Source organism: Rhizobium mongolense subsp. loessense, from assembly GCF_900099775.1.
Lineage (GTDB): Bacteria > Pseudomonadota > Alphaproteobacteria > Rhizobiales > Rhizobiaceae > Rhizobium > Rhizobium loessense.
The window spans coordinates 1-55,295 of record NZ_FMTM01000001.1 but is presented as its reverse complement, the minus strand read 5'-3'; the positions used below and the strand labels follow the sequence as shown (position 1 = coordinate 55,295).

58 protein-coding genes, 3 tRNA genes and 1 pseudogene (1 of these 62 running past the window's edge) are annotated in these 55,295 nt (G+C 60.7%); 31 read left to right on the top strand and 31 right to left on the bottom strand.

The annotated features are described in order from the left end of the window. On the bottom strand, positions 1-250 hold the start of the coding sequence (locus BLP23_RS00285) for a DNA polymerase IV (protein ID WP_092583062.1). The gene continues 1,046 nt to the left of window position 1, outside the view; 250 of the gene's 1,296 nt are visible here — the first part of the coding sequence; the start codon lies at positions 248-250; its stop codon lies beyond the left edge, outside the window. Between the two features lie 78 nt (positions 251-328). Here BLP23_RS00285 and BLP23_RS00280 point away from each other — a divergent pair, with 78 nt between their 5' ends. Next, positions 329-916, top strand: coding sequence for a GNAT family N-acetyltransferase (locus BLP23_RS00280; protein WP_092583061.1), 588 nt, complete (start codon positions 329-331; stop codon positions 914-916). On the opposite strand, the gene BLP23_RS00275 is transcribed toward BLP23_RS00280, so the two are convergent. Together BLP23_RS00275 and BLP23_RS00270 are read right to left on the bottom strand one after the other, a co-directional pair. Next, positions 891-1,574 carry a hypothetical protein gene (locus BLP23_RS00275; RefSeq protein ID WP_092583060.1) on the bottom strand — a complete coding sequence of 228 codons (684 nt, stop codon included), beginning with the start codon at positions 1,572-1,574 and terminating at the stop codon, positions 891-893. The two genes, BLP23_RS00280 and BLP23_RS00275, sit on opposite strands and share 26 nt — an antisense overlap. Positions 1,575-1,579: 5 nt before the next feature. After that, positions 1,580-1,888, bottom strand: a complete 309-nt coding sequence (locus BLP23_RS00270; protein ID WP_092583059.1) for a DUF3572 domain-containing protein — start codon at positions 1,886-1,888, stop codon at positions 1,580-1,582. A gap of 132 nt (positions 1,889-2,020) precedes the next feature. Between BLP23_RS00270 and BLP23_RS00265 the strand changes: the two genes are divergently transcribed. Together BLP23_RS00265 and BLP23_RS00260 are read left to right on the top strand one after the other, a co-directional pair. Then, positions 2,021-2,392 (top strand): response regulator, encoded by a 372-nt coding sequence (locus tag BLP23_RS00265; RefSeq protein ID WP_022714852.1) that lies wholly within the window; start codon positions 2,021-2,023, stop codon positions 2,390-2,392. Positions 2,393-2,410: 18 nt separating this feature from the next. Further along, positions 2,411-3,784: a PleD family two-component system response regulator gene (locus tag BLP23_RS00260; protein ID WP_092583058.1), complete on the top strand. Its 1,374-nt coding sequence runs from the start codon at positions 2,411-2,413 to the stop codon at positions 3,782-3,784. Between the two features lie 746 nt (positions 3,785-4,530). On the opposite strand, the gene rpmG is transcribed toward BLP23_RS00260, so the two are convergent. From rpmG to BLP23_RS00220, 8 genes are all read right to left on the bottom strand, one after another. Further along, positions 4,531-4,698, bottom strand: a complete 168-nt coding sequence (gene rpmG, locus BLP23_RS00255) for a 50S ribosomal protein L33 (RefSeq protein ID WP_003547442.1) — start codon at positions 4,696-4,698, stop codon at positions 4,531-4,533. Positions 4,699-4,791: 93 nt separating this feature from the next. After that, positions 4,792-5,976 (bottom strand): MFS transporter, encoded by a 1,185-nt coding sequence (locus BLP23_RS00250; protein ID WP_092584197.1) that lies wholly within the window; start codon positions 5,974-5,976, stop codon positions 4,792-4,794. Positions 5,977-6,208: 232 nt separating this feature from the next. After that, on the bottom strand, positions 6,209-6,670 hold the full coding sequence (locus BLP23_RS00245) for a DUF983 domain-containing protein (RefSeq protein ID WP_092583057.1): 462 nt from the start codon (positions 6,668-6,670) through the stop codon (positions 6,209-6,211). Between the two features lie 109 nt (positions 6,671-6,779). Continuing rightward, the gene (gene rnr, locus BLP23_RS00240; RefSeq protein WP_092583056.1) at positions 6,780-9,152 is read right to left on the bottom strand and encodes a ribonuclease R; all 2,373 of its coding nucleotides are present in this window, start codon (positions 9,150-9,152) and stop codon (positions 6,780-6,782) included. A gap of 2 nt (positions 9,153-9,154) precedes the next feature. Then, on the bottom strand, positions 9,155-11,815 hold the full coding sequence (gene topA / locus BLP23_RS00235) for a type I DNA topoisomerase (RefSeq protein ID WP_092583055.1): 2,661 nt from the start codon (positions 11,813-11,815) through the stop codon (positions 9,155-9,157). A 501-nt stretch (positions 11,816-12,316) separates the two neighbouring features. Further along, positions 12,317-12,937: a glycerol-3-phosphate 1-O-acyltransferase PlsY gene (gene plsY, locus BLP23_RS00230; protein ID WP_092583054.1), complete on the bottom strand. Its 621-nt coding sequence runs from the start codon at positions 12,935-12,937 to the stop codon at positions 12,317-12,319. Between the two features lie 172 nt (positions 12,938-13,109). Next, positions 13,110-14,402, bottom strand: a complete 1,293-nt coding sequence (locus BLP23_RS00225; protein WP_092583053.1) for a dihydroorotase — start codon at positions 14,400-14,402, stop codon at positions 13,110-13,112. Next, entirely contained in the window at positions 14,399-15,340 is a 942-nt protein-coding gene (locus BLP23_RS00220) for an aspartate carbamoyltransferase catalytic subunit (RefSeq protein WP_092583052.1), read from the bottom strand. The genes BLP23_RS00225 and BLP23_RS00220 overlap by 4 nt, the downstream gene beginning before the upstream one ends. Before the next feature lie 178 nt (positions 15,341-15,518). Between BLP23_RS00220 and BLP23_RS00215 the strand changes: the two genes are divergently transcribed. The 4 genes from BLP23_RS00215 to BLP23_RS00205 all read left to right on the top strand — a co-directional run bounded on the left by BLP23_RS00215 (position 15,519) and on the right by BLP23_RS00205 (position 18,801). Further along, entirely contained in the window at positions 15,519-17,168 is a 1,650-nt protein-coding gene (locus tag BLP23_RS00215; RefSeq protein WP_092583051.1) for an acyl-CoA dehydrogenase family protein, read from the top strand. A 359-nt stretch (positions 17,169-17,527) separates the two neighbouring features. Continuing rightward, positions 17,528-18,187, top strand: coding sequence for a TetR/AcrR family transcriptional regulator (locus BLP23_RS00210; protein WP_092583050.1), 660 nt, complete (start codon positions 17,528-17,530; stop codon positions 18,185-18,187). Between the two features lie 120 nt (positions 18,188-18,307). After that, positions 18,308-18,478 carry a transposase gene (locus BLP23_RS33510; RefSeq protein WP_052451501.1) on the top strand — a complete coding sequence of 57 codons (171 nt, stop codon included), beginning with the start codon at positions 18,308-18,310 and terminating at the stop codon, positions 18,476-18,478. Continuing rightward, positions 18,475-18,801, top strand: a complete 327-nt coding sequence (locus BLP23_RS00205) for a DUF6105 family protein (protein WP_092583049.1) — start codon at positions 18,475-18,477, stop codon at positions 18,799-18,801. Before BLP23_RS33510 ends, BLP23_RS00205 begins: the two co-directional genes overlap by 4 nt. On the opposite strand, the gene ruvX is transcribed toward BLP23_RS00205, so the two are convergent. Next, the gene (ruvX, locus tag BLP23_RS00200) at positions 18,744-19,232 is read right to left on the bottom strand and encodes a Holliday junction resolvase RuvX (protein ID WP_092583048.1); all 489 of its coding nucleotides are present in this window, start codon (positions 19,230-19,232) and stop codon (positions 18,744-18,746) included. The genes BLP23_RS00205 and ruvX overlap by 58 nt on opposite strands. 109 nt (positions 19,233-19,341) lie before the next feature. On the opposite strand from ruvX, the gene BLP23_RS00195 reads away from it, so the two are divergent. The 4 genes from BLP23_RS00195 (at position 19,342) to BLP23_RS00180 (ending at position 22,544) form a co-directional block, all read left to right on the top strand. Next, positions 19,342-20,046 (top strand): metal-dependent hydrolase, encoded by a 705-nt coding sequence (locus BLP23_RS00195; protein ID WP_092583047.1) that lies wholly within the window; start codon positions 19,342-19,344, stop codon positions 20,044-20,046. A gap of 70 nt (positions 20,047-20,116) precedes the next feature. After that, positions 20,117-20,404, top strand: a complete 288-nt coding sequence (gene gatC, locus BLP23_RS00190) for an Asp-tRNA(Asn)/Glu-tRNA(Gln) amidotransferase subunit GatC (protein ID WP_074067477.1) — start codon at positions 20,117-20,119, stop codon at positions 20,402-20,404. Between the two features lie 52 nt (positions 20,405-20,456). Further along, positions 20,457-21,938: an Asp-tRNA(Asn)/Glu-tRNA(Gln) amidotransferase subunit GatA gene (gatA, locus tag BLP23_RS00185; protein ID WP_092583046.1), complete on the top strand. Its 1,482-nt coding sequence runs from the start codon at positions 20,457-20,459 to the stop codon at positions 21,936-21,938. A 330-nt stretch (positions 21,939-22,268) separates the two neighbouring features. Next, positions 22,269-22,544 (top strand): hypothetical protein, encoded by a 276-nt coding sequence (locus tag BLP23_RS00180; RefSeq protein WP_092583045.1) that lies wholly within the window; start codon positions 22,269-22,271, stop codon positions 22,542-22,544. Positions 22,545-22,600: 56 nt separating this feature from the next. On the opposite strand, the gene BLP23_RS00175 is transcribed toward BLP23_RS00180, so the two are convergent. Continuing rightward, the gene (locus BLP23_RS00175) at positions 22,601-22,858 is read right to left on the bottom strand and encodes a YjhX family toxin (RefSeq protein WP_092584196.1); all 258 of its coding nucleotides are present in this window, start codon (positions 22,856-22,858) and stop codon (positions 22,601-22,603) included. A gap of 296 nt (positions 22,859-23,154) precedes the next feature. Between BLP23_RS00175 and BLP23_RS00170 the strand changes: the two genes are divergently transcribed. The 6 genes and pseudogenes from BLP23_RS00170 to BLP23_RS00145 all read left to right on the top strand — a co-directional run bounded on the left by BLP23_RS00170 (position 23,155) and on the right by BLP23_RS00145 (position 27,047). Beyond that, entirely contained in the window at positions 23,155-23,670 is a 516-nt protein-coding gene (locus BLP23_RS00170; RefSeq protein ID WP_092583044.1) for a GNAT family N-acetyltransferase, read from the top strand. Positions 23,671-23,751: 81 nt separating this feature from the next. Continuing rightward, complete coding sequence (gatB, locus tag BLP23_RS00165; RefSeq protein WP_092583043.1) at positions 23,752-25,254, top strand: Asp-tRNA(Asn)/Glu-tRNA(Gln) amidotransferase subunit GatB; 1,503 nt, start codon at positions 23,752-23,754, stop codon at positions 25,252-25,254. 5 nt (positions 25,255-25,259) lie between these two features. After that, positions 25,260-25,763, top strand: a complete 504-nt coding sequence (locus tag BLP23_RS00160; protein ID WP_092583042.1) for a GNAT family N-acetyltransferase — start codon at positions 25,260-25,262, stop codon at positions 25,761-25,763. Positions 25,764-25,833: 70 nt separating this feature from the next. Next, positions 25,834-25,998, top strand: a pseudogene (locus BLP23_RS00155) (GNAT family N-acetyltransferase); the annotation flags it as partial. A 103-nt stretch (positions 25,999-26,101) separates the two neighbouring features. Next, positions 26,102-26,500, top strand: coding sequence for an NADH:ubiquinone oxidoreductase subunit NDUFA12 (locus tag BLP23_RS00150; protein WP_092583040.1), 399 nt, complete (start codon positions 26,102-26,104; stop codon positions 26,498-26,500). Positions 26,501-26,615: 115 nt separating this feature from the next. After that, the gene (locus BLP23_RS00145) at positions 26,616-27,047 is read left to right on the top strand and encodes a DUF2155 domain-containing protein (RefSeq protein WP_022714877.1); all 432 of its coding nucleotides are present in this window, start codon (positions 26,616-26,618) and stop codon (positions 27,045-27,047) included. 200 nt (positions 27,048-27,247) lie between these two features. On the opposite strand, the gene aat is transcribed toward BLP23_RS00145, so the two are convergent. From aat to BLP23_RS00120, 5 genes are all read right to left on the bottom strand, one after another. After that, complete coding sequence (aat, locus tag BLP23_RS00140; protein WP_092583039.1) at positions 27,248-27,862, bottom strand: leucyl/phenylalanyl-tRNA--protein transferase; 615 nt, start codon at positions 27,860-27,862, stop codon at positions 27,248-27,250. A gap of 5 nt (positions 27,863-27,867) precedes the next feature. Continuing rightward, on the bottom strand, positions 27,868-29,214 hold the full coding sequence (gene accC, locus BLP23_RS00135) for an acetyl-CoA carboxylase biotin carboxylase subunit (RefSeq protein ID WP_074067497.1): 1,347 nt from the start codon (positions 29,212-29,214) through the stop codon (positions 27,868-27,870). Positions 29,215-29,224: 10 nt separating this feature from the next. Beyond that, the gene (gene accB, locus BLP23_RS00130; RefSeq protein WP_022714880.1) at positions 29,225-29,701 is read right to left on the bottom strand and encodes an acetyl-CoA carboxylase biotin carboxyl carrier protein; all 477 of its coding nucleotides are present in this window, start codon (positions 29,699-29,701) and stop codon (positions 29,225-29,227) included. A 20-nt stretch (positions 29,702-29,721) separates the two neighbouring features. Then, the gene (gene aroQ / locus BLP23_RS00125) at positions 29,722-30,159 is read right to left on the bottom strand and encodes a type II 3-dehydroquinate dehydratase (protein ID WP_092583038.1); all 438 of its coding nucleotides are present in this window, start codon (positions 30,157-30,159) and stop codon (positions 29,722-29,724) included. A gap of 144 nt (positions 30,160-30,303) precedes the next feature. Beyond that, positions 30,304-31,062 carry a DsbA family protein gene (locus BLP23_RS00120; protein ID WP_092583037.1) on the bottom strand — a complete coding sequence of 253 codons (759 nt, stop codon included), beginning with the start codon at positions 31,060-31,062 and terminating at the stop codon, positions 30,304-30,306. Positions 31,063-31,272: 210 nt separating this feature from the next. Between BLP23_RS00120 and BLP23_RS00115 the strand changes: the two genes are divergently transcribed. Together BLP23_RS00115 and BLP23_RS32950 are read left to right on the top strand one after the other, a co-directional pair. After that, the gene (locus tag BLP23_RS00115; protein WP_092583036.1) at positions 31,273-32,430 is read left to right on the top strand and encodes a pyridoxal phosphate-dependent aminotransferase; all 1,158 of its coding nucleotides are present in this window, start codon (positions 31,273-31,275) and stop codon (positions 32,428-32,430) included. A 41-nt stretch (positions 32,431-32,471) separates the two neighbouring features. Beyond that, the gene (locus BLP23_RS32950; RefSeq protein ID WP_139187022.1) at positions 32,472-32,978 is read left to right on the top strand and encodes a hypothetical protein; all 507 of its coding nucleotides are present in this window, start codon (positions 32,472-32,474) and stop codon (positions 32,976-32,978) included. A gap of 455 nt (positions 32,979-33,433) precedes the next feature. On the opposite strand, the gene BLP23_RS00105 is transcribed toward BLP23_RS32950, so the two are convergent. Continuing rightward, the gene (locus BLP23_RS00105; protein WP_092583034.1) at positions 33,434-36,274 is read right to left on the bottom strand and encodes an Rne/Rng family ribonuclease; all 2,841 of its coding nucleotides are present in this window, start codon (positions 36,272-36,274) and stop codon (positions 33,434-33,436) included. A 679-nt stretch (positions 36,275-36,953) separates the two neighbouring features. Here BLP23_RS00105 and BLP23_RS00100 point away from each other — a divergent pair. The 4 genes from BLP23_RS00100 (at position 36,954) to BLP23_RS00085 (ending at position 43,022) form a co-directional block, all read left to right on the top strand. Next, on the top strand, positions 36,954-38,165 hold the full coding sequence (locus BLP23_RS00100; protein ID WP_407691759.1) for an N-acetylmuramoyl-L-alanine amidase: 1,212 nt from the start codon (positions 36,954-36,956) through the stop codon (positions 38,163-38,165). 234 nt (positions 38,166-38,399) lie between these two features. Continuing rightward, a complete protein-coding gene (locus BLP23_RS00095; RefSeq protein ID WP_092583032.1) occupies positions 38,400-40,859 on the top strand; it encodes a penicillin-binding protein 1A in 2,460 nt (819 codons plus the stop codon). 98 nt (positions 40,860-40,957) lie between these two features. Beyond that, positions 40,958-42,089, top strand: a protein-coding gene (prfB, locus tag BLP23_RS00090) for a peptide chain release factor 2 (RefSeq protein ID WP_139187021.1) whose coding sequence is annotated in 2 segments (ribosomal slippage) — positions 40,958-41,026 and positions 41,028-42,089 — 1,131 coding nt in all. Because the reading frame shifts where the segments join, the coding sequence is not laid out codon by codon here. Between the two features lie 150 nt (positions 42,090-42,239). Next, the gene (locus BLP23_RS00085; protein ID WP_092583030.1) at positions 42,240-43,022 is read left to right on the top strand and encodes an APH(3') family aminoglycoside O-phosphotransferase; all 783 of its coding nucleotides are present in this window, start codon (positions 42,240-42,242) and stop codon (positions 43,020-43,022) included. A gap of 82 nt (positions 43,023-43,104) precedes the next feature. On the opposite strand, the gene BLP23_RS33505 is transcribed toward BLP23_RS00085, so the two are convergent. Beyond that, the gene (locus tag BLP23_RS33505) at positions 43,105-43,266 is read right to left on the bottom strand and encodes a hypothetical protein (RefSeq protein ID WP_167363809.1); all 162 of its coding nucleotides are present in this window, start codon (positions 43,264-43,266) and stop codon (positions 43,105-43,107) included. 159 nt (positions 43,267-43,425) lie between these two features. Between BLP23_RS33505 and BLP23_RS00080 the strand changes: the two genes are divergently transcribed. Continuing rightward, entirely contained in the window at positions 43,426-45,264 is a 1,839-nt protein-coding gene (locus BLP23_RS00080) for an ABC transporter ATP-binding protein (RefSeq protein WP_092583029.1), read from the top strand. 66 nt (positions 45,265-45,330) lie between these two features. Here BLP23_RS00080 and BLP23_RS00075 read toward each other — a convergent pair whose 3' ends face one another. Then, a complete protein-coding gene (locus BLP23_RS00075) occupies positions 45,331-46,782 on the bottom strand; it encodes an MFS transporter (protein ID WP_092583028.1) in 1,452 nt (483 codons plus the stop codon). Positions 46,783-46,998: 216 nt separating this feature from the next. Here BLP23_RS00075 and BLP23_RS00070 point away from each other — a divergent pair, with 216 nt between their 5' ends. Beyond that, positions 46,999-47,931 carry a LysR family transcriptional regulator gene (locus BLP23_RS00070; protein WP_092583027.1) on the top strand — a complete coding sequence of 311 codons (933 nt, stop codon included), beginning with the start codon at positions 46,999-47,001 and terminating at the stop codon, positions 47,929-47,931. Here the strand turns inward: BLP23_RS00070 and BLP23_RS00065 are convergent. The 7 genes from BLP23_RS00065 to BLP23_RS00040 form a co-directional block, all read right to left on the bottom strand. Continuing rightward, a complete protein-coding gene (locus tag BLP23_RS00065; protein ID WP_092583026.1) occupies positions 47,906-48,415 on the bottom strand; it encodes a hypothetical protein in 510 nt (169 codons plus the stop codon). The two genes, BLP23_RS00070 and BLP23_RS00065, sit on opposite strands and share 26 nt — an antisense overlap. A gap of 4 nt (positions 48,416-48,419) precedes the next feature. Continuing rightward, a complete protein-coding gene (locus tag BLP23_RS00060; RefSeq protein WP_074067519.1) occupies positions 48,420-49,193 on the bottom strand; it encodes an NAD kinase in 774 nt (257 codons plus the stop codon). Between the two features lie 120 nt (positions 49,194-49,313). After that, a complete protein-coding gene (locus BLP23_RS00055; protein WP_092583025.1) occupies positions 49,314-49,652 on the bottom strand; it encodes a hypothetical protein in 339 nt (112 codons plus the stop codon). A 41-nt stretch (positions 49,653-49,693) separates the two neighbouring features. Then, positions 49,694-49,831: a hypothetical protein gene (locus BLP23_RS33500; protein ID WP_167363808.1), complete on the bottom strand. Its 138-nt coding sequence runs from the start codon at positions 49,829-49,831 to the stop codon at positions 49,694-49,696. Continuing rightward, a complete protein-coding gene (locus tag BLP23_RS33495; RefSeq protein WP_092583024.1) occupies positions 49,828-50,001 on the bottom strand; it encodes a hypothetical protein in 174 nt (57 codons plus the stop codon). Before BLP23_RS33495 ends, BLP23_RS33500 begins: the two co-directional genes overlap by 4 nt. Positions 50,002-50,129: 128 nt before the next feature. Further along, on the bottom strand, positions 50,130-50,336 hold the full coding sequence (locus tag BLP23_RS00045) for a hypothetical protein (RefSeq protein WP_092583023.1): 207 nt from the start codon (positions 50,334-50,336) through the stop codon (positions 50,130-50,132). Positions 50,337-50,422: 86 nt separating this feature from the next. After that, entirely contained in the window at positions 50,423-50,683 is a 261-nt protein-coding gene (locus BLP23_RS00040; protein ID WP_092583022.1) for a hypothetical protein, read from the bottom strand. A 193-nt stretch (positions 50,684-50,876) separates the two neighbouring features. Here BLP23_RS00040 and BLP23_RS33490 point away from each other — a divergent pair, with 193 nt between their 5' ends. Beyond that, positions 50,877-51,050, top strand: a complete 174-nt coding sequence (locus tag BLP23_RS33490) for a hypothetical protein (RefSeq protein WP_022714902.1) — start codon at positions 50,877-50,879, stop codon at positions 51,048-51,050. Positions 51,051-52,202: 1,152 nt separating this feature from the next. On the opposite strand, the gene BLP23_RS00030 is transcribed toward BLP23_RS33490, so the two are convergent. Further along, positions 52,203-52,278, bottom strand: a tRNA-Thr gene (locus BLP23_RS00030). Between the two features lie 181 nt (positions 52,279-52,459). On the opposite strand from BLP23_RS00030, the gene BLP23_RS00025 reads away from it, so the two are divergent. Next, entirely contained in the window at positions 52,460-52,780 is a 321-nt protein-coding gene (locus tag BLP23_RS00025) for a hypothetical protein (RefSeq protein ID WP_092583021.1), read from the top strand. A gap of 135 nt (positions 52,781-52,915) precedes the next feature. Here the strand turns inward: BLP23_RS00025 and BLP23_RS33485 are convergent, their stop codons facing one another. Both BLP23_RS33485 and rlmB read right to left on the bottom strand, forming a co-directional pair. Next, entirely contained in the window at positions 52,916-53,074 is a 159-nt protein-coding gene (locus BLP23_RS33485) for a hypothetical protein (protein WP_167363807.1), read from the bottom strand. Between the two features lie 94 nt (positions 53,075-53,168). Next, positions 53,169-54,059 (bottom strand): 23S rRNA (guanosine(2251)-2'-O)-methyltransferase RlmB, encoded by an 891-nt coding sequence (gene rlmB / locus BLP23_RS00020; protein WP_092583020.1) that lies wholly within the window; start codon positions 54,057-54,059, stop codon positions 53,169-53,171. Positions 54,060-54,260: 201 nt separating this feature from the next. Here rlmB and BLP23_RS00015 point away from each other — a divergent pair. The 4 genes from BLP23_RS00015 to BLP23_RS32945 form a co-directional block, all read left to right on the top strand. Further along, positions 54,261-54,345, top strand: a tRNA-Tyr gene (locus BLP23_RS00015). Positions 54,346-54,370: 25 nt separating this feature from the next. After that, a tRNA-Gly gene (locus BLP23_RS00010) sits at positions 54,371-54,444 on the top strand. Positions 54,445-54,571: 127 nt separating this feature from the next. Then, on the top strand, positions 54,572-54,874 hold the full coding sequence (locus tag BLP23_RS00005) for a hypothetical protein (protein ID WP_092583019.1): 303 nt from the start codon (positions 54,572-54,574) through the stop codon (positions 54,872-54,874). A gap of 328 nt (positions 54,875-55,202) precedes the next feature. Beyond that, the coding region (locus BLP23_RS32945) for a GTP-binding protein (RefSeq protein WP_018010120.1) at positions 55,203-55,295 on the top strand (93 nt) is incomplete at its 3' end.

Below are 55,295 nucleotides of genomic sequence, written 5' to 3'. Positions count from 1 at the left end.
CGGTGGACACGACGCCGCGCTTGCCGCCGCCGATGATGACCGGCTTGTCGGCGAGCTCCGGATTGTCGCGCTTTTCCACCGCCGCATAGAACGCGTCGCAATCAATATGTGCGAGGGTCAGATCATAGAGTTCCTTGTGCCGCACGAGGCGCGGACTGCCGCAAGCCATGCAGCGGCGTGCCTCGCCCTTCTGCTCGGCAAGGCAGTCGCGACAGAAGCCGGGTGTTGTCGTGTTAGGGGTGGGCGTCATCGGGGCGAGAACAAAGATTGAACATTGTGAGACTACGCCTTAAACTTCCGAGTCTCAAGAGACGGGAGAGGTTTGGCTTTGGATATCGATCTGCGTTTTGAGCCGGTGACGCCGGAGCGCTGGACAGATTTCGAGATGCTCTTCGGCCCGCGCGGTGCCTTCTGTGACTGCTGGTGCGTGGCTCTCAGATTGCCGTATGCAGTGCGCACCAAAATGCGGCCGGATGAGCGGAAAGAGTATATCAGAAACCGCATCGCCGCCGGTCCGCCGCCCGGCATTCTCGCCTATGCGGATGGCCAGCCGGTCGCCTGGGTGCAGGTGGGACCGCGCCAAGATGTTGCCCAATTCAACTCGCCGCGCACGGTTTCCCGGCCGCTGGAGGAGGGCGATGTGCTGGACCCGTCCATCTGGGCCGTGAGCTGTTTTTTTCTTTCGCCGCCACTACGTGGCAAAGGTCTCAGTCATCGCCTGCTGCAGGGCGCGATCGATCACGCGCGGCAAAACGGCGCGCGCTGTCTCGAAGGCTGTCCCATCGACCATACGAAGCAGTCGAAGTCGGTCACGCTCTGCATCGGCTCGACCGCAATCTTCGATGCGGCGGGCTTCGAGCCGGTGGCACGGCGAAAGGAGGGGCGGCCGCTCATGCGGTTGGATTTGCTGCAGTGAGGCTCCGGGCTGCGTCGGCTTCAGTGAAATGACTTCCGATCAGCGATGCAGCCTCGTTCCAGTCGTGAATCCGCTGAATGTCGTCCATAGCCGCAGGTGCGAAACGGTGAATTTCGGAGACCGGCATCAGATGCAGCAGAAGGCAGTTATCGACATGTTCGCGCACCGAATGAAGATTGACCGCCATGTCGTCGATGAAAGCGACGGGCAGGGAGCGCACGCCATGCAGCGCCTTGACGATCGGCCCTTTCGGCTGACGGGTCGCAAGCAGAGGGTAGGGGAGGTTGAAGCGGTCGAGCAACCGCCGCCGCTGATCCGCATAGACCGGCGGCATTGCGGTCAGGAAAACGATATCGGCCGTGGCGGAGAGCCTGCCGAGCGTCTCCGCGGCCAGCGAAAGCGGCAGCTGCCACTCCTCCTGGCGTTCGAAGAAGGTTTCGATCAGCCGGCTGACATGGATAACCTCGAGCGCAACCCCATCTTTAGAAACGATATTGCCATGGAGATGAAAGGAACGCGGCAAAAGCTCATGCCCTTCGCTGAGAAGAAACCGCTGAAAGGGATCGATGAACTGCAGCACGACGTCGTCGACGTCGCAGACGATCAGCGGCCGGTCGCCCAGCGGCACATGCGAGATGTCGAAAGTTCCGGTCTCCATTGCGCTCAGTATTCTCCCGAATCGAGGCCGGGAGAAGAGAAATGCCGCCAAACGGCAGCGAGCGTATCGGGCTTCGTGCCGGTCGCTTCGCAGAAGGCCACCGCCGTTGGCTCATGGTTCATCAGGAAATCCAGCATGCCGGCAAGGAAGCCAGGATCGTGGACGGCGTTGCGGACCTGGGCAGGCTCCACGCCCGTCAGCGCCAGAAAACGCGAGAACATGTCGGGTTCGTTCGCCAGCCAGCTGAGAACGGCAATCGCCGTTTCCTGGGGGTCTGCGGCTAATTGTTTGGAAGTCTTGAAGTTGCTTTGCATTTCGCCGGGTAAGTTACCTTTTCTTCAACCAAATACCGGTAGTTTACCACTATCGGTTTCCTGGATTCGTGCGCGCAGTCTTCTGTCACGGCGCGATCGGCTGCAGGGACGAGACGTAGGGACAAGCGTGCCATGCCCAAACAGGTGATGATTGTAGAAGATAACGAGCTCAACATGAAGCTCTTTCGCGACCTGATCGAGGCGTCCGGCTATACGACAATTCAGACCCGAAACGGGATGGAAGCGCTTGATCTTGCTCGAAAATACAAGCCGGACCTGATCCTTATGGATATCCAGCTTCCGGAGGTATCAGGCCTGGAGGTTACCAAATGGCTGAAGGAAGACGACGAACTGCATGTCATCCCGGTGATTGCGGTGACGGCCTTTGCAATGAAGGGCGACGAGGAGCGTATCCGTCAGGGCGGCTGCGAAGCCTATGTCTCCAAGCCCATCTCGGTTCCGAAGTTCATTGAAACGATCAAGACCTATCTCGGTGATGCCTAGCGCATCTGAAAGACGTTTATGACTGCGCGCATATTGGTGGTTGATGATATTCCGGCGAATGTGAAGCTGCTCGAAGCGCGGCTTCTCGCGGAATATTTCGACGTGCTGACGGCGGCGGACGGTTATCAGGCACTGGCGATCTGCGAGCGCAACCAGGTCGATCTCATCCTCCTCGATGTGATGATGCCAGGGCTTGACGGCTTCGAGGTCTGCACGCGTCTGAAGGCGAGCGCGAAGACCTCGCATATTCCCGTCGTGATGGTGACGGCGCTGGACCAGCCGGCTGACCGCGTGCGCGGCCTGAAGGCGGGCGCCGATGATTTCTTGACCAAGCCGGTCAACGACCTGCAGCTCATCTCCCGCGTGAAAAGCCTTCTGCGCCTGAAGACGCTGAGCGATGAACTGCGCATCCGCGCCGAAACGGCCGAGACGATGGGGATCGACGATCTGCTCCGTGCCGGGGAAGGGCGCCCGGAAGAAGCCGGACAGATTCTATTGGTCGACAGCCGCGCCAATTCGCAGGAGCGTATCGTCAAGGCGCTGAAGCCGATCGCCGATGTGACGGCCATTTCCGACCCGCAGGCAGCCCTGTTCGAAGCTGCCGAGAACGCTTTCGAACTCGTGATCGTCAACGCCAATTTCGACGATTACGATCCCCTGCGGCTCTGCTCGCAATTCCGTTCGCTGGAGCGTACCCGTTTTCTGCCGATCCTGATCATAACCGAGCAGGGCGCTGACGATATGGTCATCCGGGCGCTCGATCTCGGCGTCAACGACTACATCGTCCGTCCGGTCGACACGAACGAACTCGTCGCCCGTGGCCTGACCCAGATCCGCCGCAAGCGCTTCAACGACCGCCTGCGCGCCAGCGTCAAGCAGACCATCGAGCTTGCCGTCACCGATCCGCTGACGGGTCTCAACAACCGCCGTTACCTCGACAATCATCTCAAGGTTCTCTTCAACCGCTCGATGGCCCGGGGGCGTCCACTATCGGTGTTGATCACCGACATCGACCGCTTCAAGCAGGTGAACGACACGCACGGCCATGATGCCGGCGACGAGGTGCTCAAGGAATTTGCCAACCGCATCCGCTCGACCGTCCGCGGCGCCGATCTGGCCTGCCGCTATGGTGGCGAGGAGTTCGTCGTGGTGATGCCGGATACGTCGCCTGAGGTGGCTGCCGCGGTTGCCGAGCGTCTGCGGGCCTCCGTCGAAAGCATTCCTTTTGGGTTGAAATCGGCAGGGCAGGAGCTGAAAGTCACCGCCTCCTTCGGTATCTCTTCGCGCCTATCCTCGGTCATCACGCCGGACCAGCTTATGAAGCAGGCCGATCTTGCTCTTTATGAAGCAAAGAACACCGGCCGGAACCGCGTCGTTGCTGCTGCAGCCTGACTGCAATACTGTCTCAGGGCCGGTACAGGACATCGTTTTCCACCGGAAAACGCCGAATATTACAAATTTGTAATCGTGGCTTTGGCAAAGGACGCGCTTCTTTTGTGGAAAAGACCCGGAAATGGATCACTGCCTTCGGTGACCTTCTTAGGGTGCATCTGCTGCAGCGGGAAGAACAAAGGCGCTCTGTTAAAGAATACACGGATAGCGGCAAGCCGCTATGCGGGCAGTGCTATTTCCCGAACGGAAATGTTGCGACCTTACGTAACGTCAACATCCGGCAAAGTTACTGCTATGTGCCTATTGGTTTCTTTGCAAAGCTGGTTCATTTCCTGAGGGCCTAAGTCATTAGGCTGATCTCCACCTGCCCCAAAATTGGACTTTTAACCATAGGAGCAGGCAGGAATTTCTCATCATTAAGAATTTGTTGATTTTCTTTCGTTTATGCGCAAATTATTGGCTCATAAGAGAAAAGCACTCCCTGTTGAGGAGTCTGCATACCCCATGATGCTCAGGTCCGCCGCATCTCCTGGGTCGTGGGGTCCGGTCGGCTAGCTCGCAACTTTTCGCGGTTCCTCGTGCCGCCTTGCCTGCTGGCCGACCCCCTTTGCCGGAAAAACGCCGTCTTTCCTATCACGGAGAAAGACGGCGTTTTTGTTTCCGCTGACAGGGCAAAACACAATCCACGAATGAAAAAAGCGCGCAGCCAGACGGCGCGCGCTTTTTAAACAACCTGAGATCAAGAATTACTTGATCTTGGTTTCCTTGAACTCGACATGCTTCTTAGCGACCGGGTCATACTTGGTCTTCGTCATCTTGTCCGTCATCGTACGGCTGTTCTTCGTCGTGACGTAGAAGAAACCGGTGTCGGCCGTCGACAGCAGCTTTATCTTGATTGTAGTAGCCTTGGCCATGGTTGTCCTGCCTTTACGAAAATGAAAGCCGTGGAAAGCCGGATGGGCCCCACGGCAAATTCTGGCGCGAAACTACGAATCCGGCCCGAAAAGTCAAGCCCGCTTTCGCAGGAAAAGCAGCCTTATGCCCGCCAGCAAGGCATAAAGCCCGAAGAAACAGGCAATCGCATATGCAAAACCATTGTTTCCGGCAACGTCGATGGCAACCCCGATTGCCTGCGGGCCGGCAACGGTGCCGACGGCATAACAGAAGACGAAGGCGGCATTCGCCGCTGCAAGATCGGAACCTGTCAGCCGGGAACCGAGGTGGCTGAGGCCGACGGTGTAGAGGCCGGCAACGCAACCGCCCCAGAAAAGCAGGACCGCTGCCATCATGATCCAGCTGTGGGACAGTAGCGGAAGCATCAGCGAGCCGATAAGGCCCATGAAGGCCATGGCGGCAAGCAGCGGGCGCTTGTCGGATATCCGGTCGGAGAGCATTCCGACCGGAATTTGAAAGATCACATTGCCGATACCCATCACCGTCAGCAGCAGTGCCGCCTGCGATTCGGTGAAGTTCGCGCGGATTGCATAGATCGGGAACAGTGAAAGGCCGCCCGCCTCGACCGCGCCGAAAATGAAGACTGCGGCCGTTGCCGTCGGTACCAGGAAGACGTAGCGCATGAAGTGCAGCTCCGGCTTTTCTTCCAGGATCGGGCTTTCGTGTCGCGCGATAAAGATCGGAATGGCCGCAAGCAGGATCGCGGCTGCGCCAACAAGAAAGGGCAGTATTCCATCGCTGCCGAGAATCGAGAAGAGCAGGGGGCCTGCTGCGAAACCGAGCGATAGCACTGTCGCGTAGATGCCAAGCACGAAGCCTCGTTTCGTAGGCGGTGAGGCGGCATTGATCCAGAACTCGGACAGGATGAACAGTGTCGTCGTGGCGCCGTGGAATGCAAAGCGCAAAGGAAACCAAAGCCAGAAATTCTCGGCGTAGTAAAATCCGAGCGAGCTGAGCGCCGAAATCACCACCGCCCACAGCATTGTCGGGGCCACCCCGTATTTATGCGCGAGCTTTGTGGTGATCGGGGCAGCGGCCATGGCGGCGATGCCCGCCATGGCCGTATTCAGGCCGATGAGCGTTGAGGGGATACCGCGCTTTTCCAGGATGATGCTGAGAAGCGGAAGTCCGAGGCCGATCGCGATGCCGACAGCGGAAATCGACGAGACGGCGGCAACCAGCGACGGCCAATGGATTTCCTCGACATCGCCCGGTGTGCCGTTTCTCGGCTGAGACATGAATCCATCCTTGAATGACTGAAACGAATCGCCCGTTTTGTGGCACATAGAAAGGCACACTCGTGCCAAATCCAAGTGACGGGGTGTGCTTTACGGAAAGTCCGGTGCCGATGGCAATAGATCAAATAATCCAGCTCGTGTTCGCTCAGGACTGGCGTTGCAATCCTGCAGCGCCGGCGAGCGTTGCCCACTACACGCGAATTATGTCTGGACGGTGAAGGTGCAGGACTGCTTACGATGAGCGCCCGCGGCCGGGGATATCGTAGTCGTCGTGATCGTCGTTCTGGTCGCCGAAACCATGCAGGCGAAGCGCCCATTGCAGGCCGATCACGCCGCCCTTGATCGGCTGGATCGAGACGAGGGCGGTCAGAACGGTGATGGGAGCCCAGATCGCCAGCGTCAGCCAGAGCGGCAGCGGCCAGATCATGTCGGTCATCATGTAGCCGCCGACCACGACGTGGCCGAGAACGAGGATGACGAGATAGGGCGGCAGGTCATCGGAGCGGTGATGATGCATGGCCTCGCCGCAGGCGGCGCAATGGTCGACGGGCTTCAGATAAGCCCTGAAAAGCTTGCCGCTGCCGCAATGCGGACAACTGTTCAGCATGCCGCGCATGATGGAGCGGCCGAGCGGACGCTCGGACTTTTCTGCGTCCCCGTAGCGGACCGGTTGTTCGGTCGAGGCAGTGGTCATGATCTTTCCTTTTCGAGCGTCCCTACACGCATGGAGCGCCGGCAATCCGCCGCTGGCGGAGAAGGGACGCTCCTAACTTCAAATGCAGAGCATCCCCGAAAAGGATGCCCTATAGCCGCCCCCTTGGCGGCCTTGTCCCGGCCATCTTGCGGGCCTGCCGGTTGTCACGGCGGCCTGCCTTGTGGAACGAGCGCACTGCCGTCGGCATGTTGCGTCCTTCGCTTATCATCTCGAAGCGAAGCGCGCCGGCCAGTGGGATCGCTTCGGCTAGCTTCACGGTGACATCGTCTCCGAGACGGTACCCGAGCCCCGTCCTCTCACCCGACAGCGCTTGATGTGCCTCATCGTAGATGAAGTAGTCCGTGCCGAGCGTAGATATAGGTACGAAGCCGTCGGCTCCATAGTCAGGCAGGGCGACAAATAGTCCCGCTTTCGTGACGCCCGATACGCGCGCCTTGAACTCTTCCCCGACACGCGTGCTGAGATGATGGGCGACCAGCCGGTCGACCGTCTCGCGCTCTGCGGCCATTGCACGGCGCTCGAAGGTGGAGATTTCAGCGGCGATGTCGTCGAGCGCGGCTTCTTCCTCCGGTGTGATGCCGCCTTCGCCGAGACCGAGCGAGCCGACCAGCGCACGATGAACGATCAGGTCCGCATAGCGGCGGATCGGTGAGGTGAAATGCGCATATTTCATCAGGTTCAGCCCGAAATGGCCGATATTTTCCGGGCTGTAGATCGCCTGGCTCTGGGAGCGCAGGACCATCTCGTTGACCATCGTCTGATGCGGGGTGTTCTCGGCTTTTGCCAGGATGCCGTTGAAGCTGTTCGCCCGCACATTGCCGCCCTTGGCAAGCGAGATGCCGAGCGTTGCCAGAAATTCGCGCAGGATCTCCTGCTTGGCGAGCGTCGGGCCGTCGTGGATGCGATAGATCAGCACCTGACGTTTCTTCTCGAGCGTTTCGGCCGCGCAGACATTGGCCTGGATCATCATTTCTTCGATCAGCTTGTGCGCGTCGAGCCGCGGCGGCACGACGACGCGGTCCACCGTGCCGTCCGGTTTCAGCAGGATCTTGCGCTCGGGCATATCGAGTTCGAGCGGCTGGCGCCTGTCACGGCCGCGCCTTATCACTTCGTAGGCGTGCCAGAGCGGCTTCAGGATCGGTTCCAACATCGGCCCGGTCTTGTCGTCTGGCTTGCCGTCGATCGCCGCCTGCGCGTTGCTGTAAGAAAGCTTCGCCGCACTTTTCATCATGATGCGGTGGAACGTATGCCCGGCCTTCCGGCCTTCTTTCGAAAAGACCATACGCACGGCAAGCGCCGGTCGCTCGACGCCTTCTTTCAGCGAGCAGAGATCGTTGGAGATGCGCTCCGGCAGCATCGGCACGACGCGATCGGGGAAATAAACCGAATTGCCGCGCTTCAGTGCTTCGCGGTCGAGTGCCGAATTGGGTCTCACATAGTAGGAGACATCGGCGATCGCCACGGTGATGATCACGCCGCCCGGGTTGTCGGGGGAGGGATCCGGTTCGGCATAGACCGCGTCGTCGTGATCCTTCGCATCGGCGGGGTCGATGGTGATCAGCGGCACGTCGCGCCAATCCTCGCGATGCGACATTGTCGCTGGCCTGGCCGCATCGGCTTCGTCGATCACCGGCTGCGGGAAGACATGCGGAATTCCGTGCGCGTGGATCGCAATCATCGAGATCGCCTTTTCCGAGGCGACGGAACCGACGACCGACAGCACCTTTGCACGCGGCAGGCCGAAGCGTCCGAGACGCGCGATCTCGACTTCGACGAGGTCGCCGTCCTTGGCGTCGCCGGTATAGTCCGGATCGATCAGCATTTCTTCGCCACGCCGTTCGATCGGCAGCAGCCGTCCAGCGCCGCCGGGGGCGGTACGGAAAACACCCATGGTCGCGCCGCGGCGCTTGTCGATGATCTTTATGATGCGCGCGCTATAGGCCGGTCCGCCGCGGTCAGCGGCCGGGAAAATCTTCGCCACGACGCGGTCGCCCATTCCGGCAACGGGTGTCTTGCCTTTGCCCTGGCGGCCGGCAGGGGACGTCTGGCGGATCGCGACTGCAGGCGCAACGCCCTGATCCTCCGGCCATTCCGCCGGCCGGCCGATCAGTTCGCCGTCCTTGTCGCGTGTGGTAATGTCGAGAACGGTTACAGGCGGCAGTGCGCCCGGCCGGATCAGCGACTTCCGTGTCTTCTGCAGCATGCCTTCCTGTTCGAGGTCCCGCAGCATGTGCTTGAGTTCGACGCGGCTGTCGCCCTTGAGGCCGAAGGCCTTGGCGAGTTCGCGTTTGGACGCCTTTTGCGGATGTTCGGCGATGAAGCGCAAAATGACTTCGCGCGACGGCAATGCGCCGTGCACGATGTTCAGCGGTTCGACGGGAGTGGCATCGCGGCTCGCGCGGCCGATCTTCCCCGGGCGCTTGCCCATGGTCTTCGTTCTTTCGCGCGGATTCCTGCTCACTCTCAGCTCTTCTTCGTTTTCGCGGCCGCTTTCGCTTTCGCAGCGGCTTTAGCCTTGGGCTTGGCGGCGCTTTTCGTCGCCTTGCCTTCGGAAGCGGCAGCCTTTGCCTTCGGTCTTGCTCTGCCCTTGGCCGCCGGCGCCTTGCTGGCCTTGGCAGCGATCAGCGCCAGCGCTTCCTCGACCGTGATTGCCTGCGGATCCTTGCCCCTTGGCAGCGTGGCGTTCACCTTGCCCCAGCTCACATAGGGACCATACTTGCCATCACGAACGGTGATCGCGCCGCCATCGGGATGCTCGCCCAACTCCTTGAGCGCCGCAGGTGTTCCACGTCCGCGCCCGCCCGGAGCCTTGTTCGCCTTTTCGGCAATCAGCGTTACCGCGCGGTTGAGGCCGATCGAAAATACGTCCTCGACGCTTTCCAGATTGGCATAGCCGCCGTCATGCAGCAGGAAGGGCCCGTAGCGCCCGATACCGGAGGAGATCATCTTGCCGGTTTCCGGATGCTTGCCGATGTCGCGCGGAAGCGAGATCAGCGCCATCGCCTTCTCGTAGTCGATGTCTTCCGGCTTCCAGCCCTTCGGCAGCGAAGCGCGCTTGGCATCCTTGCCGTCGCCGCGCTGGATGTAAGGACCGAAGCGGCCGGAGCGCAGCGTCAGCTCCTCGCCGGTCACCGGATCGGTGCCGAGGTTCTTCGGTTCGTTTTGTGCCCCACCTTCGGCTTCTGCGCCGTTTTCGGAGGTGAGCTGGCGGGTGTAGTTGCATTCCGGATAGTTCGAGCAGCCGACGAAGGCGCCGTACTTGCCGAGCTTCAGCGACAGGTTGCCGGTACCGCAGACCTGGCAGATGCGCGGATCGCTGCCGTCCTCCCGCTTCGGGAAGACGAGCGGCGCCAGCTGTTCGTTCAGCGAGTCGAGCACGTTGGTGACGCGCAGTTCCTTTGTATCCTCGATCTGCGAGAAGAAGTCCTTCCAGAAATCGCGAAGCACCTGTTTCCAGTTGAGCTCGCCTGCCGAGATCCGGTCGAGCTTCTCTTCCAGGTCGGCAGTGAAATCGTACTCGACATATTTGGTGAAGAAGCTCTCGAGGAACGCCGTCACCAGCCGTCCTTTGGAATGGGGGATCAGCTTGCGCTTGTCGATCGTCACATATTCGCGGTCGCGAAGCGTTGCGAGCGTCGCGGCGTAGGTGGAGGGACGGCCGATGCCGAGCTCTTCCATCTTCTTGATCAGCGTCGCTTCCGAATAGCGCGGCGGCGGTTCGGTGAAGTGCTGCGTCGAGTTGATTTTCTGCTTTGCGAGGTTCTCGCGCGCATTGATCTCCGGCAGGCGGCCGCCTTCGTCGCCTTCGTCGCTCTGTTCGCCGTCTTCCTTCTGGTCGGTGTAGGCCGCGATGAAGCCGTCGAACCGGATGACGGATCCGACGGCGCGCAGGCCAGCCTTCTGGCCATTGTTGTCAGCAGTGATTTCGGCCGTCGTGCGCTCGATTTCGGCTGAGGCCATCTGGCTCGCGATGCCGCGCTTCCAGATCAGGTCGTAGAGCTTGATCTGATCGGCATCGAGGAATTTCCGCACGCGTTCAGGCGAACGGTAAAAATCCGTCGGACGGATTGCTTCGTGCGCTTCCTGGGCGTTCTTTGCCTTGGTGGAATAGAAACGGGCCTTCTCCGGCATGTAGCGCTCGCCGAACTGATCGACGATGGCGCGCCGCGCCGCATCGATCGCTTCGGGTGCCATCTGCACGCCATCGGTACGCATATAAGTGATGAGACCGACCGTCTCGCCACCGATATCAACACCCTCGTACAGTCTCTGGGCGATCTGCATCGTGCGTGATGCAGAAAAACCAAGCTTGGAGGAGGCCGCCTGCTGCAGCGTCGAAGTCGTGAACGGCGGTCCCGGGTTGCGCTTGACGGGCTTTGCCTCGACGCTGTCGACGACATAGGTCGCGCCCTCGAGGAGGGATTTCAGCTTGCTGGCGTCTTCGCCATTGGAGATCGATCGCGCCTGCAACCGTTTGCCATTGGCTGCAACCAGCTTGGCCTCGAATTCATCCCCGCGCGGCGTCTTCAGGAGGGCCGAGATGTTCCAGTATTCTTCCGAGATGAAGCGCTCGATCTCGGTTTCGCGGTCGCAGACGAGACGCAGCGCGACCGATTGCACGCGGCCGGCCGAACGGGCGCCCGGCAATTTGCGCCATAGAACCGGCGAAAGATTGAAGCCGACGAGATAATCGAGCGCGCGGCGTGCGAGATAGGCATCAACGAGCGGTACATCGATGTCCCGGGGCTCGGCCATCGCGTCGAGAACGGCCTTCTTGGTGATGGCGTTGAAGACGACGCGCTTCACCGACTTGCCGTTCAGCACGCGCTTCTTGTTCAGGACGTCGAGCACGTGCCAGGAGATCGCTTCACCCTCGCGATCCGGGTCGGTTGCGAGGATGAGCCCGTCGGAAGACTTTACCGCATCTGCGATATCCTTCATGCGCTTGGCCGAGGCGCTGTCGACCTCCCAAAGCATTTCGAAGTCCTGGTCAGGAAGAACAGAGCCGTCCTTGGCAGGCAGATCGCGCACATGGCCGAAGGAGGCGAGCACCTTGTATCCGGAGCCCAGATACTTGTTGATCGTCTTGGCCTTGGCAGGCGATTCCACCACTACAACATTCATCATGATTCTCTAAAAAACTACCGCGCCCGGCGAGGAGAAGAGCGTAATACTTGCCGCTCGAAGAATACCGGCCCTCCGACATGGACAGGGAAATCGCTTCGGTCAAGGGGTTTGCTGAATTTTAGGCGTTACAACGCAATGCAACCAAAGAGAGATTAAGGACCAATTACAATTTAGGGTTCTCCGGGTTATCAATTTTTCAAGTGCGGCCAGGGCTCCTTGCAAAGCAGCGCTCCGTCATCGTCCAGGGGCCTTTCATGGCGGGCAAAGGTTGAAAAGAAGAACAGTGATAAATCGGCCTTTCTGGAATTACATCGCATCGACCCGCCAGATGCTCACCGGGTCGCGTCAGGTCGCCGAGAAGGAAGAGGTGGATTATGGCGTGCTGCATGGTCGAGATGGCCCGTGTCGAGGCCGGCGAGCTTCACAACCGCATGTAGGAAGCTCAATCGGTATCGCAAGGGAAATGAGGCAGCCGGGATGCCGGTTGCCACGTCCACGTTATCCTTTTGCCCCGATCTTGCTCTCCGTCCCACTCATGAGGCGGGAAATGTTGGCCTTGTGCTTGTAATAGGAGATGACCGACATAACGGCCATGACGGCTGCAATCTTCTCGGCCCCTAATATCCACAATGCAACCGGGACGACAAGCATCGCAACCAGCGCCGACAACGAGGAGTAACGGGTCGTAAAGGCAACCGCGAGCCATACGGCGCCGAAAAGCAGAACCATGATCGGCGCGACGCCAAGCAGCGTGCCGATATAGGTGGCAACGCCTTTGCCGCCCTTGAACCCGATCCAGACGGGGAATAGGTGGCCGATGAAGGCAAAGAAGCCGGCAATGATGCCGGCTTCCTCACCAAGGAAATAACCCACGATCCAGGCTGCGGCCGACGCCTTCAACGCATCGAGCAACAGGGTCGCAGCCGCAAGCTTCTTGTTGCCGGTGCGCAGCACATTGGTCGCGCCGATATTGCCGGAGCCGATGCTTCGCACATCGCCGAGGCCCGCCGCCTGCGTCAGGATGAGACCGAAGGGGATGGAGCCTAGCAGGTAGCCGATGACGGCCGCCGCGAGCGCCAGCGGCAGTGTGATCTGCCAGGTCATCAAGTCAGAGATCATTTACTCCATCCCTTTCGTCCAATGGACTTACTCCTCATTTAACCCTCTCCCCGCAAGCGGGGCGAGGGGACCTGCACAGCGCACCCCTTGCGAAGACAAAACGCCGCCGCGAGTGACCTTCCACGCCTGCGGGGAGAAGGTGCCGGGCGGGGCGGGAGGGGCAACTCCCACTTTATTCCAACCCGTAAACCAGCTTGCCCGCGACATAGGTCGCGACAGCCCGTCCGCTGAAGCGCGCATCCTCGAAAGGCGTATTCTTCGAGCGCGACAGAAGCATGTCTTCCGAGACAAGCCAAGGCTCGTCGAGATCGATCAGCGCGATATCGGCTTTGGCACCCGGCTTTAGCGTGCCGGCTTTCAGGCCGAAGATCTGCGCAGGACGCGTCGACATCGCATCGATCAGCCGCATCAGACCCACCTGGCCGGAGTGGTAGAGGCGCAGGGCCGCAGCAAGCATGGTCTCAAGACCCACTGCGCCATCAGCCGCTTCGCCGAAAGGCAGACGTTTGGTATCGACATCCTGCGGATCATGCGAAGAAACAATGATGTCGATTGCGCCTCTCGCCAGCGCATCCACCATCGCCACGCGGTCGTCTTCGGAGCGCAGCGGCGGATAGAGTTTGAAGAAGGTACGGTACTCGCCGATGTCGTTTTCGTTAAGCGTCAGGTTGTTGATCGAGATGCCGCAGGTCACCTTGGCGCCGCGGCTCTTCGCAAGCTCGATCGCCTCGACCGACTCCGGTACCGAGATCATCGCCGCATGATACGTGCCGCGCGTCAGCTGTGCGATGCGAAGGTCTCGTTCAAGAGGAATGAGTTCCGCTTCCTTCGGAATGCCTCCGAGACCGAGCCAGCTGGCAAGCAATCCTTCATGCATGACGCCGGTGGCGCCGAGATACTTGTCTCGGGTCTCGCAGGAGATGACGGCGCCGAATTCCCTCGCATAGGTCATCACCCGCCGCAGCACCTGCGTGTCGTGAACGCTGGAACGGCCGTCTGTAAAGGCCACGGCGCCGGCTTCCATCAGCAGGCCGATCTCGGTCATCTCCTCGCCGGCCAGATGCTTGGTGATCGCCGCAGCCGGATAGATGTTGACGAGCGCCGTGTCCCTCGCCGTTTTCTTGACGAATTCGACCAACGCGATGTCATCGATGACAGGATCGGTGTCTGGCATCATGATGATCGAGGTGACGCCTCCTGCGGCCGCCGCCCGGCTCGCCGAGGCGATCGTCTCGCGGTGTTCGGCGCCTGGCTCGCCAATGTTGACGCATGCATCGACCAGGCCCGGCGTTGCGACGAGGCCGTTGCAGTCGCGAACCGTGGCACCTTCAGGGCCCCCCTGGTTCTGCGCATCCTTTCCGGCTGCCGCAATCATGCCGTCCTTGACGATGATCGTGCCGATCTCATCGAGATTGCGCGAAGGATCGATGATGCGAACATTCTTGAGAACGATCGAGTTCGTCATGCCCGCGGCCCCCGGTTCTGAGACACAAGCAAAGTCTCCATCACCGCCATGCGCACTGCGACCCCCATCTCCACCTGCTCGGCAATCACGCTCTGCGGTCCATCCGCCACTTCGGATGAGATTTCCACCCCGCGGTTCATCGGTCCCGGATGCATCACCAGCGCGTCGTCCTTGGCAGCTTTCAGAGTTTCCGCATCAAGCCCATAGAAATGGAAATATTCCCGCACCGAAGGCACGAATGCGCCGGACATCCGCTCGCGCTGGAGGCGCAGCATCATAACCACATCGGCGTCCTTCAGCCCTTCCTTCATCGAGTGGAAGACCTCGACGCCCATCTGCGCGATGCCGGCCGGAAGCAGCGTGGCCGGTGCGACGACACGGACCCGCGCGCCCATGGCATTCAGAAGCAGGATGTTCGAGCGCGCCACCCGCGAATGGAGCACGTCGCCGCAGATCGCCACGATGATGCGCGACAGCCTCCCCTTGGCGCGGCGGATCGTCAGCGCGTCGAGCAGCGCTTGCGTCGGATGCTCGTGCTGTCCGTCGCCGGCATTGACCACCGAGCAGGAGACTTTTTGCGCCAGGAGTGCGGCGGCACCGGCGCTCGAATGGCGGATCACCAGCACGTCCGGCCGCATCGCATTCAGCGTCATCGCCGTATCGATCAGCGTTTCGCCTTTCTTCACCGAGGAATTGCCGACCGACATATTCATGACGTCGGCGCCGAGGCGCTTTCCGGCGAGTTCGAAGGAGGCTTGCGTCCGTGTCGAGGCTTCGAAGAAGAGGTTGATCTGCGTCAGGCCGCGAAGGGTCGATGTCTTCTTCTCGCGCTGCCGGCTGATCTTGACGGCCTCATCCGCCTTGTCGAGCAGGTAGGTGATATCCTGCTCCGTGAGACCTTTTATGCCGATGAGGTGGCGGTGGGGAAAGAAGACCATGAACCTGCCTCTTGCTGTGTCACGCGCTCTATAATGAGTGGCGCGGTGAGGGGCAAGCATGTGCTGCGGACAAAGGCTTACGTCCCCATGCAATTTTGTCGTAAATCCGCTAGAGCTGAAGCGGAAAAGCTCGAACTTCCGCTTTCCCTTTGCCTGCCTCTTGCACTAGAAGCGACTCATGACATCCGCTGAAGAAAAACTCGCCGAGCTGAACCAGCCAAGTCTCTGGTCCGGCATCAATGCCTACCGGTCCGATCCGCTGATCGTCGACCTGACGGCGGCGCTGCCGCGCGTCACGCGCGAGGACCTGGAAAACATGGGCCGCTACGTGACCTCGCCGGAGGCGCAGGAGCTGGCGCGCATGGCAAACCAGGGCGCGCCGCAGCTTCGCACGCATGGCCCGCGCGGCGAGCGCCTAGATGTCGTCGAGTTTCACCCGGCATGGCATGCACTGATGCGCCGCTCGATGTCCGTCGGTCTGCATTCCTCAGTCTGGGATCCACAGGCCGATGCCGACGCAAAGGATCAGGCGCACAAGATCCGTGCGGCCCGCTTTTACCTGACTGCCCAGCTCGAATCCGGCCACCTTTGCCCGCTGACGATGACGAGCGCTTCGGTTGCAGCACTGTCCGCTTCGCCTGCCGTGCAGAAGGATTGGGCGCCGAAGATCCTCTCGCGCAAATATGATTCGTCGAACAAGCCCGCCATGCAGAAGTCTGCCGTGACAATCGGCATGGGCATGACCGAGAAGCAGGGCGGCACCGACGTCCGCTCCAACAAAAGCACGGCCGAAAAGGTCAGCGAAGGAATTTACCGCCTGTCGGGCCACAAATGGTTCATGTCGGCGCCGATGAGCGATGCCTTTATCATGTTGGCAAAGACGAAGGAGGGCATGGGCTGCTTCCTGGTTCCGCGCCTGCTGGAAGACGGTTCGGCCAATGGCCTGAAATTCCAGCGCCTCAAGGACAAGGTCGGCAACCGCTCGAACGCCTCCTCCGAAGTCGAGTTCAGCGACACCTTCGGCTTCCTCCTTGGCGGCCCGGATGCAGGCATCCGCACGATCCTCGACATGGTGACGTTGACGCGTCTTGACTGCGCGCTTGCCTCGTCGGGCATCATGCGTGCCTCGCTTGCTGAGGCCGTGCACCACACCCGCGGCCGTAGCGTCTTCGGCAAGATGCTCGTCAACCAGCCGATCATGACCCGCGTGCTGGCCGATATGGCGCTCGACGTCGCGGCCGCAACGGCTTTGTCCTTCCGCCTCGCGGATGCTTTCGACAAGGCCCGCGGCAATGCGGAAGAGGCTGCCTACGCCCGCGTCATGACGCCGGTTGCGAAATACTGGTGCTGCAAGATCGCGCCCGCGCTGATCTATGAGGCGATGGAATGCATCGGCGGCAGCGGCTACATCGAGGAGCGCCCGATCGCCCGCCACTACCGCGAAGCCCCGGTCAACGCCATCTGGGAAGGCTCCGGTAACGTGATGGCGCTCGATGTGCTGCGTGTGCTGACGCGCGGCAAGGATCTCTTCGAAACGGTGTTCACCGGCCTTGCCCGCGATCTCGGCCCGGCCGGCAAGAAGACGATTGACGTCCTTCGCGCCGCGATGGCGCTCTGCGAACGGGACGAGGGCGCGGCCCGTCTGCTGGTCGAACAGCTTGCGCTCGCCGCCGCCGCTGCCGAGCTCTACCGCCTCGGTGCCGGCCGCATCGCCGACGCCTTCATCGAAACTCGCCTCGCAGGCGGCTGGCGCGCGACCTACGGCATGCTCGATTCGCGCTTCGACGCGACCTACATCGTGGACCTGCTCTATCCGCCGGCAGGTTAGGGCGAGATAGCGCGCGGCCAAAGGTGCTTGCGCATGGGTTCGACGTCGCGATTGTGATGCAGCAGGCTGTGACCGCACCCAGGGCTCTCCATAGCTTTGCGCTGTGCCGGCGCCGGATGGTCTTGCAGGGCTTCCTCGGCGGGCGCTTCTTCGTCAGCAAGCCTTGAGGCGCATTGCCTGCCCTCTTAGCTCGTCGTCAAAGTCCACATTGGTTCTGATGTTGACCCGCATGTGGATATTTGGCCGGATTACCCATTTCGTCCATTTCAAACAATATCCCCAGGCTTTCCAGGCCCGCCCATTGTCGGCAAGCAAAGGCTTCGCTACTCACCGCATAGTGACAGGCTGGGCGATCCGATATGTTGAATGAATTTGCGGTTCTTGAAGCTCTTCCGCAGGCAGCAAGCGAAGCCGAAAAGCGCGTCCGCGACCGCGGTGCGACCGAAAAGGCGATCCTCAGGGCGGCCAAGGCGCTGCTCTCGGAGGAGGGGTTCCAGAATTTCGGCATTAACGCGGTTGCCCGCCGGGCCGGATGCGACAAGCAGCTGATCTATCGATATTATGGCGGCCTGAACGGCCTTGTCGAAGCGATCGGCTCCGATCTCGGCACCTGGGTCAGGGACCGCATTCCGGAAGATACCGGCGGCATGTTTCTCCTCACCTACGGCGATCTCATGGAGCGCCTGGCGTTGCTTTTCCTCGAGGCGCTTCGCGACGACCCGCTGATGCGCCGCATCGTCGCCTGGGAAGTCTCCGAGAATACGGAGCAGGTGAGGCGGCTTGCCGAATCCCGCTCGAAGGCGCTGTCGCAATGGCTGGAGCGCATGAAGGGCTCGCTGGCGCCGCCGAAGGGCGTCGATGCCGCCGCCGTCAACGCAATTCTCATTGCCGCGATCCAGCATCTCGTACTCTCGGCCTCGGCAGGCGGCCAGTGTGCGGGCCTTGCGCTGAAGACCGCCAAGGATTGGGAAAAAGCCGCAACCGCTTTGAAGCGTATCGTTCGCGGCGTTTATGGCTGACGCGGCTCCGTGTCATCCACAGGCGGCGCCCTACCCGTTAACCTTAACGAATGGTTTACATTGCACCCTGCGGGTTAACGGGACAGGGTATCGGCAGTCTAAAACTTAGCTGGCGGAATCATGGGAACCAAAGCTGCCAAAGCCATGCTGCTCTTTGCCGCGATGATGTTTTTTGCGGTGCTTGCGCTGGATATCGCCGTGCCTGCACTGGTTTTGAGCGTCATGGCACTATCGACATGGGCGGTCACTCCCGACGCGTCTTTGAGCCGGCAGGAAGGGGAGGCCGCATGAAGTGGTTCCTGGTCTTTTGGTTGGGACCTATCGCCTTTCTGGGCGGCTGGTACTGGCTTTCTTACTACGACATGAACTTCGGCATCTTCATGCTGACGCGCCAGGTTCATGACCTGACCTTCCAGATTTACGGCAATGTACTCGGCGTACCGCCGGAAACCATCCCGCCGCTTGTTGCGCGCGCGATCGCTGTCGACAGCCTCATTGTCTTCGCCATCATAGGCGTTCGCAAGCGCAGGAAGCTCATTGCCTGGTGGAAAGCGCGTCAGGCCTCGAGATCGTCCGATCTGGCGAGCAGCGAGAGCCTGTCCAGGGCCCCCTGAAGAATGAAGCTGGCGGCGGCCGAATCGATCCGCCCGGCACGTTTGGCGCGTGATACATCCATCTCGATCAGCGCCCGTTCCGCCGCAACCGTCGAAAGCCGCTCGTCCCAATAGACAAAAGGCAGGGCCGTCTTTTGCTCCATGTTGCGCACGAAGGCTCTCGTCGCCTGAACGCGCGGACCGGCCGAGCCATCCATGTTCATCGGCAGCCCGATGACGAAACCGGATACGTTTTCCTCCGCGGCAAAAGCAAGCAGCACTTCGGCGTCAATCGTGAATTTCTGCCGTTTGATGACCGGCCGCGGCGTTGCGAAGCGCCGACCGAGATCGGACATCGCAAGGCCGATCGTCTTTGTGCCAAGATCAAGCCCGGCGATCGCCTGTCCGGACCGCAACACAGCCGCCAGTTCCTCGATCGTCAGCACCGTCATCGTCGTTCATCCCGTCAAAAGAAATTGAAGCATTGGCCGCTTTTCTTTGTGGCCATACCGGATATGTCCTTAGCATCCAATTCCGCATCACGTATTAAGGAGCGATTTTATGAAGATCACCTGGCTCGGCCATTCCGCCTTCCGCATCGAGACGAATGCGGCAAAGATACTGATCGACCCGTTCCTCACCCACAACCCGTCCTTCGCCGGTCAGGACATTAAGCAGGTTGCGAGCGGCATCACCCATATCCTCCTGACGCACGGCCATGGCGACCATGTCGGCGATACGATTTCGCTTGCCCGCGAGACGGGAGCCATTGTGCTCGCCAATGCAGATCTCGCCGCCTGGCTCGGCTCCAAAGGCGTCGAGAACATCGAGGTGGGCAACACGGGCGGCACGGTTTCGCTCGGAAGTTTCACCGCCACCTTCACCAACGCGCTACACTCCTCCGCCCAGATCACCGAGGACGGCGTCTCCCATTCGCTCGGCAATGCGAACGGCCTGATGCTGCATTTCGACGACGAGGCGAGCCTGCTCCATATGGGCGATACCGACATCTTCTCCGACATGGCGCTCCTCAATGAACTGCACCAGCCGGACATCGGAATCGTGCCGATCGGCGACCGCTTCACCATGGGCGGTGCCGTCGCAGCACTCGCGTGCCGGCGTTACTTCAACTTCAAGACCGCAATCCCCTGCCACTACGGCACCTTCCCGATCATCGACCAGACGCCGGAAAAATTCGTCTCCGGCATGGAAGGCTCGAAGACGCAGGTGACGACACCGAAGCAGGGCGAGATGCTGTCCATCTAAAGAAAACGCCGTTGCACTGGGCGGATATGGCCTTTATAGCGGGTGGGAAATTTCCCATTCGGAGAATGCCATGTCCGTCGATCTTGCCACCGTTAAGCGCGTTGCGCACCTTGCCCGTATTGCCGTTTCGGAAGAAGAGGCAAATCGCATGGTCGGCGAGCTGAATGGCATCCTCGGTTTCGTCGAGCAGCTTTCCGAGGTGAATGTCGAAGGCGTCGAGCCGATGACGTCCGTCACGCCGATGGCGATGAAAAAGCGGAAGGACGAGGTCACCGACGGCAGCAAGGCCGAGGACATCGTCGCCAATGCGCCGGTCAGCGACCACAATTTCTTCCTGGTGCCGAAAGTCGTCGAATAAGCCCAGCGCTTTTTCCGACCCCGTTGCCAATTCAAAAATCCGAGCGAACACGATGAGCGAACTCACCAGCCTGACCATTGCCGAATCCCGCGAGAAGCTGCGCGCCAAGGAGATCACCGCGACCGAACTGACGGAAGCCTATATTTCGGCTATCGATGCGGCCAATGGCCGGCTGAACGCCTATATCAAAGTCACGCCCGATCTCGCCCGCGTCATGGCGAAGAAATCCGACGAGCGCATCGCCGCGGGCCGGGCCGGCGATCTCGAAGGAATTCCCCTCGGCATCAAGGACCTCTTTGCGACCGTTGGCGTCCACACCCAGGCCTGCAGCCACATCCTCGACGGCTTCGAGCCGCGCTACGAATCGACGGTCACCCAGAACCTTTGGGACGACGGCGCCGTGATGCTCGGAAAGCTGAACATGGACGAGTTCGCCATGGGCTCCTCCAACGAGACCTCGCACTATGGCGCGGTCATCAATCCGTGGCGTGCGGCGGGCTCGAACCAGCAGCTCGTCCCGGGGGGCTCTTCCGGCGGCTCGGCGGCGGCCGTTGCGGCCCATCTTTGCGCCGGCGCGACTGCCACCGATACCGGCGGTTCGATCCGCCAGCCGGCCGCCTTCACCGGCACCGTCGGCATCAAGCCGACCTATGGCCGCTGCTCGCGCTGGGGCACGGTTGCCTTCGCATCCTCGCTCGATCAGGCCGGCCCGATCGCCCGCGACGTGCGCGATGCCGCGATCCTCTTGAAGTCGATGGCAAGTGTCGATGCTAAGGATACGACCTCCGTCGACCTGCCGGTGCCGGATTACGAAGCCTCGCTCGGCAAGTCGCTGAAGGGCATGAAGATTGGCATTCCGAACGAATACCGCGTCGACGGCATGCCGGAAGAAATCGAGACCCTCTGGCAGCAGGGTATCGCTTGGCTGAAGGACGCCGGCGCCGAGATCGTCAACATCTCGCTGCCGCATACCAAATACGCGCTCCCGGCCTATTACATCGTGGCTCCGGCCGAAGCCTCCTCGAACCTCGCCCGCTACGACGGCGTACGCTACGGCTTGCGCGTCGACGGCAAGGATATCGTCGACATGTACGAGAAGACCCGCGCCGCGGGCTTCGGCAAGGAAGTCAAGCGCCGCATCATGATCGGCACCTACGTGCTGTCGGCCGGTTACTACGACGCCTATTACCTGCGTGCCCAGAAGGTCCGCACGCTGATCAAGCGCGACTTCGAACTCGCCTTCGACGCCGGAGTCGACGCTATCCTGACGCCCGCCACCCCGTCCTCGGCCTTCGGCATCGCCGACGAGAACCTCGCCTCCGACCCGGTGAAGATGTACTTGAACGACATCTTCACCGTGACGGTCAACATGGCAGGCCTCCCGGGCATCGCCGTTCCTGCCGGCCTCGACCACAAAGGCCTGCCGCTCGGCCTCCAGCTCATCGGCAAAGCCTTCGACGAAGAGACCCTCTTCAAGACCGCGCATGTCATCGAACAGGCTGCGGGCAGGTTCACGCCGGCAAAGTGGTGGTAACGGGGCTCATCATCTGCAAGCAAGACGATTATGATCCCGATGCCATCGAAGCCGCTTGCAAGACACCCCCGCCTATCCTGTCATGGCCAAGGGCGAGGCCGCAGTCGCGGAGCTAGAGGGCAGGGGGTTAGGCTCTTTCGCCCGCGAGGGCGAGCCTGAGTATATTCCGGCATATTGGATCGATCTCGCCTTCGACGGGCGTCACCAAACCAGGGCGCAATCTGCCTTTGCGAGCGGTCCGGAGAACGGGATTTGAGCCTTGGTATCCTTCCAGATAAGATCCATCTTGCGGGTGTTCAGTCGTCAATAGCTGCGGCGCGAGGAGGTTTCATGGACAAGACAGATCTCGCGCCGTTGATCCAGGCATTCGATCGTCTCGCCGTCGGCGGTTTTCACATGGGCGCAGACTGGCAGGCCGTGCACGAAATCTGCCAGGCCCACGAGGGTGAAAAGCCCTTCGACTGGGGTCATGGCCTTTGCCATCGCATCGAAGGCGACGACTGGAATGCTGATTACTGGTACCGACGCGCAGGTAAGAAGCGCGCAGCCGGTACCGTGGCTGAAGAGTGGTCGGCGATGAAGGCCGAGCTTTCGGCGCAGCTCTGACATCGCCCCCAGGCCGCGCGCTGATCACGACACGCGGCTTGGATGATGCTGCGAAACTATCGATTATCCTGCTCGGCTCTTACCAGCACCAAGCCGCGCTCCGTGATGCGGTAGGGCATACCGCTCGAAGATTTGATCGCCTTCTTCTTCTTGAGTTTGCGGAAGGTGATCAGGTCAAGGCCGGAGAATACCCAGCCTTCGCGGGTATAGAGCTGCAGTTTTTCGATCTTTTTCTTTTCGTCGCGGGTGATTTCGATGCGGCCTCCCTGGGCCAACAGGTGCAGGATGCGCTGCTCCGTGCGGGAAATGTCCATTTGAATGTTGATCCGGTCTTCGCGCAAAAAAATGCGCGTAAAAAAACGATCCGGCGTTCGAGGCGAACGTCGGGGCTTCGTTTTTTTCTGGCCCATGCGTGCAAGCAAGCTTGCAGGCAGGGCCTTTACCGGGTCTGAGAATGGCTCAACATAAGGACTTGGTAGCTCGCCTCGAACAGGAGGTCAAGCAGGCGCCGGGCTTCCGAAAATCGACTGACAACGATGGCGCGAGCGCGCAAATCATTGGAAAAACCAGCGATTCGGTGTTCTACTGAAAGCGTTGAGCGGAGGTGCCATTGATCCACATTCGCAATGCCCGCGAGGGCGAAGCGGACCTTTTGAGTGAGATCGGCCTCAGAGCCTGGCAAAAGGCGATGACGGCAATGGGCGAGTCGGACGCGCTGCTGGATGCGGCGCGCAGTGCCTTCGTCAATTTTACGCAAGGCACATGGCTGACGATCACGGTGATCGAGCTCAACGGAATGGTTGCCGGCTGGGCGGCGCGCGAATACCTGGACGAGATAATATCCGATTTCTGGATCGATCCGGCCCATACCCGCCAGGGCCTCGGCTCTGCGCTTCTCGAAGAGATCGAAAAGGACATAGCCGAGCAGGGTTTCGCGAAGGCGGCAATGCAGACGCATTCGGGAAATACCGAGGCGATCAGCTTTTTCCAGAAGCACGGTTACGCCATCCACTGGCTTTCAATCGCCTATAATCCGAAGCTCGACCGCGACGTACCATCGGTCGGATTGGCGAAGGACCTCGAAACCGAAGGCGAGGGCAGCTACGGGCCCGGCTCTAGCTTCTGACTGTCGCGCCGAAAGCCTTGCACCGGCAGACCATTTCCGTTACCTCACCAGTTGAAAAGAACAGCCTCCAAAGAGCATCAAATGACCATTGTCGACGTTCGCACGCCTGATCCGAAACGCTTCATTCCCGGCGCCACCGGCGATTGGGAAGTCATCATCGGCATGGAAGTCCATGCGCAGGTGCTGTCGAATGCGAAGCTCTTCTCCGGCGCCTCGACGGAATTCGGCAAGCCGCAGAATTCGAATGTCTCGCTCGTCGATGCCGCCATGCCCGGCATGCTGCCGGTCATCAACGAGGAATGCGTCAAGCAGGCGGTGCGCACCGGCCTCGGTCTGAAGGCTCAGATCAACAAGCGGTCGGTCTTCGACCGCAAGAACTATTTCTATCCCGACCTGCCACAGGGCTATCAGATCTCGCAGTACAAGGATCCGATCGTCGGCGAGGGCACGATCGTCATTTCGCTTGGTCCTGACCGCCAAGGCCAGTTCGAGGATATCGAGATCGGCATCGAGCGCCTGCATCTGGAACAGGATGCCGGCAAGTCGATGCACGATCAGCATGCGACGATGTCCTACGTCGACCTCAACCGCTCCGGCGTCGCGCTGATGGAAATCGTCTCTAAGCCCGACATGCGCTCGTCGGACGAGGCAAAGGCCTACATGACGAAGCTGCGTTCGATCGTGCGGTATCTCGGCACCTGCGACGGCAACATGGACGAAGGCTCGATGCGCGCCGACGTCAACGTCTCCGTCCGCCGCCCCGGCGAGCCCTTCGGCACGCGCTGCGAGATCAAGAACGTCAACTCCATCCGCTTTATCGGCCAGGCGATCGAGTATGAAGCCCGCCGCCAGATTGGCATCCTGGAGGACGGCGGTACGATCGATCAGGAAACCCGCCTGTTCGACGCGAACAAGGGCGAAACGCGCTCCATGCGTTCCAAGGAAGAAGCGCATGATTATCGCTACTTCCCCGATCCGGACCTGCTACCGCTCGAATTCGACGATGGCTTCATCAATGATCTTGCGGCCCACCTGCCGGAGCTGCCGGACGACAAGAAGGAGCGCTTCGTCCGAGAACTCGGCCTTTCGGTCTACGACGCTTCGGTGCTGGTCTCCGAAAAGGCGATTGCCGATTATTTCGAAGCCGTGGCCGAAGGCCGAGACGGCAAGACGGCTGCAAACTGGGTCATCAACGACCTGCTCGGCGCCTTGAACAGGACCGGCAAGGACATCGAGGAGACGCCGGTTTCGCCGGCTCAGCTGGGCGCGATCATCGATCTCATCAAGGCCGAGACCATCTCCGGCAAGATTGCCAAGGATCTTTTCGAGATCGTGCTCAACGAAGGCGGCGATCCGGTTGAGATCGTCGAAGCCCGCGGCATGAAACAGGTGACCGATACCGGCGCCATCGAAAAGGCCGTCGACGAGATCATTGCCGCCAACCCGGATCAGGTGGCCAAGGTTCAGGCAAAGCCAACGCTTGCTGGCTGGTTCGTCGGCCAGGTGATGAAGGCAACCGGCGGCAAGGCCAATCCGCAGGCCGTCCAGGCGCTGGTCAAGGCCAAGCTCGGAATCGAGGAGTAAGGACCGTGTATTTCGTGCGCACGGCAAGCGAGCGGGACCTCGACAAGGTCCGCGCCCTGCTGGTTGAGGCGTTTCGTTCCGCTTATGCCGATCTCTACGGCGAGGCGAAGGTGAGCGAGCTGATCGCGCACCTGTTTTCTCCGGCAGCCCTCCAGGCGCGGCTGGCGAACAAGAACGCGGAATTCCTCGTCGCCGACAACGGCAAGGCCGTGGGCGGCATAGGCTATGCCGCCATGTCGGACGAGATGACGAAGACGGTTATGCTGCATCTGCTTTACGTGCGGCCGCAGCTTCATCGCCAGGGCATCGGACGCGAAATCTTTGCCGAGCTCGAGACCTGCTTTCCGGATGCAGAGATAATGCGTCTTGAGGTCGAACCAAGGAACGAAAAGGCGATCGCCTTTTATCACGCACACGGATTTACCGATGCCGGCCGCAACGAAAACGACGGACCGGGCCAATCCGGGATCGCGACGCTGATCCTCGAAAAGCCGCTCGAAACCCGTTGAACCTGCAACGATGGCCAAAGTTGAGATCCGCGAAGCGCGCCAAGGCGGCCTTTCAGACGGCGACATGTGCGGCAACGGTCAGCAGATGATCGAATTCTACGTCAGCGAGGCAAAAGGCCGCGGCCTTTTGCATGTGCAATTGATCTTCCACGCCAAGCGCCGGTATGCGCACCGTTTCTACGAGTGCCTCGGTTTCAAGCTGTCGCATTTGGGCTTCAAGATGGCCCTGAAATGAGGTTTCGCTCGATGGGAATCGCTGGACAATCAAGCGTTCCGGCGGCATAAGCGAAGGAACGAATTCCAGTCCCGCTCGCCTTCGGCAAGCACAAGGAAAAGACATGAAGAACCTTCTTTTGCAGATCTTCACCTGGTGGAACGGCCAGACGTTGGGCACGCGTTTTGCGACCTGGCGTTTCGGCAAGCGCGTCGGTGAGGATGAATTCGGCAACGTCTACTATGAAGGCGGCATGTCCTCCTACGGCCTCCCGAAGCGCTGGGTGATCTACAAGGGATATGCCGAAGCCTCCGCCATCCCCCCGGGCTGGCACGGCTGGATGCACCACCGCACCGATGTTCCGCCGTCGAAGGAAAACTACGTTTCCAAGGAATGGCAGAAGGCGCACCGTCCCAACCTCACCGGCTCTGCGCAGGCTTACCGCCCGCCGGGTTCGCTTGCCGTTGCCGGCGAACGCCCGCGGGTGACCGGCGACTACGACGCCTGGACGCCCGGCAACTGATATCGCTCTGCCAAGCGAGCCGTCCGGCCCCGCTTTTGGCCACAATTGACCTTTACCCGCAGGTTGGTCGCAGGAGCTGCGGTCGTGATCTGAAATGCGCTGGAGACGGGTAGATATGAAGCTTTTCACGCGGAATCATGTCCTGCGTGCTGCCGGGTTTGCCCTGGCGCTTGGATCTTCCTTCTTGCCGCAGGCGGCGTCTGCCGCACGCATCGACAATCCCGTTGCCGTCTTCTCCGGCCTCGACAAAATCACCGGCCGCATCACCACCTTCGATGTCTATGTCAACGAGACCGTGCAGTTCGGCGCACTTCAGGTTACGCCGAAAGCCTGCTATTCGCGCGATCAGGCGGAAGCCCAGAAGATCGACGGTTTCGTCGAAGTCGACGAGATCACCCTCGACCGAAAGATCCGCCGCATCTTCACCGGCTGGATGTTCGCAGACAGCCCCGGCCTCAACGCTGTCGAACACCCGATTTACGACGTCTGGCTGAAGGACTGCAAGGCGCAGTCCGAGGTGCCCGCGCCCGAAGGCGCGGCGAAGTAACGTCCCATTTCATATAGCGGCGTCGTGGCCATCCCCGTCGCACAATCGCATGCTACACGATCGGCAACGTACAAGGATGAGGTTGGGGCAGCACCGATATTTGCCAAGCGCCGACGCGTGAGAGGCCCTCACGCTCAGGCGGGAGCGAAGCGACCCTAGGAGGGCGGGGCGGGCGCGGTAAAGACGCTTTGCCGCAGCCCTCAAAACTTCAGGTGCGGTGAATCCATCGCCGCGGCGAGCATGACCGCATAGTCGTCCTTGGGCACGTCGATGGCGCCGAAGGTCTTCAGATGCTCGGTGGTGAATTGCGTGTCGAGCAGGGTGAAATCCCTGTCGCGCAGTCGCGCGACCAGATGAACGAGACAGATTTTCGAGGCGTCGGTGCGGCGGGAGAACATGCTTTCGCCGAAGAACGCGGAACCGAGCGAGACGCCATAGAGGCCGCCAACCAATTGATCGTCGTGCCATGCTTCGACGGAATGGGCATGGCCCATGGTGTGGAGCGTCGAATAGAGTGATCTGATCGTATGGTTTATCCAGGTGCTCGGCCGGTCGGAGGTCGCCTCGGCACAGGCCGCGATCACCGCGTCGAAATCATGATCAAAGCGGATATCGAAGGGCTGCCTGCGAACAGTCTTCGCAAGGCTTTTCGAGACATGGAAGTTGTCGAGCGGCAGCACGCCGCGAAGCTCCGGCTCGACCCAGAAAATTTCCGGGTCGTCGGCGGATTCGGCCATCGGGAAGAGGCCGATGGAATAGGCGCGCAGGAGAATCTCCGGGGTAATGCCTGGGGACTTCCTGCGCGAGCCTGCCATTTCCGTTATGCCGGATGGTTGGCCAGGTAGTGTTCCAGCCAGTGGATATCATAGTCGCCGTTGGCGATATCCTGATTGGACACGAGATCCTGGAACAGTGGAAGCGTCGTCTTGATGCCGTCGACGACGAATTCGTCGAGAGCACGGCGCAGACGCATCATGCATTCGACGCGGGTACGTCCATGCACGATGAGCTTGCCGATGAGGCTATCATAGTAGGGCGGGATCTTGTAGCCCTGATAGGCGCCGCTATCGATGCGCACACCGAGGCCGCCCGGCGCATGAAAATGCGTGATCGTGCCGGGCGAAGGCACGAAAGTGCGCGGGTCCTCGGCATTGATGCGGCATTCGATGGCGTGACCCTCGAAGGTGACCTCTTCCTGGGTGACGGAGAGGCCGCGGCCGGAGGCGACGCGGATCTGCTCGTGCACGAGATCGATCCCGGTGATCGCTTCGGTGATCGGATGCTCCACCTGCAGGCGGGTGTTCATTTCGATGAAATAGAATTCGCCGTTTTCGTAGAGGAATTCGATCGTGCCGGCGCCGCGATACTTCAACTTCTTCATCGCGTCGGCGCAGATCTGGCCGATCTTCATGCGCTGCTCGACGTTGAGCGCCGGAGAGTTTGCCTCTTCCCAGACCTTTTGGTGACGGCGCTGCAGCGAGCAGTCACGTTCGCCAAGGTGGATCGCATTGCCTTCACCATCGCCAAACACCTGGATTTCGATGTGGCGCGGCTTGCCGAGGTACTTTTCCATGTAGACGGCGTCGTTTCCGAAGGCCGCCGCCGCTTCCGCGCGTGCCGTCGACCAAGCCTCGATGAGGTCGGCCTCGGATTTCGCGACCTTCATGCCGCGGCCGCCGCCGCCTGCCGTTGCCTTGATGAGCACCGGATAGCCGATCAGGGCTGCCGTCTTGATCGCATCTTCCTCGGTCTTCACTTCGCCGTCCGAGCCTGGAACAACCGGGATGCCGAGTTCCAGCGCGGTCGTCTTTGCGGTGATCTTGTCGCCCATGATGCGGATATGGTCTGCCGTCGGACCGATGAAGGTGATGTCGTGGGCATCGAGGATATCCGCGAACTTGGCATTTTCCGAAAGGAAGCCATAACCCGGATGCACGGCATCCGCACCGGTAATTTCGCAGGCGGCAACGATCTGATGGATGTTCAGATAGCTATCGCGCGAGGGCGGCGGGCCAATGCAGACGCTCTCGTCGGCAAGGCGCACATGCATGGCATCGGCATCGGCGGTGGAATGAACCACAACGCAGGGAATGCCGAGCTCCTTGCAGGCGCGCAGCACGCGCAGCGCGATTTCCCCGCGATTGGCTATGAGGATTTTGGAGACCATGACGCCCGCCTTATTCGATGACGACGAGAAGTTGGCCGTATTCGACTGGCTGACCATCCTCGACGAGGATCTCCGTGACCTTACCGGACTTCGGAGATGGGATCTGGTTCATCGTCTTCATTGCTTCGATGATGAGAAGCGTTTGGCCTTCCTTGACGGTTGCGCCGACTTCGATGAAGGCACGGGCGCCGGGAGCTGGAGCCATGTAGACAGTTCCGACCATCGGCGCGTTGACGGTGTTGGCCGGGTTACGCACTGCGGCGGCCGGAGCAGCGGGAGCAGGCTGCGGTGCGGCTGCGGAAGAAGCGGCTGCAGCATAGGCAGGAACACCAATCGGCGCCTGGACATAATGCGTGTTGCCGGCGCGCGAGACGCGGATACGCAGATCGTCCTGCTCGACCTCGATCTCCGTCAGGTCCGTGTCGTTGAGGATGTTTGCGAGATCGCGGATCAGCGCCTGATCGATACCTTTTTTCGTCTCAGCCATGAGTGTGCCCTGTCTTCTTCTTATGCCGTGAGGTTCTTCAGCGCGTGGAGCGCCAGGATATAGCTATGGGGGCCAAAACCGCAGATGACACCCTTCACAGCGGGCGCAATCAACGACTTGTGGCGAAATTCTTCGCGAGCGTGAACGTTGGTGATATGGAGTTCTACCACCGGAATGGAAATAGCGCGGATTGCATCGTGCAGTGCGAGCGAGGTATGCGTATAGGCGCCGGCATTGAGCATGACGCCCGCCGCTTTGTCGTTTGCCTCGTGGAGCCAGTCGATGAGGACACCTTCATGATTGCTCTGGCGGAAGTCGATCTCCAAGCCGAGCTCGCTGCCCGCCGCCTTGCAATCCGTCTCGATATCCGTGAGCGTCTTTCCGCCGTATATGCCGGGCTCTCTGGTGCCCAGCAAGTTCAGGTTAGGTCCGTTCAGGACGAAAATGGTTTGCGTCATCGAATGTTCCGTCAAAAGCACGAGGGCCACCTATAGACTCCCCATGCCTTGATTGAAAGCCCTTTGGGGAAGGCAGCCGGAATCGTGCCATATTTGTCCACATGGCTGAAACACTTGGATTTTGGCGAATTGATGGGCGGGGCCTCAGCAGCTCGTCTTGCCGCAGGTGCGCATGTTCTTGACCTTGGCCTCAAGGTCCTCGAAGCCGACTGCCCCCTGCACCAGCTCGTTGCCGATCACGTAGGACGGCGTGCCGGTGATGCCGAGGTTCTGGGCAAGCTGATAGGTCTTCTGAACGCTCTCATCACTCGGGCTCTTCTTCATCTCCGCGATGATCTGCTCCTTGCTGACGCCGAGCGATTCCGCAACGCCGAGAGCCTTTTCCTCATCAGCCCGTCCACCGCTGCCCAGCAGGGCGATGTGGAACTCGCCGTATTTTTCAGGCGCCAGCTTGCGGAAGGCGCCCGAGACCTTGTGAGCGGCAGCCGATTCCGGCCCGAGGATCGGAAGTTCCTTCAGCACGAAACGGACGTTCTTGTCTTTTTCGAGCATGGTCTGCATGTCGGAAAGAGCGTGGCGGCAATAACCGCAATTGTAGTCGAAGAACTCGACGATCGTCACATCGCCCTTCGGATTGCCGATGGCCGCGTCGTATTTCGCGTCGAAGATTTCCTTCTCGTTGTCTTCGATCGCCCTGTTGGCTTTCACGAGGCGAGCCTCTTCCTGTTTCTTCTGCAGGGCATTTTGAACATCAATCATGATCTCGGGGTTCTGGATCAGGTATTCCTTGATGAACTCGCCGAACTCCTTCTTCTGCGCGTCGTCGAGGGCTGCCGCCGGAAGGGGCAGGGCAACGCTCGCTGCGAGCGCAAGGGCGGTGAAGGCTTTCGGGAAGAAGGTCATTTTATCCTCGTCTACGGCGGATGGGGCGCGATATTTGCTGCATCTTATCATCGCCGTGTTAACAGGTAGAACTGTGAAGCACCAAATTACGGCGCATGGTCCCGTCCTCAAACAGGATTTTTCGCAGGCGCGACGCAATCGCGGGATTGTGATGACCCGATTATTGCGGCAATTGTCTGGCCGCAAGTGAACTTCCGGAGTTATGCAGCCTTGTTTTCCATATCGAGACGCAGCGAAGTCGAACCCTTCCACGCCATGGACGTGCTCGCCGAGGCGACCAGACGGCGCGCAAGCGGTCATCCTGTCATTTCAATGGCGGTCGGCCAGCCTTCCCATCCAGCCCCGCAGGCAGCGCTCGATGCGGCACGCGCAGCGCTCGTCAAGGGCAGGATCGGCTATACCGACGCACTCGGCACCGCACGGCTGAAGCAAGCGCTCGCTGCGCATTACCGCGACCGCCACGGACTTGACATAGACCCGCTGCGGATCGCCGTCACCACCGGCTCGTCTGCAGGTTTCAACCTTGCCTTTCTTTCGCTCTTCGATGCCGGCGATGCGGTGGCGATCGCCAGGCCCGGCTATCCGGCCTATCGCAACATCCTCGGCGCGCTCGGCTTGAAAATTATTGAAGTGCCGGTGACGGCCGAGACGCATTTCACGCTGACGCCGGAAAGCCTGGAGGCGGCGCAGCGAGAAGGCGGCGTCAGGCTGAAAGGCGTGCTGCTCGCAAGCCCGGCCAATCCGACGGGCACGGTGACGGGCAGGGAAGCGCTGAAGGCGCTCGCCGATTATTGCGCCGCCAACTCGATCGCCTTCATCTCCGACGAAATCTACCACGGGCTGACATTCGCCGGCGAGGAGACGAGTGCGTTGGAGCTAACCGGCGAGGCGATCGTCATCAACTCCTTCTCGAAATACTATTGCATGACCGGCTGGCGCATCGGCTGGATGGTGCTGCCGGAGCGTCTGGTCCGGCCGATCGAGCGCGTGGCGCAAAGCCTCTACATCTCGCCGCCGGAGCTTTCCCAGATCGCTGCGACGGCGGCGCTCAACGCAACGGTGGAGCTCGATGTCTATAGGGCAAGCTATGCCAGGAACCGCGATTTCCTGATACGGCGTCTTCCCGAGATCGGGCTTTCGATCGCTTCGCCCATGGACGGCGCCTTCTATGCCTATGTCGACGTCACCCGCTTCACCAATGACAGCATGGCCCTCGCCAAGCGCATGCTGGCGGAAATCGATGTCGCCGCCACGCCCGGCTTCGACTTCGATCCCATGGAGGGAAACCGGACGATGCGCATGTCCTATGCGGGCTCCGAGGCCGAGATCGCCGAGGCGGTGGAGCGCATTGCCGTCTGGCTAAAATAGAGTCTGATTTCCGATGCTTGTCGAGGATTTCGAAAGGATTCTTGAAAGTACTTGAATCAAAATATTCGCAATCCTGGTCTCGCGTTCCACTCGGACGGGGCGCTGGAATTTACCGCGTTGAAGTGAAGTATATGGCTTTTCGGGCGTCGAGACGCCATGCCAGGTCGCCCATTAATGCCAAGCTGGTGTTGACAATAGGGTGGCCGGACGCACCCGCCGCCCATCCGAACTCGCTGCTGTGCGGTCAGGAGGAACAAGCTCGCTGCAAGCTCAACGGCTTCTTCGAATATCTGCCCGTCGCCCACGATCGCATCCAGCGACATCCCCATATGATGCTCGGCGGCAGTCATGAGAATAACGCCCGCACCGGCCATCACGCATTCGAGAATTGGCAACTGGTTAGTGCCTTGAACAGCCGGCAGGAGCCTCCAAACCCGACCTCTAATCACCATTATAAGCGAAAACAGCAGCAGCGCAGCCGCGATCGGCGTAACGGCATCGCTGTACCAAAGCAGCCTGCTGGCTTGATACATGGGAGCGTGTTCTGAAAAATGTGTCGGCGCATGGAAGACGGCAGCCCGGCTCAATTCGCGAGCGACGAGAATGAACCAAACCGGCATTAGAGAAATCCATAATGCCTTCCAAGCTCCGCTCGTCCGTGAGGCCAAGATACCTGCTTGCACGAATCCGACGGCACAGGCGGCCACTTGCAGGTTTTTGAACGAACCGTTCTCCCAGCCCATTTGCTGTGGCAGCACGAATGAAAGGGGATAGGCCAATACAAATACTGTAAACGCCAAAAGCCGAAATGGCCAAATAGATGGAATCACTTTCAGACAGGATGCGTTTTGCGCGTGGGGCGTGGCGGATGTTGACAATCATAAAGCGGCCAGACCTCGCCAGAGCCTGTCGCGACATCGTTCGTGCAACCGGACGAGCAGATAAAAAAATCCGGCCGCATTGCCGCAGCCGGATTGTGGCTTCATGATCCTGGATCGGCTTCTCAGAAGAAGCCGCGGCGTTGCCACCAGCCGGCTTTTTTCGGCTTGCCGTCATTGTCGGCCTCGGCGGGCTCGCTACGCGTGGATTTGACCGTCGGGGTCGCCGAAGAGGAGATGTTTGATTCGCGGTTGGCGCGGACCGGCTTGGCTTCGTCCTCTGCCGGGATCGCGAGATCGGCGGAGGCTTCGGCCGTTTCGGCTTCCGCTTCCGCAGGTAGGGCTTCGGCAACCGGTTCTTCGACGGGAGACGCGGCGGTCTTGCGGCGGCTGCGACCCTTGGCGGGCTTTGCTTCAGTGACAAAAGCGCCGGCCTCGACGGCTGCCATCGCCGGCAGGCCATCGCCGGCTTCTTCAGCAATGGCCTCGACGATTTCAGCCTGCGTTTCGGCCTCATCCCCGGCATCAGCGACGTTTTCGTCGACGGCTTCAGCGCCGGCGCTTACTTCTTCGCCTTCCTCCCGGTTGCGACGCCCGCCACGTTTGCCGCGGCGGCGGCGTTTGCGGCGCTGGGATTCTTCGCTTTCAGCTCCCGTTTCGGAGGTTGCTGCTGCGGCGGCTGTATCATCGCCCTCGCTACCCTCCTCGTCGCCTTCATCCTCGTTGCCGGTTTCGCCGGAAACGGTATCCTGGGCGGCGATCTGCTCACCGGCACCATTGCGGCCACGGCGGCGGCGGCGGCGCTTGCGCTTCCGGCCGCCTTCGCCATCACCTTCAGCGCGCAGCTGGGGCGCGCGCTCGGGGGCTGCGGGCCTTTCTTCAAGTTCCTCGTCTTCTTCCTCCTCCGTCTCGATGACGATATCTTCGTCGTCATCGTCAGGGATGGCTGCGAAGTTGAAGAGGGTTTCGATCTTGACCGGATTTTCGACCGGTTCGCCGCGATCGATCGCGAAATGCTGCGAGCCGACCGCGCTATCGGCATCGACGACAATCGCGACGCCGAAGCGGGTTTCATAATCGACGATCGACTGGCGCTTGTGGTTGAGCAGGTAGAGCGCGATTTCCGGCGTGGTGCGCACGGTGATGTCGTGCGTCGTGTTCTTCAGCAGGTATTCCTCGATGCCGCGCAGCACATGCAGCGCGACGGAGGACTGCGAGCGCACATGGCCGGTACCGCCGCAATGCGAGCAGACCTGGGTCGTGGATTCAAGCACGGAAGCGCGGATGCGCTGGCGGGACATTTCAAGCAGGCCGAAATGCGAGATGCGGCCGACCTGGATGCGGGCACGGTCGTTCTTCAGGCATTCCTTCAGCTTCTTCTCGACGGCGCGGTTGTTGCGCTTCTCTTCCATGTCGATGAAGTCGATGACGATAAGACCGGCAAGGTCACGCAGGCGAAGCTGGCGGGCGACTTCATCGGCAGCCTCGAGATTCGTCTGGAGTGCGGTGTCCTCGATCGAATGTTCACGCGTCGAGCGGCCGGAGTTGACGTCGATCGAAACGAGCGCTTCCGTCTGGTTCATGATCAGGTAGCCGCCGGACTTCAGCGTCACCTGCGGCTGCAGCATGCGGTCGAGCTGCGCCTCGATGCCGGAGCGCGAGAAGATCGGATGGATGTCGCGGTAGGGTTGAACGACCTTGGCGTGGCTCGGCATCAGCATCTTCATGAAGTCTTTCGCTTCACGATAGCCTTCCTCGCCGGAAACGATGATCTCGCTGATGTCCTTGTTGTAGAGGTCGCGGATCGAGCGCTTGATGAGCGAACCTTCCTCGTAGACGAGGCAGGGGGCGGTGGATGCGAGCGTCAGCGTGCGGACGTTTTCCCAAAGGCGCATCAGATATTCGAAGTCGCGCTTGACCTCGACCTTGGTGCGGTTGGCGCCCGCCGTGCGCAGGATCACGCCCATGCCCTGCGGGACTTCGAGCATCCGGGCGATTTCCTTGAGACGCTTGCGGTCCTGCGGATTGGTGATCTTCCGGGAAATGCCGCCGCCGCGAGCCGTGTTCGGCATCAGAACCGAGTAGCGGCCTGCGAGCGAGAGATAGGTGGTGAGCGCCGCGCCCTTGTTGCCGCGCTCTTCCTTGGCGACCTGCACAAGCAGGATCTGGCGGCGCTTGATGACTTCCTGAATGCGGTACTGCTTGCGCGGCTTGCGCTGCACGCGGTCCGGAACCTCTTCCATCGCATCTTCGGCACCGACGGATTCGATCACTTCCTCTTCGTGGTCGTCGTCGTCATCGTCGTCATTGCCGCGGCGGCGGGAATCGACGTCTTCGGAGATCGAGTCGGTCTCGACAGCCGCAGCGATGCTGCCGCCGACAGGGCCTTCGTCATCATTGTCGACGACGGAGGCGGAAGGTGCTTCGACATCGGTCGGGACGGCATCTTCGGTTGCGGTGGTTTGGACGGGCTTCTTGCGGCTGCGGCGCGGCTTGGCCTTCTTGGCCGGAGCCTCTTCGGCGGCCGGAGCGCTTGCTTCAACCGGAGCGGCGTCTTCGGAAACCTCTTCGGCGGCCGGCTCCTGCTTCTCCACGATGCCGATGTCGGGCTGATCCTGGGTCGACAGGTCGCTCACTGGCGCGGTTTCGACATGCTCGACATCGTCGTCGCGGCGGTGCTCCTCGGCCTCGGCGCGAAGCAGAGCCTGACGGTCGGCCAGCGGGATCTGGTAATAGTCGGGATGGATTTCGGCAAACGCCAGGAAGCCGTGCCGGTTGCCGCCATAATCGACGAAAGCGGCCTGCAGCGAGGGTTCGACTCTCGTTACTTTAGCGAGATAGATGTTGCCGCGTATCTGCTTCTTGTGCTGCGACTCGAAGTCAAATTCTTCTATACGGTTCCCGCGAACGACAACGACACGTGTCTCTTCCTCGTGAGACGCGTCGATAAGCATTTTGTCTGCCATGTAAGGTGTGCTCCTCGGCGCAGCCGCAGACGCGTATTCCCGCCTGTATTGATAACAGGGGGCATGCGGTCGAACGTGGGTGCGCCGGATAATGAAAGTCGCGCTTGGTTCGGGCGGGACAGCAGCAGCCAGGCAACAGCGGGGAAATCATTCTCCCGGGGCCTGTAGACTTTGGATAAAACCTGCTGCGAAACCATTATGACCAAGCGAGATCGACAATACTTAAGACCCCTTGGGGTCCGATGAGTTTGCTCCTCAGAGCGTTTGGTGGCTATCCACCGATGAAGTTTCCGCATACGCCGGAAAATTCAGGATCCAGTTTACCGTGGAGAGAAGCGCGTAAGACGGCGGACGATTGCCGGTTGTGGCGCCAGGTCCTCGTGGGGTTGGCAGCCGCGCGGCGACTCTATCCCGTCAACACTTTCTAACCTGAAAATCGTTGTATGGTTTCTCTGTCACAATAGCAAGGGAAAAGCCAAATGCGCCATAATATTGATGGATTTCGAAACGCATAGACAATGGGGGAATTAGCGGTCCTGATTCGGCAGCGGCGTACAAGCACTGAATGCCGGGCGGTGCGTGCATTAGGCCGCAAGGATCCATTGCAATGACAGATAGGGTGTGCGGTCGATTGTTGAAGAGGGTGCGGCCCGCAGCGGGGGAATCCGGCAAGCGGAAGATGAGATTCGTAGGCATGCTCGCAGCGGCGGCGGTTTCGCTCCAGGCCATCATCGCGCTTGCCGCCGATCCGAAGAAGCCCGAAGCGTTGCTTGCCTATGGTGCCCGCATCATCGGCGACGATGCCCGTACCCGCGTTGTCATCGATTTCGACCGGCAGCCGAGTTTTTCGGTCCATTATATCGCCAATCCCGAGCGCATCGTCGTCGATCTGCCGGCGACCGCTTTCGGATTCCAGGCCAAGGATCTGGCGGCGAGGGGGCTTTTCAAGGACATCCGCTACGGCACGATGGACGAAGGCAGCGCCCGCATCGTGCTGAGCGCCGTCAAGCCGGTGAAGCTGGCGACGGCCAAGGTGCAGGCGGATGAGGATGGCAGGGGCTACCGCCTCGTGCTCGATGCCGAGATGACCGGCAAGGAGGAGTTCGCAGCCCTCGTCAAGGCGCAGTCCTGGAGCGATCCGGCAGACCGTCCGCAGCCGGCGAACGCCATGCCGGCGCCCGAGGCGGCAAAGCCCGGCGATTTCATCATCGCCGTCGACGCCGGCCATGGCGGCATCGATACCGGCGCGATCGGTGTCGATACCAAGACCGAGGAAAAGCAGGTGACGCTCGCCTTCGCCAAGGCGCTGACCGACCGGCTGAACCGCGAGCATGGCATCAAGGCGTTCCTCACCCGCAGCGGGGATGAATTCCTGTCGCTTGCCGAGCGCGTGCAGATCGCCAGGCAGAACCATGCTGGCCTCTTCATCTCGCTGCACGCCGATACGCTGAAGCAGAAGGATATCCGCGGCGCGACGGTTTATACGATCTCGGACAAGGCCTCCGACAAGCTTGCAGCCGATCTTGCCGAGCGCGAAAACCTGTCCGATCAGATCGCCGGCAAGGAAACCGCCGCCGAACCGCCCGAAGTGGCCGATATCCTGCTCGACCTGACGCGCCGCGAGACCCAGGCCTTCTCGATCTCGCTGGCCGAAAGCGTGCTCGGCTCCTTCAAGGATCAGATCAGTACGATCAACAATCCGCATCGGCATGCGGGCTTCCAGGTTCTGCGGGCGCCGGATGTGCCCTCGATCCTGCTCGAACTCGGCTTCCTCTCCAACGCGGAAGACGAAAAGCTGCTGCTCGACGAGAAATGGCGGGTGAAGATCGCCGATCTGTTGACCGACGCCGTCAAGCGCTACCGCTCCTCCGTGGTTGCCAATGGCGGCTGAGTGGCTGAGATGTGACACCCGCGGCGAAAGCAAAGCGGAGCATGTGAATGGGGCAGGGGAGCCCTATTTTGCTCACATTCAGGCCGTTACTCGCCGCTATGTTTTCGACAGGCGGGTTGGACGGCTTGTCGCGATGGCGCTCATGGAGTAAGCCCGCGGGACGTGCAAATCGCCCGCTTCCATGCAAATATAGCGCCTGCGCCGATTGAAAATTTGGAATACCGGTAGCTCAATATGATCAGACTTCTTGGATATTTCTTCGGAATTGCTTGCGTCCTGTTTCTCGGCGCTGCTGCCGTCGTTGCCGTCTACCTGGCAAACGTCGCGAAGGATCTCCCCGATTACGCCGTCCTGAACAGCTATGCGCCGCCGGTCACCACCCGCGTTCATGCCGGAAACGGCGCGCTGATGGCCGAGTATGCCAAGGAGAAGCGTCTTTTCCTGCCGATCCAGGCGATCCCGGATCGCGTCAAGGCAGCCTTCCTTTCGGCCGAAGACAAGAATTTCTATAACCATCCCGGCGTCGACTTGAGCGGCCTTGCGCGCGCCATCGTCGTCAACCTGCAGAATTTCGGTTCCGGCCGCCGTCCGGTGGGCGCCTCGACGATCACCCAGCAGGTGGCGAAGAACTTCCTCCTGACATCCGACCAGACGATCGACCGCAAGATCAAGGAAGCGATCCTCTCCTTCCGCATCGAGCAGGCCTACAGCAAGGACAAGATCCTCGAACTCTATCTGAACGAGATCTTCTTCGGCCTGAACTCCTACGGCATCGCCGGGGCAGCGCTCACCTACTTCAACAAGTCGGTCACCGAACTGACCGTCGCCGAAGCCGCCTATCTCGCCTCGCTGCCGAAAGGCCCGGCGAACTATCATCCCTTCCGCCATCCGGATGCCGCGGTGGAGCGCCGCAACTGGGTCATCGACCGCATGGTCGAAAACGGCTATGTGAGCCAGAGCGACGGGGCGGAAGCCAAGAAGCAGCTGCTCGGCGTGACGGCCCGCAGCAACGGCCCCTCGCTCTTTGCTTCGGATTACTTCGCCGAGGCTGTTCGCCGCCAGCTCATCGGCCAGTATGGCGAAAAGGCGCTTTACGAAGGCGGCCTTTCGGTCCGCACCTCGCTCGATCCGCAGATGCAGCTTGCCGCCCGCAAGGCGCTGCAGGACGGCCTGACGACCTACGACGAACGCCGCGGCTTCCATGGGCCGCTGAAGACGATCGACACCACCGCCGATTGGGGCAAGGCGCTCGCGGAAATCCCAGCACTCTCCGATGTGCCCGAATGGCGCCTCGCCGTCGTGCTTGCCGTGTCCACCGAAAGCGTCGACATCGGTCTCCAGCCTGCCAGGGACGGCGCCGGAAAGGCTGCCGCCGAGCGCGAGCATGGCACGATCGAGGCGAAGGACATGCAGTGGGCCTACCGCTCCTCCAGCGGCGAGCGCAAGACGGCCAAGTCGCCGGAAGGCGTGCTTTCGCCGGGCGACGTCGTCTATGTCGAGCGGCTGGGGGGCGAAGGCTCGACCTCCTATCGTCTTCGCCAACCGCCGAAGGTTCAGGGCGGCCTCGTTGCCATGGACCCGAAGACCGGCCGCGTTCTTGCGATGGCAGGCGGTTTCTCCTATGGGCAATCGGAATTCAACCGCGCGACGCAGGCGATGCGCCAGCCGGGCTCCTCGTTCAAGCCGTTCGTCTATGCAGCGGCCATGGACAACGGCTATACGCCGGCCTCGGTGATCATGGACGCACCGATTGAGGTCTTCTCCGGCGGCCAGGTCTGGAGGCCGGAAAACTACGGCGGTGAGTTCAACGGTCCGTCGACGCTGCGCTCCGGCATCGAGCACTCGCGCAACCTGATGACCGTGCGCCTTGCCAATGACCTCGGCATGAACATCGTTGCCGAATATGCAGAGCGCTTCGGCATCTACGACAAGATGCCGGCGCTGCTTGCCATGTCCCTCGGCTCCGGCGAGACCACCGTGTTGCGCATGGTTTCGGCCTATTCGGTGATTGCCAACGGCGGCAAGCAGATCAAGCCGACGCTGATCGACCGCATCCAGGACCGCTACGGCAAGACGATTTTCAGGCATGAGGAACGCCTCTGTGACAGCTGCAATGCCGGCGACTGGCAGAACCAGGAAGAGCCGAACATCGTCGACAACCGCGAGCAGGTTCTAGACCCGATGACGGCCTATCAGATCACCTCGATGATGCAGGGCGTCATCACCCGCGGCACTGCGGCCGGCAAGATCGACCTCGGCGGGCGCGACGTGGCCGGCAAGACCGGCACCACCAACGACGAGAAGGATGCCTGGTTCGTCGGCTTCACGCCCGACCTCGTGGCCGGCCTCTACATGGGCTTCGACAATCCGGCGCCGCTTGGCCGCGGCGGTACGGGCGGCGGCCTCTCGGCCCCGATCTTCAATGAATTCATGCAGGCGGCCGTCAAGGACATGCCGGAATCTAAATTCGTTATCCCGCAGGGCATGAACCTGATCCCGATCGACCGCAAGACCGGCATGGCGGCGATGGAGGGCGATCCGAACACCATCATCGAGGCTTTCAAGCCCGGCACCGGCCCGGCCGACAGCTTGTCCGTCATCGGCATGGACAGCACCATGGCGCCGGAGGAAATCCTGAAGACTTCGCCGCAGGCGAACCAGGCCGTGCAGTCTGGCGCAGGCGGCCTCTACTGAACAATCCTCGTATGATGCGGCGGCCGCGGCTCTTTACATCCGCGGCCGCCGCAACTATTTGACGGACCAACTCAAGACCAACGCAAAGAAGCAGGAAAATGCGAGCGGAAATCGAAAACGTAGTCGATGAAACCAAGCAGGCTATCACCCTGCTGAGGAGGCATCTTTGACTGGGACCAGGCGATAAGACGGCTGGACTGGTTGAACAACAAGGCAGAGGACCCGAATCTGTGGAACGATGCTGCCGAAGCTCAGAAGCTGATGCGCGAGCGCCAGCAGCTCGATGACGGCATCAACGGCGTGAAGCAGCTCGAACAGCAGCTGAACGACCATGTCGAACTCATCGAGATGGGTGAGGAAGAGGGCGATGAAAGCATCGTCAAGGAGGCCGAGGCCGCGCTGAAGAGCCTGAAAGCCGAGGCCGCGCGCCGCCAGGTCGAAGCCATGTTATCCGGCGAGGCCGATGCCAACGACACCTATCTCGAAGTGCATTCGGGCGCCGGCGGCACCGAAAGCCAGGACTGGGCGAACATGCTGCTTCGCATGTACACCCGTTGGGCGGAACGCCAGCGCTTCAAAGTTGAGCTTCTTGAAGTCCATGACGGGGAAGAGGCGGGCATCAAGTCCGCGACGCTGCTCGTCAAGGGACACAACGCCTATGGCTGGCTGAAGACGGAATCGGGCGTGCACCGGCTCGTGCGCATCTCGCCCTATGACAGCAATGCGCGCCGCCACACGTCCTTCTCGTCGATCTGGGTCTATCCGGTGGTCGATGACTCTATCAACATCGAGATCAACGAAAGCGACTGCCGCATCGACACCTATCGCTCGTCGGGCGCGGGCGGCCAGCACGTCAACACGACCGACTCGGCAGTGCGCATCACGCACATCCCGACCGGCATCGTCGTCGCCTGCCAGCAGGAGCGCTCGCAGCACAAGAACCGCGCCAAGGCCTGGGACATGCTGCGCGCCCGCATGTATGAAGCGGAACTGAAGAAGCGCGAAGAGGCAGCAAGCGCCGAAGCGGCGTCCAAGACCGAGATCGGCTGGGGCCACCAGATCCGCTCCTACGTGCTGCAGCCCTATCAGTTGGTCAAGGACCTGCGCACCGGCGTTTCGAGCACGGCACCGGGCGATGTGCTCGACGGCGACCTCAACGAGTTCATGGAAGCAGCACTTGCGCACCGCATCAGCGGCAAGCCGGACGCTGTCCTCGAAGACGTTGATTGAGATTGCAGGGAGAACCGTCAGAGACGGTGAGCCTGACTTGAACTTGTGGAGCCCGGCTTAGCACCTAAATCCGCCTGCAGCAGGTGGTTGCAAGCGGCTTGGCGTGTGCGCGCCAAGCCGCTGGCAAACGATCATCAAGATGATGTGCCGATGGAAAACACTGCCTTACCTTCCAATCTAAGGGCAGTTGTATCTCAACACGAGTGGAAGAAGGACGAACTGGGATGTTCGTCTGCAGAGGTGTTCAGGCTCGCAGAAGGTGGCCGGACGCGGTTTTTCCTGAAAGGCGAAATTGCTGGTCCTTTTGCGGAATTGCCGTTGGAGGCGGAGCGTCTACTGTGGCTTGGCGAGCAAGGACTGCAGTGCCCAAGCGTCGTCGCCCTGGAAAGCCATGAGGGTAGAAACTGGCTGCTGCTGAGCGCGCTCCCGGGAAGCGACCTGGCTTCGTCCAAATTGACCACAGATAGGCAGCGCATCGAGATCCTGGCTGCCGCGATACGGCGATTGCACGAACTTGATCCGCAAACCTGCCCTTTCGACCACAGGCTGACAGCTCGTTTGAGGCTTGCCAAGGCGCGGATGGAAGCGGGAGCCGTAGACGAGAGTGATTTTGATGAAGAGCGGCAAAACGCAACCGCTGCGAGCCTTTTTGCATATCTGGAAGCCAACCAGCCTGACGTCACCGATCCCGTCGTTGCCCACGGCGACGCCTGTTTGCCGAACTTCATGACGCATGAAGGGCAATTCAGTGGGTATGTCGACTGCGGCCGTCTGGGCGTTGCGGATCGATACCAGGATATTGCGCTGGCACTGCGAAGCATCCGATACAATGTCGGGCAAGCGTGGGTTCGGCATTTCCTCGATTGTTATGGGCTTTCCGGCATCAGCGACGCGAAAGTCGCCTACTATATGGTGCTGGACGAGTTCTTTTAATTCGCGCAGATGCCGCCTTGCGACCAAACCGGCCGAGCGTTCGAGCCTTTGACCAGTTGAAGGTCTTCGGCACCCCCGGCCTTCATGACTGATTATTGGGGATCTTGGTCGGATGCTCTGAAGTGATGTGGAACGGGATATCAGCCAGATCGGAGGCAATTCCGTTCAGTTCGATCAGATCGGAGATTGCAGCGAGAGCCTTCTCGTTTCGCGACAGAAAGTGGCGGGCCAGCGACTGTTGCATGGCGACAACACCGGCTGATCTCTTTCCGCTGCCGGGTTGAATCGGTCGCGGTTGTCCGCAATGCTTAGGCTCTAATTGGTCCGATCCCCGGGGAGACTGACATGAAAGCGAACCTGTCCAACCAGAAAGGAAACATCGACCACAAGGACATTCGGCTTCATGCACACTCAGTTCCCCCGCGCGAGGAAAAGCCCACCGCGCCATAACCGCTTCCTGAAGTTCTTCCGCGACTATCCAAGCAACGCCGACCGCGACCGGCGCCGCTTGCGCATGCGCAAATTCCTCTCTTACTATCGCCCGCACCTGCCTTTGCTGCTGGCGGATCTGGTCTGCGCGATCCTCGTCGCCGGTACGGCGGTGGCGCTGCCGCTCTGCGCCAATTTTGTCACGAGCCGCCTTCTGGCTCTGCCCAACATGCCGGAGGCCTACGAGCAGATCCTTGCCGTCGGCGCCTTCATGCTTGCCATCCTGGCGATCCAAACCGTTGCCATCTTCTTCGTCGATTATCAGGGGCACGTGATGGGCGCCCGTATCGAGGCCGCCGTCCGGCAGGAGCTCTTCGAACACTGCCAGAAGCTCTCGTTCAGCTTTTTCGACCGCCAACGCACTGGGCAGTTGATGAGCCGCATCACGAACGATTCCCTGTGGCTGGGCGAGCTCTTCCACCACGGCCCAGAGGACCTCTCCATCGCCGTACTCAAATATGGCGGCGCCATGCTGGTGCTGTTCTTCATCGATCCACTTTTGGCCAGCCTCATCCTGCTTCTCACGCCGGTGGCGGCGGCTTATGCTCTGCATTTCAACCGGCGCATGAACCGCGCACTGGAAGCGAGCAAGCGGCAGATCGCCGCCGTCAACGAACGCGTGGAGGACGCACTGGCGGGCATTCGCGTCGTCCAGTCCTTCGCCAACGAGGCGCTGGAGCAGGAGCGCTTTGCCAAGCTGAACCGGCGGTTTCTGCAGGGGCGCGCCGACGGCTACCGCAGCGAGGCCTGGTTTTCGGTGGGCACCGAAACTTTCGCTCAACTCATCACCATACTTGTCATCGTGATCGGAGGGCTGCGCATCCTGGCGGCTGAGCTGTCCGTGGCGGACATCCTCACCTTTCTGCTTTGCGTGGCGGTGCTGGTCGATCCGATGCAGCGGCTCGCCAATTTCGTGCGCCTCTGGCAGGAGGGTTACACCGGCTTCGTTCGGGCCATGGAGATCCTGGAGATAGCACCGGACGTCTTCGACCGCCCGGCTGCCCGTCCCATGCCGGCTCCAAGGGGTGAGATCAGTTTTTCCGACGTCGTCTTCGGCTATGAGTCCGAAGGCCCCAAGGTGCTTAAGCGGCTCTCGCTCACGATTGCGCCGGGCGAGTTCGTGGCCTTGGTTGGTCCCTCAGGAGTGGGCAAGAGCACGCTTTGCGCGCTCATACCGCGCTTCTACGATGTGCAGGCGGGGGCGATCCGCATTGACGGTACCGACATTCGCGACGTGACGCTGGCCTCACTGCGGCGACACGTCGGGGTGGTGCAGCAGGACGTCTATCTCTTTGCCGGCACGGTGGCGGAAAATCTTCGCTACGGCCGGCCCGACGCGACCGATGCCGAGGTCGAGGCCGCCGCCCGTGCCGCCAACGCTCACGACTTCATCGCGGCTTTGCCGAATGGCTACGCGACCGATATCGGCCAACGCGGTGTCAAGCTTTCGGGGGGCCAGCGGCAGCGCCTCACGATAGCGCGCGCCTTCCTCAAGGATCCGGCGATCCTGATCTTCGACGAGGCAACCAGCGCGCTCGACAACGAGAGCGAACGGGCGGTTCAAAAGGCGCTGCTCAATCTCGCGAACGGCCGCACCACCCTGGTCATCGCCCATCGTCTCTCCACCGTCCGCCATGCCGACCGCATCCTGGTGCTCACAGCCGATGGCATCATCGAACAAGGCACCCATAACGACCTCATGGCGCAGAAAGGCATCTATGCCAACCTGCACAGCGTGCAGGCAAGCATTTGACCACTGGCCCGCCGCAACGGCGGCGGGCCAGAAGTCCAAAAGCGGACGGAGCGGGTTCGGGCCGTCTTAAGCCGGCCTGTCTCCACGAGGCGAGGGACGCATGGCAAGGGCGCGGCCTTGGACGGCGATGGCGATCGCGACGGCGGTCAGAGCCGCCGCGACGGCGAAGGTGACCTGCATGCCGGTCGCAACGGCTTCGGGACGTGCCGTCGTGATATCGGCCGTCATCGCGGCAACGGTGAACACGGCGCCCATGACGGACGCGCCGGTGATGAGTCCGAGATTGCGTGACAGGCTGAGCAGACCCGAAACGACGCCCCGCCGATCGGCGGGGATGTCCATCATGACGGCGGTGTTGTTGGCTGCCTGGAACAACTGATAACCCGGGGTCAGGATGGCGATGGCGGCAATGTAGCCGGCAAGGCCGAATATTGCCGGAAGCACGGATAGGGCAACTGCACCGACGGCCATTTCGATAAGCCCGACGATGACCACGAAAGATGCGCCCAGACGATCGACAAGACGGCCAGCCGGGGTGCCGGTCAGCGCCGAGACAACCGGGCCAATCGACATGATTATTCCAACAAACGCCGCGTTGAGCCCGAGCGCACCGGACAGATAGAACGGGCTCACCACCAGCGTCGCCATCATTATCGTCGAGACGAGGGCGTTCATGGCGAGGCTGGCGCTGAACTCCGAATTGCGGAATGCTGCCAATGGGATCAAAGGCGATGCCACCTTCGCCTCGGTGAAAACAAGGAGTGCGATGCCTGTGAGTGCAGCCATCAGGAGCATCGCATTCAGCGTGCCGAAATGGCCGCGCCCTATCGTCATGGCGAGAGCATAAGCGGCGAGGGCGCCTGCAAGCAGCAGCGTGCCCAGAGCGTCGAAGCCAGGGCGGCCCGTTTTCAGTGTATCGCGGTCGGCGGGCAGGAAACGGTGGGCGAGAAAAAAGGCCAGCAGACCGAGCGGGATATTGACGAGAAAGATTGCCCGCCAGCCGAGCCAGGCGATCGCAATGCCGCCAAGCGACGGACCGAGCGCGGTACCGATTGCCGACATCGCTCCGAGCAGCCCGATGGCGCTGCCGGTTCTTTCCTTGGGGACCGTCTCGCCGACGAACGCCATGGTAAGAGCCATCAGGACGGCGGCGCCGAGGCCCTGCGCGGCCCGGGCGGCAATCAGCCACCAGAGCGAGGGCGCAAGGCCGCAGAGCACCGAGGCGACAGTAAATACGACCAGCCCCGCCAGGAGAACCCGTCGGCGCCCGGCAAGGTCGCCCAGCCGTCCGACGCCGACGATCAGGATCGTGATCGCCAGGAGGTAGGCAAGGATGACCCACTGCACCTGTTGGAATGGTGCGGCGAACACCTGAGCCAATGTCGGCAATGCGACATTGGCAATACTGGTGCCGAGCGAAGATAGCAGCATGGATAGGCAAAGGCCGGCAAGCGCCCATCTGACCGAGGTTGCCGGGGTTATGCCATCGTGGGTGGCGTCATCTGTGCAGGAGGTCATCGGCACTTTCCCTTCAGGCTTTTTGACGCCCCGGCGTGCGCGGTGCGACCACGAAGACGACAGAGGCAAATCGGACCGATATCATGAAGAGCTACTCCAAAATTGCCGCTGGACAGAGATAGCTCGCCGCCTGACAGGGCGGAAGGTGCATCATATGCATCTCATTCGTGCGTTTGACGCCATGTGATCTTGTACCGACCGTGCTATGGTCACTGCATGTCGCATCCCGATCTCAATCTGCTTATCACCCTTAATGTGCTTCTGACGGAATGCAGCGTCGCCGGCGCCGCCAAAAGGCTGCGGCTAAGCCCGTCTGCGATGAGCCGCGCGCTGGCGCGATTGCGGGAAGCGACCGGCGATCCGCTATTGGTTCGGGCCGGACGCGGCCTTGTTGCGACGCCGCGGGCGCTCGAGCTGCGCGAGCGCGTCGGCCGGCTCGTGCAGGAGGGCGAAGCCGTTCTGCGTCCCGTCGAGACCCTCGACCTGACTCGGCTTTTGCGGACATTCACGCTCAGAAACCAGGATGGCTTTGTCGAGAATTTCGGACCTGATCTCATTGCACGCGTCGGCGAACAGGCGCCGGGCGTGCAGTTGCGATTCGTACCAAAGCCGGACAGGGACAGCGCGCCGCTGCGCGACGGCAGCGTTGACCTGGAAACGGGTGTCGTCGGAAAAGCCATGGGGCCGGAGCTGCGCGCGCAGGCGCTGTTCCGAGACCGCTTCGTCGGCGTTGTCCGCATGGGACATCCGCTGTGCGAGGTTGCGATGACGCCTGCGGTTTACGCTGCCGGTCGGCATATCCTCATCTCGCGGCGCGGGCTCGACAGGGGACCGATCGATGACGCGCTTGAGCCATTCGGCCTGAAACGGGAGATCGTAACGGTTGTTGGCGGCTTTTCGGAAGCTCTGGCTCTGGCGCGTGCCTCGGATCTGATCGCCAGCGTCCCCGGACGCTATACGGGAAACCTGCGTGACGGGATGTTCTCTTTCCCCCTGCCGGTTTCGCCGCCCGACATTACGATCTCGCTGTTGTGGCACCCGCGGACGGACGCCGATCCGGCGCATCGCTGGCTGCGCGAGTGCGTTCGGGAGGTTTGTGCGGGCAGGTCGCCGGTTCGAGCAGTCAGTTCGTCGCCTTCTCGATGGTGATCTCGCCGAATTCGTCGATCAGCACGGTCCAGCCCTCGGATTCGGCATTCGGATCGGTCTTCAGGTAGACCGTGGCGAAGAGGCCGGGCTGCTTGCCCATGCCCGTGGAACTTTCCGGACGGATATCGGTGACATAGGGTTTGAGCTGCGTGAACTCGTGCAGCTCGACGCTGGAGACGATTTCCGGGCCGCTGTCGGCCTGCGCGATTTGCTGCAGGTAGATTTTCGACGTCTTGTCCGGCTGGCGGACGGAAAAGAGCTTGTAGTAGCCGTGGCGCGGCTGAGGTTCCGCTTTTGCCGGATCGCTTGCTGCGCCCGGCGCACGCTCGATCGCGATATCCGCGCGGCTTTCCTCCCAATAGCCGGTGCTGGTTGCAAAGATCACGGTGGGCGGAAGGATCGTGTCGGCCGGCGTGACAGCCTTCGCAAGGGCTGCGGGGCCGGTGATGAGCGCTGCGGCAAGAAGAGCGGTTCGAAGCTGCATGGCCTCAATCCTCGAATTGTTCGGCAAGAATGCGATCCGACCAAGAGCGGTCCGGATCGGAAAGGATGCGCGCTGTCATGTGCTCAGACTGGGCGATGCGGATATGCAGCACGGACTTGACCTCGGCATTGTCGGCAACCGCATTTACGGGCCGCTTTTCGGCCTCCAGAATATGGATGTCGACCGTCACCTTGTTCGGCAGCAGCGCGCCGCGCCAGCGGCGCGGGCGGAAGGCGCTGACCGGCGTCATGGCAAGCAGCGGGGCTTCCAGCGGCAGGATCGGGCCGTGGGCCGATAGATTATAGGCGGTGGAGCCCGCGGGCGTTGCCACCATCAGGCCATCGCAGATCAGTTCGGCGAGACGCACGTGCCCGTCGACCTCGACGCGCAGCTTGGCGGCCTGGTAGGACTGACGGAAGAGCGAGACTTCGTTGATGGCAAGTGCCGTGGAATTGGTGCCGTCGGCGTTGGCCGTCGTCATCTGCAGGGGATGGAAGGCATTCTCGACGGCCGCGCAGATGCGGTCCTGCAGTTTCTCGGTGCGATAGTCGTTCATCAGGAAACCGACAGAACCGCGGTTCATGCCATAGACGAGTTTGCCGGAATTCATGGTGCTGTGCAGCGTCTGCAGCATGAAGCCGTCGCCGCCGAGCGCCACGATGACATCGGCTTCCTCGGCGGGAACCTCCCCATAAAGGCGAATCAATTCTTCCCGCGCGGCAAGCGCCTCTGTTGCCGAGGAAGCGAGGAAACAAAGCGTCTGAAATGAACGGCCCATGTGATGCCCTTTATGATCTTCGCCTAGCTAAAGGATAAAGGGCTTATGCGACAAGATATTTTGCGCGCAAGCAGACACTGCCGCCTTCGCTGTGGGATGCCGAAGAGGCGATGGCGGCTGCTATTTCTGTTCTCTCGTTCCCGGCGCTGCTTCGCGCTGATCGATGTCTTCCAGGTCGGATTCGACGATGTGGACATCGCCGTGGAGGCGGGCCTCGTCCTTCAGAGCGGGCTCTTTCGCGCGTTCATCGGGCTCGATTTCCCCAAAACGGCGGTCCCGCGCTCGATTGATGTCCTCCGGCTTGATATCGAGCGAGCCCTCGTGCGGATGGCCCATTCCGGAAGCCAGCCCGCGGGCGGCCTGCAATTTGGCTTCCTCGCGACGCTCGGCAGCGGCGGCGGTGTCCGAGCAGCGTGCATCATCCGTGCCGGAATCAAAGCGATTGTCCTGACCTAGCATGTCGATCTCCTACTGTGACTATGCCCCACTGTGACTGGCTCCTAGTTTGACCGGTCGATGGCGTGGGGAGCGGGCCGACCTGGCGTGTCGGACGGCTGGAAATAGCCGGCGCTCTCGGCGACAAGAACGGCGGCAAGCGCCAGCGCGATGGCGACTGCCCAAGCATACCGCCGGCTCATCGCGATGCCTCATGCGGCGGCTTTTCGTAGAGTTTCCGCACCTTGCGGTCCTGAGTGTCCTGCTCACTGCGCGAGAGCTTGCGGTTTGTGAGCATGCCGTAGGCGATCGCGCAGCCGAGAAGGAAGGCGCCGCCGGCGATAGCGAAGAGCCAAAGATACTCCGCAACCATGCTTCGATCCTCCCTGACGATTCGAACCGGTGGACGGCGGATTTGTTCCGTTGCGGCAGCAGCAAGACCGGAAGTGATCGGCCGGCGGGGCGTGCGGCTGCAGATTTTCAGGAACGGTAGGGCGGCCGTCAGGCGCTCCGGCGGAACGAAGCCGCGTAGCGATCCGCTGCGCGTTCGATGCTGTCGAGGGTATTCATGAGATCGACCATATCGCAGGCCTCCGCCCACTGCATGCCGCAGATCGGGATACCGTCCAGGGCGGCTGGCCGCATTGTCATTCCATCAACAACAAGCCAGCGATCATCGGCTTCATGCCGGAGATTATACCGTCGCATCACCTCTCTCCCGTGGCGACCATATCACAGTTTAGAAAGAGCGCGAATACGCCTGGTCAATCGATGGATAGCGAATGCAGGGCCGGTCAGTGCACGGATTGCTCGGTATCGTCCAGAAACGAGCGAATGCCGTCGCGGGCGATTGTCGCCAGGAATTCGTCAAACGCCTCTCGGTCGGTCGCGAACGGTTCGTCCCAGCGGATGAGGTCTTCCTCCTGCGTCACGACTTCCATCGACCAGTCCTCGTTGGAGCCGGCTGTCCGGAAGATATCAACGAGCACGGTAACGCCGTCCTCGGTGAATTCGCCGGCGAGTTCCGAGTGTTCGAGTTTCGGCTTTTTAGGCATTCGATATCGCAATCCATAATTGTCATAGCGTACACGAGCGAGGTACTTTCACGTGCGCCTGGTGGATTTGTCAAGGAAACAGCCATTCAAAGCCACGCCGCGGTCCGGTTGCGCCGGGTTTCCCAAGAAGACGGAACTCTCTTGGCCGCGTGTCGTTGTTCCCATGTCACCACCCAGCCAATGGAGCGGCAAAATGAGCAAGACGGACGTCAAAAAGCTAGTGAAGCGGGCCGAACGCCAGGTCGAAAACACCAGCGCCGGCGGCCATCTCGGCGGCACCTATTTCGGCCAGCAACCAGACGGAAAGACGGCATCCTCGACCAACAGCGAGGCACGCAAGTCACGCTCGAACGACGGCAGCAACTGACGAAGAGTTGGAAACCTGCCCTCGGCAGACGATTCGATCGAGGCGTCCGTTGCGCGGGCGCTTGGGACCGTGCGCCAGAAAATGGTGATGCAAATGGTGCCCGGCAGGGTTCGAACCCGCGACCCCCTGTTTCCAAATCAGGATGGAAAGCCTTATTCTACAGTGCCTCTGCGGCGTCATGCGCCATTTGTGCCTCATCGCCGAAAATAGGGAGGAATCTGATCCATTGCATTGCGTTTGTGTCGCTTGGAAACATCCGGTCACCGCGGCTCGTCGCGGCGGCCAGTGAGGGGTGACGGCGAACGTCTGGACAGTCTTCGGTTTCATGCCGACCCCGATATATGGGCCAGTCGCAAAGTGGCCCGTTGCGTGCCAGTGGAAAGCCAAACTTCCTGTCGTCCTTTTTTGCCTTGCTGGCGGCAGCGGAGCGGCCGGAACTCGCGCTCCCTTGGAATGATCTTGTGATCAAGGAATCCGCCCTTGGAGTTCGGAAACACAAGGTCATCAGCTTCGGAGTTCTTGGCCGCGTCCTACCTTCAAAGCCGGCCAGCATCGCTGACGACAACGGCATTGCCGAATGCCTGCTAATGCCTTCGTTGTGTCCTCATTCTTGCAGGCGTCGACACGCTCACTTTCGAGTGGCCGACGGTTCTTTCCTCGGCGCGATTTGCACCCCGGCCGGTGAGCGGCGTGTTTCGATCCCGGCGCTATGCGAAGATCACCACGGCGCCCGCCGACCATCCGGCGGTTTTTTCTTTACAGCCTCATCAAAAAAAGACCGCCCCGATCTGCGAGGCGGTCAATGCGGATTCGATATCCGCCGACGACGGTGAGAGAGGGGTGAGAGACACCGAAGTCGATAGCAGCTTGGCGCAGCTGATCGCCTCTGTGGTTGGGGGTGTTGAGGCGATGGAGCAACATAGCAATGGACCGCGCCTCCCGACATTATACGTTGGTTGCCTCAAGCTAGACCCTTGGTATGCGGCGCCCTGTTTCTTATGCGTCGCCATGCGCCATTCATGTTCCAACGAATCCCCGCTACTTTCGGGAAATGCTTGGAAACATGACAATTCTGGTTAAATCATTGGCGCATGAAAAACCCGCCAACAAAGGGCGGGATAGCATCAAGTCACTGATTTATTAACGAATATATGGTGCCCCCGGCAGGGTTCGAACCCGCGACCCCCTGATTACAAATCAGGTGCTCTACCAACTGAGCTACAAGGGCAATGCGTGCCAACTAGCAGATTCTTCCGGTCTGTAAAGAAAAATCCGGCCTGGGCGCGATTTCGTGATCGATCATAGACCCAATCCCTCTCCATTTCATGAATAAAAGCTGAAGCAGTGATTCAGGAGGAGTTCAGGGCAGGAGGCGCAGATTTCGCCCACCTTCATCAAGGAGATGAGAAATGAGAATTGCACGTTTTGCCATTGCAGCGCTTCTGTCGATCGGATCGGCCGTCGTTGCCGTCGAGCCCGTGGTTGCCGCTCCCGTATATGCACCCGTTGCCTCCGCCGAGAAGAGCGACGTCGTGAAGGTGCACTACCGTGATCATCGCCGCTATGGGCGTCATTCGTGGCAGTATGAACGCCGTTACTGGCGCCATCATCCGTATGCCTATGAGCGCCGCCACTACCGACCTTGGCGCGCCGAACGGAGGTGGAGGGACCGTCATTACTGGCGTCATCACCACCGGCCGGACTACGTGTATTTCCGCATCGACCTATGATCGCCCACTGGCTTGTTGACGCCGGCTTCGTGTGGCCGGCCCTTAAAAGGGCAGCATCATCGGGTTACCGAGAATGGCGCTGCCGGAGCAGCCGTCGATCAGCAAACGCGATGCCGCCGGTGGGGTTCCCGGCGGCTATTGCGCAGGTGGTGTCGGTGTGGGCGCCGGCGTCACAGGCGCCAGAGGATCCGGCTGGCGCGTCGGCTGGGTGGGATCGACCCATATAATACTGAGAATGATCGCGACGAAGACTGCGATGAACAGGATGCCGAACATGAGGGGCCGGATTGCCATGCCGGGTATTTTCCTTCTCTCTTGCTGTTGCACTCTCTTTGCTGCTGGTCCGGCGAACCTTGGGCCCACCATTCGTTCATTTTGAGACGCCCGCTTATTTCTTCAGATGAAGCCGGGCGGCATACATCGCGATCGCAGCTGCATTCGAGACGTTCAGCGATTTGATCGCGCCCGGCATGTCGAGCCGCGCAAGCGCGCTGACGGTCTCGCGCGTCTTCTGCCTGAGGCCCTTGCCTTCGGAACCGAGGACGAGCGCAACCTTCTCGCCTGAGAACGTGCCTTCGATCGGTGCCGGTCCTTGGGAATCGAGGCCGATCGAGAAGAAGCCGAGCCGGTGCAATTCACCGAGCGCATCGGCAAGATTGGTGATCTGTATATAAGGAATGAGTTCGAGCGCGCCGGAAGCCGATTTCGCAAGCACGCCCGATTCGGTCGGGCTGTGTCTTTGCGTGGTGATGACGGCGCCTGCATCGAAGGCGACGGCCGAGCGCATGATGGCCCCGACATTGTGCGGATCGGTGACCTGGTCGAGCACCAGGAGCAGCGGGCTGTCCTTCAGCGCCTCCAGGCGCCGGACGGGCAGGGGGCGGGTCTCAAGCATCACGCCCTGGTGGATCGCATCGGGGCCGAGCACCTTGTCGATATCCTGCGGCGAGACGATTTCGACCGGAATGCCGAGCTGCCCGGCATCGATTTCGAGGCGGGCGAGCGCATTCTGCGTCACCGTCAGCTTGACATTTTTCCGCAAGGGATTTTCGATTGCGGCGCGCACGGTATGCAGGCCATAAAGATAGACCTGGTCGGCCGCAAGCGCCGGCGCCTTCCAATCCTCGCCGCCGCGTTTGCGCTTCTGCGGAGGAGGCGTCGGAATTTCGCCGCGCTCGCGCTTGGCATCGCGGTGGGCACGCCGCAAAGTGGCGTAGTGCGTATCCTTGGGGGACTTGTCGGTTGCGGGCTTGCCGCCAGATTTGTTGTCTTTGCTCATGCGGCTTTATAACGGCGGTGCTTCACCGCGCATAGGGTTTCTTTGCCGGCGGCGGCTTTCAACAGGCGATGAAATTTTTCGTATTTTTTCTATTGTCTTCATGTTGACATGGGCAAATGCTCCGGTCATATACGCGGCGCAGATCGAGGGGCGGTAACGCTCCTGGGTCTTCGAGCTTGGTTACGATCCAGACGAAAAACTGGAGAGATGCCCGAGTGGTTAAAGGGGACGGACTGTAAATCCGTTGGCTCAGCCTACGTTGGTTCAAATCCAACTCTCTCCACCATTCGTCACTTGGATCGGACCACCCCGCGGGTATAGCTCAATGGTAGAGCAGCAGCCTTCCAAGCTGAATACGCGGGTTCGATTCCCGCTACCCGCTCCAAGCTTTTCAATCCTTCGGCAATGCCGCGCATCCCGCGCGCTTTTTTTGGCCGTGCCTTCAAAGGCGCAAAATTTCTGTTTGAATGGCGCGGATACTGCTGCTTAACTGACCGCCATTGAGAGGTGCCATGCGAAACGTGATTATGGCCGCAGCATTTTTGCTTCCCTCGGCAGTCCTTGCCGCCGAGGCCGTGGAAGTCAGGGCTCGCGACCACAGCTGTGGCGAACTCGCGCAGTTTATCCGGCAAAACAAGACGGTATTTGTCCGAATCGGCATCGGCGGCCGCAGCTTCCGCTATCCGCCGGCGCGCTGCAGGCTCGGGGACAAGCGTTCGACGACCAGTATGCGGGATGCCGGCGGAAATCTCTGCGTTCTCGATTATGCCTGCGTCTATGACGCAGAGTCTTTTTATAACAAGATCCCGAACTAGGGTTGGATCTAAGCCACGCCACCGACCGCCAAAGTTCGCAGCGCTCGCGCTCGTATGGGAATTGCAGGGACGAGGGCAGCCTCAACGACGTGCCTGCGCGATCACGCATTCGATACCGCTGCCCGCTCCATATTTTCACCTTGGTTTCAACGATTTTCGCCGGGTTCCGAGCGAATCGTCTTGCTCGGCGCGAATTGTCTCCCATATGCGCCTGCAAGCCAAGAATGGCGTTCGCAATTAGGTCTTGCGCAATCCCGCCGAAAGCCTTAAACGGCGGCACTAAACCGGCTCGCCGGGGTCACCCATTTCGTTCACAGGAAGCATTCAAATGGCAAAGAGTAAGTTTGAGCGCAACAAGCCGCACGTTAACATCGGCACGATCGGCCACGTTGACCACGGCAAGACGTCTCTGACGGCGGCG

Coding starts and splice junctions, on each gene's coding strand:
- BLP23_RS00275 (WP_092583060.1), bottom strand. CDS start 1,574: ATGGAGACCGGAACTTTCGACATCTCGCATGTGCCGCTGGGCGACCGG.
- BLP23_RS00270 (WP_092583059.1), bottom strand. CDS start 1,888: ATGCAAAGCAACTTCAAGACTTCCAAACAATTAGCCGCAGACCCCCAG.
- BLP23_RS00265 (WP_022714852.1), top strand. CDS start 2,021: ATGCCCAAACAGGTGATGATTGTAGAAGATAACGAGCTCAACATGAAG.
- BLP23_RS00260 (WP_092583058.1), top strand. CDS start 2,411: ATGACTGCGCGCATATTGGTGGTTGATGATATTCCGGCGAATGTGAAG.
- rpmG (WP_003547442.1), bottom strand. CDS start 4,698: ATGGCCAAGGCTACTACAATCAAGATAAAGCTGCTGTCGACGGCCGAC.
- BLP23_RS00250 (WP_092584197.1), bottom strand. CDS start 5,976: ATGTCTCAGCCGAGAAACGGCACACCGGGCGATGTCGAGGAAATCCAT.
- BLP23_RS00245 (WP_092583057.1), bottom strand. CDS start 6,670: ATGACCACTGCCTCGACCGAACAACCGGTCCGCTACGGGGACGCAGAA.
- topA (WP_092583055.1), bottom strand. CDS start 11,815: ATGAATGTTGTAGTGGTGGAATCGCCTGCCAAGGCCAAGACGATCAAC.
- plsY (WP_092583054.1), bottom strand. CDS start 12,937: ATGATCTCTGACTTGATGACCTGGCAGATCACACTGCCGCTGGCGCTC.
- BLP23_RS00225 (WP_092583053.1), bottom strand. CDS start 14,402: ATGACGAACTCGATCGTTCTCAAGAATGTTCGCATCATCGATCCTTCG.
- BLP23_RS00220 (WP_092583052.1), bottom strand. CDS start 15,340: ATGGTCTTCTTTCCCCACCGCCACCTCATCGGCATAAAAGGTCTCACG.
- BLP23_RS00215 (WP_092583051.1), top strand. CDS start 15,519: ATGACATCCGCTGAAGAAAAACTCGCCGAGCTGAACCAGCCAAGTCTC.
- BLP23_RS00210 (WP_092583050.1), top strand. CDS start 17,528: ATGTTGAATGAATTTGCGGTTCTTGAAGCTCTTCCGCAGGCAGCAAGC.
- BLP23_RS33510 (WP_052451501.1), top strand. CDS start 18,308: ATGGGAACCAAAGCTGCCAAAGCCATGCTGCTCTTTGCCGCGATGATG.
- BLP23_RS00205 (WP_092583049.1), top strand. CDS start 18,475: ATGAAGTGGTTCCTGGTCTTTTGGTTGGGACCTATCGCCTTTCTGGGC.
- ruvX (WP_092583048.1), bottom strand. CDS start 19,232: ATGACGGTGCTGACGATCGAGGAACTGGCGGCTGTGTTGCGGTCCGGA.
- BLP23_RS00195 (WP_092583047.1), top strand. CDS start 19,342: ATGAAGATCACCTGGCTCGGCCATTCCGCCTTCCGCATCGAGACGAAT.
- gatC (WP_074067477.1), top strand. CDS start 20,117: ATGTCCGTCGATCTTGCCACCGTTAAGCGCGTTGCGCACCTTGCCCGT.
- gatA (WP_092583046.1), top strand. CDS start 20,457: ATGAGCGAACTCACCAGCCTGACCATTGCCGAATCCCGCGAGAAGCTG.
- BLP23_RS00180 (WP_092583045.1), top strand. CDS start 22,269: ATGGACAAGACAGATCTCGCGCCGTTGATCCAGGCATTCGATCGTCTC.
- BLP23_RS00175 (WP_092584196.1), bottom strand. CDS start 22,858: ATGGACATTTCCCGCACGGAGCAGCGCATCCTGCACCTGTTGGCCCAG.
- gatB (WP_092583043.1), top strand. CDS start 23,752: ATGACCATTGTCGACGTTCGCACGCCTGATCCGAAACGCTTCATTCCC.
- BLP23_RS00150 (WP_092583040.1), top strand. CDS start 26,102: ATGAAGAACCTTCTTTTGCAGATCTTCACCTGGTGGAACGGCCAGACG.
- BLP23_RS00145 (WP_022714877.1), top strand. CDS start 26,616: ATGAAGCTTTTCACGCGGAATCATGTCCTGCGTGCTGCCGGGTTTGCC.
- aat (WP_092583039.1), bottom strand. CDS start 27,862: ATGGCAGGCTCGCGCAGGAAGTCCCCAGGCATTACCCCGGAGATTCTC.
- accC (WP_074067497.1), bottom strand. CDS start 29,214: ATGGTCTCCAAAATCCTCATAGCCAATCGCGGGGAAATCGCGCTGCGC.
- accB (WP_022714880.1), bottom strand. CDS start 29,701: ATGGCTGAGACGAAAAAAGGTATCGATCAGGCGCTGATCCGCGATCTC.
- aroQ (WP_092583038.1), bottom strand. CDS start 30,159: ATGACGCAAACCATTTTCGTCCTGAACGGACCTAACCTGAACTTGCTG.
- BLP23_RS00120 (WP_092583037.1), bottom strand. CDS start 31,062: ATGACCTTCTTCCCGAAAGCCTTCACCGCCCTTGCGCTCGCAGCGAGC.
- BLP23_RS00105 (WP_092583034.1), bottom strand. CDS start 36,274: ATGGCAGACAAAATGCTTATCGACGCGTCTCACGAGGAAGAGACACGT.
- BLP23_RS00100 (WP_407691759.1), top strand. CDS start 36,954: ATGAGATTCGTAGGCATGCTCGCAGCGGCGGCGGTTTCGCTCCAGGCC.
- BLP23_RS00095 (WP_092583032.1), top strand. CDS start 38,400: ATGATCAGACTTCTTGGATATTTCTTCGGAATTGCTTGCGTCCTGTTT.
- BLP23_RS00085 (WP_092583030.1), top strand. CDS start 42,240: ATGGAAAACACTGCCTTACCTTCCAATCTAAGGGCAGTTGTATCTCAA.
- BLP23_RS33505 (WP_167363809.1), bottom strand. CDS start 43,266: ATGCAACAGTCGCTGGCCCGCCACTTTCTGTCGCGAAACGAGAAGGCT.
- BLP23_RS00080 (WP_092583029.1), top strand. CDS start 43,426: ATGCACACTCAGTTCCCCCGCGCGAGGAAAAGCCCACCGCGCCATAAC.
- BLP23_RS00075 (WP_092583028.1), bottom strand. CDS start 46,782: ATGACCTCCTGCACAGATGACGCCACCCACGATGGCATAACCCCGGCA.
- BLP23_RS00070 (WP_092583027.1), top strand. CDS start 46,999: ATGTCGCATCCCGATCTCAATCTGCTTATCACCCTTAATGTGCTTCTG.
- BLP23_RS00065 (WP_092583026.1), bottom strand. CDS start 48,415: ATGCAGCTTCGAACCGCTCTTCTTGCCGCAGCGCTCATCACCGGCCCC.
- BLP23_RS00060 (WP_074067519.1), bottom strand. CDS start 49,193: ATGGGCCGTTCATTTCAGACGCTTTGTTTCCTCGCTTCCTCGGCAACA.
- BLP23_RS00055 (WP_092583025.1), bottom strand. CDS start 49,652: ATGCTAGGTCAGGACAATCGCTTTGATTCCGGCACGGATGATGCACGC.
- BLP23_RS33500 (WP_167363808.1), bottom strand. CDS start 49,831: ATGAGCCGGCGGTATGCTTGGGCAGTCGCCATCGCGCTGGCGCTTGCC.
- BLP23_RS33495 (WP_092583024.1), bottom strand. CDS start 50,001: ATGGTTGCGGAGTATCTTTGGCTCTTCGCTATCGCCGGCGGCGCCTTC.
- BLP23_RS00045 (WP_092583023.1), bottom strand. CDS start 50,336: ATGCGACGGTATAATCTCCGGCATGAAGCCGATGATCGCTGGCTTGTT.
- BLP23_RS00040 (WP_092583022.1), bottom strand. CDS start 50,683: ATGCCTAAAAAGCCGAAACTCGAACACTCGGAACTCGCCGGCGAATTC.
- BLP23_RS33490 (WP_022714902.1), top strand. CDS start 50,877: ATGAGCAAGACGGACGTCAAAAAGCTAGTGAAGCGGGCCGAACGCCAG.
- BLP23_RS00025 (WP_092583021.1), top strand. CDS start 52,460: ATGAGAATTGCACGTTTTGCCATTGCAGCGCTTCTGTCGATCGGATCG.
- BLP23_RS33485 (WP_167363807.1), bottom strand. CDS start 53,074: ATGGCAATCCGGCCCCTCATGTTCGGCATCCTGTTCATCGCAGTCTTC.
- rlmB (WP_092583020.1), bottom strand. CDS start 54,059: ATGAGCAAAGACAACAAATCTGGCGGCAAGCCCGCAACCGACAAGTCC.
- BLP23_RS00005 (WP_092583019.1), top strand. CDS start 54,572: ATGCGAAACGTGATTATGGCCGCAGCATTTTTGCTTCCCTCGGCAGTC.